Source organism: Shewanella sp. GXUN23E (assembly GCF_050865035.1).
Taxonomy (GTDB): Bacteria; Pseudomonadota; Gammaproteobacteria; order Enterobacterales; family Shewanellaceae; genus Shewanella.
Genome location: NZ_JBOZWP010000021.1, coordinates 1 through 57,671, shown reverse-complemented (window position 1 = coordinate 57,671; position 57,671 = coordinate 1). Strand labels below are relative to the sequence as shown.

The window sequence follows — 57,671 nt, the reverse complement described above, 5'->3', positions numbered from 1 at the left end:
CCGGCTGGTGGAGGTCGCGTCTGCAGACGACAGCCGTTTGCGCAGCGCCGTGCTGGATAACGATGGCAACTGGGTATACGCCATTTCTGATGCCACCGGTGAGCAGGAGATCTGGCGTTTTGCTGCCGATGGTCGCGTTGATGCCAGACAACTGACCAATGATGGCAACAGTTTGCGCATGAGCCTGCATCTGTCTCCCGATGGTCGTTATATCGCTCATGATGACTATCAGGGCAATGTCTGGCTGTTGGACCTGGAAAGTGGTCGCAACAAGGTGATTATCAAAGAGGGGGAAGGCCTTGGCCCCTACAGTGACATCGTCTGGGGGCCGGACAGCCGGGTACTTGCACTGACCAAATCCCAGTTGGGTGCGCAGCGTCCGCAGATAGTGCTGTATGGTGTGGACAGCGGTAAAAGCCAGTTTGTGACGTCCGATAAATACGAGTCCTATTCCCCGGCGTTCAGTCCCGATGGTAATTGGTTGTATTTCCTGTCCAACCGCCATTTCAAGGCGACGCCATCCTCACCCTGGGGAGACCGAAACATGGGACCGGTATTCGATCGCCGCAGCCAGGTGTATGCCGTGGCGCTGACTGACAATGCCACGTTCCCATTCCAGGCGATCACTGAGTTGACACCGGCTGTTGAGCTGAATGAGTCTGAGGATGACACAGTCAATATCGGTTGGCAGGGACTCAGTGAGCGTTTGTGGCAGGTGCCACTGGCGCCGGGTAATTACAGCTCGCTGTCGGTCACCGATGACAAGTTATATCTGTTGGATGAGCAGGATGACAAACGGACCCTCAAGGTGGTTGCTATTGAGCCGGGTAAAGCTCAGGCCAAGGTTTACGCCGAGGATATCGGCGCTTACCGTTTGTCGGCCGACGGCAGTAAATTGCTGCTTGGCAAGCAATCCAAACCATCCGAGTTGTTGATCCTGGATGCCGGGGACTCGCTGCCAGCTGATTTGACCAATGCCAGGGTCAATACTGCACAATGGCAGTTACTGGTGGAGCCTGAGCAGGAATTCCAGCAGATGTTTGAAGATGCCTGGCTGATGCACCGTGAGCAGTTTTTCGATAAGTCGATGCGGGGCGTTGATTGGCAAGTGCTCAGGCAAAAATATCAGCCACTGGTTGACCGGGTCACGGATCGCCATGAGCTGAATGATGTGTTTGCACAGATGATGGGAGAGCTTAATGCGTTGCACAGTCAGGTCAGGGGCGGTGATTTGCCTGTAGATCCCGAACTGCCCAAGGCTGCCAGCCTGGGGGCTCGCTTCCAGCAGACCGCTGACGGTGTGAAAATAAGCCAGATTTATCAATATGATGCTGAACTTCCCGGAGAAGCGGCGCCTTTGGCTCGTCCCGGCGTAGATGCCAAAGAGGGGGATGTGCTGCGGGCCATCAATGGTAAGCCGGTGCAAACCGTGGCGGATGTCAGCCAACTGCTGCGCAATCAGCGCAATGTTCAGGTGTTGTTGGAGCTGATCCGTAAAGGCAAGACCATTAAAACTGTGGTTGAGCCAGTCGATCCGGCCAAAGATAGTCAGTTGCGTTATCTTGACTGGGTGGCACAGAACCGGCAGAAAGTTGATAAGGCCAGTGACGGCCAGTTTGGTTATTTGCACCTGTACGCCATGGGCAGCAATGATATCGCCAGTTTCGCCCGTGAGTTTTACACCAATTATGATAAGGCCGGGCTCGTGGTGGATGTACGCCGTAATCGTGGTGGCAACATCGACAGTTGGGTGATTGAGAAGTTGCTGCGCCGCGCCTGGGCGTTTTGGGCGCCAACCCGCGGGACACCCAATACTAATATGCAGCAGGCATTCCGGGGACATTTGGTGGTGCTGACCGATCAGTTGACCTACTCAGACGGCGAAACCTTTTCTGCGGGGATCAAGGCGCTGCAGCTGGCACCTTTGGTAGGCAAACAAACGGCTGGAGCCGGTGTGTGGTTGTCTGGTCGTAATTCGTTGACTGACAAAGGGATGGCCCGTGTTGCTGAATATCCTCAATACGCAATGGATGGTCGTTGGGTACTGGAAGGCCGGGGAGTCAGCCCGGATATTGAGGTAGACAATCTGCCTTACGCCTCCTTTATGGGCAGCGATGCTCAGTTGGAGCGCGCCATTGCGGTACTCAAACAGGCGCAGTCCACGCAGCCTCTGCAGCCGCTGTCACCCAAACCAATTTCGGGGCCGATGGCGGACGATATCAGCCTCTGACCCAGGATAAAGACGTCAAAGACCAGCAAATACTTCCTAATGCCGTTCACGTTAAGTGAACGGCATTAGGCAATAGGGCCAGCTTTTGGTTTGTGTCGGTATGATACCAATTTCATTTAGTAGTTGATCTGTTTCAGCGGGAGTTCAATGCGCTTGAGACAAGGCGAGTCGGCGAAGTCATAATGATGCTATGTCAAGACGGCTCAACGCAGTATCAAGTGCATTGAAACCTGCACTGCGTGAGCGTGTCAGGCATCCTGCTTCTGTGTTGCATTGCTCTCAAAGGGAACCACCCTTAGTCAATCAATGCGCCTTGAATCGGCATCCCTGGCACGCTCTGAATTGATCAAACTATTAATGAAGTTGGTATTATCCCAAATCTGACTGAACTCCTGAACCTCGAGACTGTTTGCAGATGTGCCGGGGTTGATTAAGTGCAATCAATGAGAATACCGGTTTGTGGGAGTAAGTGGCGCCGTGGCAGTGCAGGCGCGGGAAAATAAAACGCCTGACAGAAGTATCAGGCGTTTATGAGGACTGAATATTTGTTTTGGTTTTGTACCTGTATCACAAAGTAACCAAAGGATTATTGAATTGCCGGGCCGAGGCCATAGGACCAGAGAATAACACTGGCGCCCATCAAGGCAACCAATAGCACCAAACCGCAGGTGACGACAGAGCTGGCGTAGATAAATCCCTTTTCTTCCGGGATACGCATCAGTATTGGAACGCCCGTGTACAGCAGGTATACCGAGTAGCTTAATCCCAGCAGACCAACCAGCATAATGAACCAAAGTTCCGGATAGAGCGCTGAAAATCCAACCATAAACAGCGGTGTTGCGGTATAAACTGCTAACTCCAGTGCCTGAGTATAGTTAGGTTCGGCATCGAAGGTTTTGGCCATCCAGTACACCAGATAAGCCAATCCAAACACACCGGCAATTAAACCAAAATACATGCCCACAGACATAAACAGGGCACTTTCCTGTGTCAGAAACAGCGGCTCTCCTGCGCCTGGGTTCCAGCCAATTTGGGTATTGGCAATGTACGCACAGATCGCAGGAATGAGTGAGATCAGTAAAATGTGGCTTAAACTGCTGCCGGTTTTTTCGTGATTGCGCTCAATTGCCTGCCATTCCTGTTTGGGGTGGGTGTATAACCCCATCAAGTGATTCAATATCATTATAATTATCCTCGTTTAGCTGAAACCAGGTGCTCGCCAAACATCAGACGAACTGATACTGCACCCCTTCATTTATTAACCAATTCTTAACTTCGGTCAAGTGGTTAACAAATGAGCAGATAACTTTGATGCGTATGAACGAACGGACTCGTCAACTTGTTTGCAAAAGCGGGCGATGGGACAATTAATCATCATCAGTATTGCCAGGAAATCCTTATGTATCAGTCGCTGTTGGCGCTGGTTATCGAGTTTTTGGGGTGTAAGACTCCACAGGCCTGGATCCAGGTGGCCTGTAAACAGGAAAACCTACCGTTGATTTTGATAGATCACTGCAACTGTGAGCTGAAAGCTGCCCAGACTGCGTTGTTTATGGTGCGAAAATACGGAGTGGATGACTGCAGTGGTGAACAGTTGCTGGCATGGGCGCGGCCCTATGAAGAGTTTGTCTATCACAATGACCGGGATATGCAGGCATTTCTGGCGAGGGATTTGTCCAAGGGCGAGCTCAAGGGGACTCTCCGGGTAAAGTCCGGGATCATTTGGGGAGATGACCTTATCAGTAAAATGCTGCGATTGGTCAAGGAGGAGTTTCATCACTTCGAGCAGGTGCTGGAGATTATGCAGGCGAGAGGGATTGTTTATCAGAATCTGCATGCCGGACGATATGCCAAGAGCATGATGCAGCATGTGCGGACCCATGAGCCTTTGACTCTGATTGATCGCCTGATTGTCGGCGCCTTCATTGAAGCCCGATCCTGTGAACGATTTGCGGCACTGGCTCCTCATATGGATCCGGAGCTTGAAAAGTTCTATGTGTCTTTGCTGCGCTCGGAAGCCCGGCATTATCAGGACTATCTGGCTCTTGCAAGACAGGTTGCGGGTGAATCAATTGATGAACGGGTGGCCTATTGGCGTGAACTGGAAGCCAGACTTATTTGTGACCCCGACCCTGAATTTCGCTTTCACAGCGGCGTGCCGGCTTAGTCGTGGCTTTTGACCTACTGGTTAAGTTCGTATCTCTAATGGTTGCGCAGGTTTGTTGCGCTGTTGCCCGAAGGTCCGTTGTACCTTGCTCCGTTACAGGCTGCTCTGTTAGGTGGTGCGGTTACCGTGGCGCACTGCTGCATCACTCAATTCAGCTGCCCGTTGGAAAAAGCATCAGGACCGTTCGGCCCTGATGATTCAATATCACAACGTCAGCGTGGTCAATTCACTGCCTTCTGGTGTAATGGTCAACACACTGCCCTGATGATACCAGTCGCCCACGACCATCCGGGTTTGCTTGCTATCCAGTTGATGAATGGCCGGTCTGTGAGTATGGCCGTGGATCATCTGCATCGCGCCTGATGTTCTCATCAAATCAGCAACTGCGGAAGATTCTACATCCATAATCTCGTCGCTTTTACTTTGATTGTCCCGCTTGCTTTTGCCGCGCAGGTCGGCGGCGATTTGCAGTCGCTTGCGTTTGGGCAGTTTGGAGTAAATCCAGCGAAACAGGGGGACAGAACGAAACCGGCGAAATCGCTGATAGGCCTCATCCAACGTGCACAGACTGTCACCATGTAACAGCACAGTTGGCTTGTTATAGAGTAAGGTCTTAAACACTTCAGGCAGCAATTGCATGCCTGCTTCTTTGGCAAACTGACGGCCCAGCATGAAATCCCGGTTTCCGTGAATGAAATACACAGGTAAGCGGCAGGAAACAGCTTTGATGTGCCGGGCGACCTCTTTGGCAAAAGGCTCGGCAATATCATCACCCACCCACACTTCAAACAGATCCCCTAGGATGTATAGGGCCTGAGTGTCATCCGGCAGCGTGTCGAGGAAGCGGCAAAATGCGTCGGTGATATCCGGGCGATCGGCACTTAAGTGCAGATCGCCGATAATAAGGGTGCGCATCCGGGAGGATTATTCCTCTACTGTCACGCTTTGGATGACCACATTGTCAACAGGCACATCCTGATGCATACCGTGGTTACGGGTATTAACGCCTTTGATGGCGTTAACCACATCCATACCTTCGACCACTTCACCAAATACGCAGTAACCCCAGCCCTGCATGGATTCGTTTTTGAAATCCAGGAAGGTGTTGTCGTTCACATTGATGAAGAACTGGCAGGTTGCTGAGTGTGGATCAGATGTGCGGGCCATGGCGATAGTGCCCGCTTTGTTGGACAGGCCGTTGTTGGCTTCATTTTTGACTGCGCCGCGGGTAGGCTTCTGCTGCATGTTTTCGTTAAAACCACCGCCCTGGATCATGAATCCATCGATAACACGGTGAAAAATAGTGCCATCAAAAAAGCCGTCTTTGGCGTACTGAATGAAGTTTTCTACAGTGGCAGGAGCCTTGTCTGCGAACATCTGCAGTTTGATGTCGCCGTGATTGGTGTGCAAAGTAATCATATTTCGATACTCAGTTGCTTCTGGAAGTTGGAGCGGATTCTAACTTATCGGTCTCAATGCGAAAAGAGCGTATGCGCACTGCTGCAATTGCAAAGATATCTGATGCAAGGGCGCTTGGCGCCATGGTAGACTGACGCCTCGTTTTATCCCAAGCAGAAATGGTTAAAGAGATACCCATGTTGAAGATTTACAACAGCATCAGTCGTCAGAAAGAGGAATTCAAACCAATACATCCGGGCAAAGTCGGCATGTATGTGTGTGGTGTGACGATTTACGACCTGTGTCATATTGGCCATGGCCGTACTTTTGTTTCTTTCGACATGATAGTGCGTTATCTCAGATACCTGGGTTATGACGTTAACTTCCAGCGCAATATCACTGATGTGGATGACAAAATCATCAAGCGCGCCAATGAAAATGGTGAAACCTGTGAAGCATTGACTGAGCGTCTGATCGGTGAAATGCATGCTGATTTTGATGCGCTGAATATGGTACGCCCGGATTTCGAGCCCCGCGCAACCCTGCACATTGCCGAGATCATCGAGATGGTTGAACTGCTGATCGCCCGAGGCCATGCCTATGTGGCGGACAACGGTGATGTGCTGTTCAGTGTGCCGTCTTTCCCCGCTTATGGCCGTTTGTCCGGTCAGGATTTGGATCAGTTGCAGGCCGGTGCCCGCGTTGAAGTCGATGAGCACAAACACAACCCGATGGATTTCGTGCTGTGGAAAATGTCCAAGCCGGGAGAGCCTACCTGGGAATCGCCATGGGGTCCCGGTCGTCCTGGCTGGCACATTGAATGCTCTGCCATGAACAGCAAGCATTTGGGCCTGCACTTTGATATTCATGGCGGTGGCTCTGATCTGCAGTTCCCGCACCATGAGAATGAGATTGCCCAGTCTTGCTGCGCCCATGACACGCCTTATGTGAATTACTGGATGCACACCGGCATGGTGATGGTAGACAAAGAAAAGATGTCCAAGTCTCTGGGCAACTTCTTTACCATCCGCGATGTATTGGCGCATTACGATGCCCAAACCGTGCGTTACTTCCTGCTGTCAGGTCACTATCGCAGCCAGCTGAACTATTCAGAAGACAATCTGAAACAGGCGCGTGCGTCACTGGAGCGTATGTATACCGCGCTCAAAGGTCTGGATTTGACGGTTGCAGCGGCTGGCGCTGAGCAATATGTGGCCCGTTTCAAAGAGGCCATGAATGATGATTTCAACACGCCGGAAGCCTACTCAGTACTGTTTGATATGGTACGTGAGATCAATCGCCTGAAAGGCGAGGATCTGACCGCAGCGTCGGCGCTGGGTGTGGCGATGAAGCAACTGGCCGATGTGCTGGGTATCATGAGTCTGGATGTGGAAACTTTCTTCAAAGGCGAGGGCAATGACGATGAAGTGGCTGAAATTGAAGCCCTGATCGTCGAGCGTAATCGTGCCCGGGCCGAAAAAGATTGGGCAGCAGCCGATGCGGCCCGTGATCGTCTGAATGCACTGAATGTGGTGCTTGAAGACGGCCCAGCAGGAACAACCTGGCGCAAGAAGTAAGCCGGTCTGCTATTGCGGACTTGAACATACAAACGCCGGTCATTGATAACAGTGACCGGCGTTTTTGTCTTTATATCAATCGCTTTTTAACGGCATGAAAAAGCCGGCAACTGCCGGCTATTTGCTCTTGGTACTAAATCTTACCTGTGGTCGTGAAAACGCTCGGCAGCGTACAGGGTATTTTCCAGCAGGCTGGCAATGGTCATAGGGCCCACACCACCGGGAACCGGGGTGATAAACGCAGCGCGCTCTGCGGCCTGCTCAAATTGCACATCGCCAACCAATTTGCCATTTTCCAGGCGATTGATACCCACATCAATCACCACTGCGCCGGGTTTAATCCAGTTGCCGGGAATAAAACCAGGCTTTCCTACGGCAACTACCAGCAGATCGGCGCCGCGCACTTTAGCTTCCAGATCTTTGGTGAAACGATGACAGACAGTGGTTGTGCAGCCAGCCAGCAATAACTCCAATGACATTGGGCGACCGACAATATTCGATGCGCCAACAATGACGGCGTCCATTCCGTAGGTGTCGATACCTACGGCGCGGATCAGCGTCATAATGCCCATTGGTGTGCAGGGGCGCAAAACCGGAATACGCTGGCAAAGACGGCCAACGTTGTAAGGATGAAAGCCATCCACATCTTTGTCCGGGGTAATGCGTTCGAGCACCTTGGCAGCATTAATATGCTCTGGCAGTGGCAGCTGAACCAGAATACCGTTAATGGTCTCATCTTGATTACACTCATCAATGAGTGTCAGCAATTCTTTTTCGCTGGTATCTGCAGGTAAGTCGTAGGATTTGGAGATAAAGCCGACTTCTTCACATGCCTTGCGCTTACTGCCAACATAAACCTGGGATGCGGGATCCTGTCCTACCAGAATTACCGCCAATCCCGGTGCACGCATACCGGCGGCTTTGCGATCGGCAACTTTGGTGGCGACCTGATTACGGATGGTTTGGGCAATGGCTTTGCCGTCAATTAACTTGGCTGTCATGGTGTTATCTGTCCTTAACTGCGGGCGCTGAATTGCGCGGTATTCTATCAGCGGGACCATGCAGTGTCATTGTCACAAGCCCTAAGCTGGTCGAAAGCTGTGTTTGCTAATATGGCAATTAGGCGGCTTTAGCCTGAAATTGCGCTGAGTTGCTGTATTTATCGGCATGTGATTCACCCGCCTAAAAAAAACATTGACGCCCGCGGAGCCTTGCAGATACTATGCGCTCCGTTCCAGAGAGACAGCCTGATTCAAGGCGCTCAACAGAATCATCGGTGATTAGCGCAGTCCGGTAGCGCATCTGCTTTGGGAGCAGAGGGTCAGAGGTTCGAATCCTCTATCACCGACCAGTTTTCAAAGGCAAAGCAAGCGCTTTGTCTGTCGGACAGGATACAGAAGCAATTCTGCCGGTCATGCGCCCGTAGCTCAGTTGGATAGAGCATCCGCCTTCTAAGCGGATGGTCGCAGGTTCGAATCCTGCCGGGCGTACCATATCAGTGGTGGCTATAGCTCAGTTGGTAGAGCCCTGGATTGTGATTCCAGTTGTCGTGGGTTCGAGTCCCATTAGCCACCCCACTTCTTTAAAAAAGAAATAAAAAAAGCGACCTTAGGTCGCTTTTTTTATGCCTTGCAAACGCCTATTGACACTCGACTCTGAAAAATTCGCTGGCTATAATGTCGCGTCTTGATGATTAATCAGTATGAGCGACAGGTGCCGGAACTGAGTTCCCATGGGCATTAGAGCGATAAATTTAGATCAAGAAACGAATACCTGAATAGCGGAATGATTCGGCTATTGCAAAGGACGTTAGACATATTTCGAGGTAAAACAATGCAAGTTTCTGTTGAAACAACTCAAGGCCTGGAGCGTCGCCTGACCATCTCTGTACCAGCTGAGCAAATTGAAAAGCTGGTTGCCGAAAACCTGAAACAAGAAGCCAAGCGTGCTCGTATGCCAGGTTTCCGTCCAGGCAAAGTGCCTGCCAGTGTTATCGCCAAGCGTTATGGCGCAGCTATCCGTCAGGACGTAACCGGTCAGGTTATGCAGCGCAACTTCATCGAAGCCATCATCGCTGAGAAGCTGAACCCAGCTGGTGCACCAACCTTTATCCCAGGTGAAACCAAAGATGACGCGTTTGAGTTCGTAGCGACTTTTGAAGTTTACCCAGAAGTTGAGCTGAAAGGCCTGGACGCTATCGAAGTTGAAAAGCCAGTTGCGACTGTAACTGACGCAGACGTAGACAGCATGATCGAGACCCTGCGCAAGCAGCACGCTCAGTACGATGCTGTTGAGCGCGAAGCGGCTGAAGGCGACAAAGTGAAGATCAACTTTGTTGGCTCGGTAGACGGTGAAGAGTTTGAAGGCGGCAAGGCTGAAGGCTTTGAACTGCAACTGGGTAGCGGCCGCATGATCCCAGGCTTTGAAGAAGGCATCAAGGGTCACAAAGCCGGTGAAGAATTCGATATCGACGTGACTTTCCCAGAAGAGTACCACGCTGAAAACCTGAAAGGTAAAGCCGCCAAGTTCGCCATTACTCTGACTGACGTACTGGGTGCTAACCTGCCAGAAGTGAACGATGAGTTTGCCAAGCAGTTCGGTATCGCTGAAGAAGGCGTTGAAGGCCTGAAAGCTGAAATCCGTAAGAACATGGAGCGTGAACTGGCTCAGGCTCTGAAAGCCAACATCAAAGAGCAGGTTATCGCTGGTCTGCTGGCTAACAATGATATCGATCTGCCAAAAGCACTGATCGATGGCGAAGTCAATGTACTGCGCCAGCAGGCAATGCAGCGTTTTGGTGGCCAGGCTGCCAACATGCCAGAACTGCCAGCTGAGCTGTTCGCCGAGCAGGCAGAGCGTCGCGTTAAAGTGGGTCTGCTGCTGGGTGAAGTGATCAAGTCAAACGAACTGAAAGCTGACGAAGCACGTGTAAACGCGCTGATCGAGTCTATGGCTTCCGCCTACGAAGATCCTTCTGAAGTTGTTGCTTACTACAACAGCAACCAGGAACTGATGCAAAACATGCGCAATGTAGCGCTGGAAGAGCAAGCTGTTGAAGCTCTGCTGGAATCTGCAAAAGTGACTGACAAAGAAGTTGCTTTTGAAGAATTTATGAACAAGGCTACCGGTCGCGCATAAGCGAAACTTGACTTGTTTGGCCTCAGGCCATTTATAATGGTTCGTATGGGTTTTTCTCATGCGAACCATTTTCGTTTTTAGGGAAGGAAGAATGCAAAAAGCGCCGGAATCAGTACTTAACGCACTTGTACCTATGGTTGTTGAACAAACTGCCAAGGGTGAGCGCTCCTATGATATCTATTCCCGTCTGCTCAAAGAGCGGGTGATATTTCTGGTTGGTCAGGTTGAAGAGCACATGGCCAATCTAATTGTGGCGCAGCTGCTGTTTTTGGAGTCAGAAAGTCCAGACAAGGATATCTATCTGTACATCAACTCGCCAGGCGGCAGTGTAACCGCAGGTATGGCGATTTATGACACCATGCAGTTTATCAAGCCGCATGTAAGTACAGTGTGTATTGGCCAGGCTGCCAGCATGGGCGCATTTTTGCTCGCTGGCGGAGAGAAGGGTAAACGTCATTGTTTGCCAAACTCGCGTGTGATGATCCATCAACCGTTGGGTGGATTCCAGGGGCAGGCATCGGATATTGCCATTCACGCTCAGGAAATCCTTGGCATTAAACAGAAACTCAACCAAATGCTGGCGGATCATACCGGTCAACCACTGGAAGTGATCGAGCGCGATACTGACCGTGATAATTTCATGAGTGCCCAGCAGGCAGTGGAATACGGTTTGGTTGATTCTGTTCTCACCAAGCGCAGCTGAATTTCGTTGTCGGTTGAGCTATGCTGATGACATAGAGATGACCGACACAGACTGGCAGTAAAGCAGGCTGCATAAGAGGTAGTAGAATGGGTGACAACAAAAGTAACGGCGATGGCGGAAAGCTGCTGTATTGCTCTTTTTGTGGCAAAAGCCAGCACGAAGTGCGTAAGCTGATCGCCGGGCCTTCTGTTTACGTTTGCGACGAGTGCGTTGAACTTTGCAACGACATTATTCGCGAAGAAATTAAAGAGATTTCGCCCAAGCGGGATCACGACAAGTTGCCAACGCCCCATGAGTTGCGTGCTCATCTTGACGATTACGTTATCGGTCAGGAGCAGGCGAAGAAGGTGTTGTCGGTAGCGGTGTATAACCACTACAAGCGCTTGAAAAACACATCGCCAAAAGACGGTGTGGAGCTTGGAAAAAGTAACATTCTGCTGATTGGTCCAACCGGCAGTGGTAAGACGCTGCTGGCAGAAACTCTGGCCAGAAGTTTGAATGTGCCTTTTACCATGGCGGATGCCACGACCCTGACCGAAGCCGGTTATGTGGGGGAAGATGTAGAGAATATCATCCAGAAGCTGCTGCAAAAATGCGACTATGATGTTGAAAAAGCGCAGCGCGGTATTGTCTACATTGACGAGATTGACAAGATCAGTCGTAAGTCAGACAACCCTTCAATCACCCGGGATGTTTCCGGTGAAGGTGTGCAGCAGGCGCTGCTTAAACTGATTGAAGGTACTATTGCTGCAGTACCTCCTCAGGGGGGGCGTAAGCATCCACAGCAGGAATTCTTGCAGGTTGATACCTCCAAGATCCTGTTTATCTGTGGCGGTGCATTTGCTGGCCTGGAAAAGGTGATCGAACAGCGCTGTGAGTCAAGCTCAGGCATCGGTTTCGGGGCTCAGGTGAAAGGTGAAAGTGACAAGAAGTCTGTCTCTGAAACCCTGCTGCAGGTAGAGCCTGCTGACCTGGTTAAGTACGGTCTTATTCCTGAGTTCATCGGTCGTCTGCCAGTGGTGGCAACGTTGCAGGAGCTGGATGAAGATGCACTGGTGCAAATTCTGTCCGAACCGAAAAACGCACTGACCAAACAGTATGGGGCGCTGCTGGATATGGAAGGGGTCGAGTTGGAGTTCCGTGACGACGCGCTCAAAGCCATCGCCCAGAAAGCTATGTCCCGCAAAACCGGTGCCCGTGGTCTGCGTTCAATCGTGGAAGGCATTCTGCTCGATACCATGTATGACCTGCCTTCTTCTGAAGGTGTGGCTAAAGTGGTGGTTGACGAATCTGTGGTTAAAGGCGAGTCCAGCCCACTGCTTATCTACGAAAACAATGAAAGCCAGGCTGCTGGTGAGCATTAATTAGTCTTTTGTAATCATTGTTTTAAAAAAGGAGCTCAGGTAGCTCCTTTTTTTCATTCTGGCATTGAAACACCGCAATTTGTCCCAATATACTCGTAATAACTTACTAAGTTGAGACGGAATCATACTATGACCTCAGAGCGTGATACGCATATAGAACTCCCCGTCCTGCCACTGCGCGACGTAGTGGTTTACCCACATATGGTTATTCCGTTATTTGTTGGAAGGGAAAAGTCCATTCGCTGCCTTGAGACCGCCATGGCTCAGGACAAGCAGATTATTCTGGTGGCCCAGCGTGATGCCGATTTGGATGAACCGGGCACTGAAGATATTTTCGATGTCGGTACAGTCGCCTCCATACTGCAGTTGCTGAAACTGCCTGATGGCACTGTCAAGGTGTTGGTAGAGGGTGGACGTCGTGCCCGTATCAAACGTTATGTCAAAGAAGATGACTTCTTTGTTGCCCAGGCTGAATTGCTGTCCTCCGAAGATATGGATGACAAAGAGGAAGAGGTTCTGGTTCGCAGCGCGATTGGTCAGTTTGAAGGTTATATCAAACTGAACAAGAAGATCCCTCCTGAAGTGCTGACGTCACTGAGTGGTATTGATGAAGCTGCACGACTGGCTGACACCATGGCAGCTCATATGCCGCTTAAGCTGGCTGACAAGCAGTCAGTATTGGAAATGGTGAATGTCGCCGAGCGCCTGGAATATCTGATGGCCATGATGGAAGCGGAAGTTGACCTATTACAGGTTGAAAAACGTATCCGCACCCGGGTCAAAAAGCAGATGGAAAAAAGCCAGCGCGAGTACTATCTGAATGAGCAAATGAAAGCGATTCAGAAAGAGCTTGGCGATCTTGATGAAGGTCATGATGAGTTCGAAGGCCTTGGCAAGAAAATCGAAGCGGCTGATATGCCTGCTGATGCCAAAGAGAAAGCCCTGGCCGAGCTGAACAAACTGAAAATGATGTCACCTATGTCAGCAGAAGCTACGGTAGTGCGCAGCTATGTTGACTGGATGACATCTGTTCCCTGGAAGAAGCGTTCAAAAATTAAGCGCGATCTAGCCAAGGCTCAGGAGACGCTGGATCTGGATCACTATGGTCTGGAAAAAGTCAAAGAGCGCATCCTGGAATATCTGGCGGTGCAAACCCGGGTCAAGCAACTTAAAGGCCCAATTTTGTGTCTGGTTGGCCCACCAGGTGTCGGTAAGACCTCGCTGGGGCAATCAATTGCCAAGGCGACGGGTCGTCAGTACGTGCGCGTGGCGCTGGGCGGCGTGCGTGATGAAGCGGAAATTCGTGGACATCGTCGCACATATATCGGCTCTATGCCGGGAAAAATCATCCAGAAGATGGCTAAGGTTGGCGTAAAGAATCCGCTGTTTCTGCTCGATGAAATCGACAAGATGAGCAGCGATATGCGTGGCGATCCAGCCTCAGCATTGCTTGAAGTGTTGGATCCTGAGCAGAACTCCACCTTCAACGATCACTATCTGGAAGTGGATTATGACCTGTCTGACGTGATGTTTGTGGCGACCTCCAACTCCATGGATATCCCAGGGCCACTTCTGGATCGTATGGAAGTGATCCGTCTGTCCGGTTATACCGAAGATGAGAAGCTGAACATCGCCAAGCAACATTTGCTGCCAAAACAGATTGAGCGAAACGGCCTTAAAGCCAGTGAGCTGAAGGTTGATGATGGTGCAATTCTGGGCATGATCCGCTATTACACCCGCGAAGCCGGCGTGCGTTCGCTGGAGCGTGAGCTGTCAAAGGTGTGTCGTAAAGTGGTGAAACAGATTCTGCTGGATAAATCCATCAAACAGGTGCATGTCACTCAGGAAAACCTGAAGTCTTTCCTCGGCGTACAGCGTTTTGATTTCGGTAAAGCCGAAAGCCGTAATCAGATTGGTCAGGTAACCGGTCTGGCCTGGACTCAGGTCGGCGGTGATTTGCTGACCATTGAGGCTACATCCGTGCCGGGTAAAGGTAAGCTGACCTACACAGGTTCGCTGGGGGATGTCATGCAGGAATCTATTCAGGCGGCGATGACAGTGGTTCGTGCACGTGCCGAGCAATTGGGTATCAACCCTGACTTCTATGAGAAGCGTGATATTCACGTACACGTGCCAGAAGGCGCTACGCCCAAAGATGGCCCATCAGCGGGTTGCGCCATGTGTACCGCACTGGTGTCGACACTGACCGGTAATCCGGTAAAAGCGGATGTCGCCATGACAGGTGAGATTACTCTGCGCGGCGAAGTGTTGCCCATTGGTGGCTTGAAAGAGAAGCTGCTGGCGGCGCACCGTGGCGGTATCAAACATGTGCTGATCCCTAAAGAAAATGAGCGTGATTTGGAAGAAATTCCGGAAAATGTTATCGCTGACCTGAAAATTCACCCGGTTAAATGGGTTGATGAAGTCCTGAAATTGGCGCTTGAACGACCGGTAGAGGGTTTTGAAGTGGTCAAAAACTTGGGATAACGCAAAAAATTGCCTTATCTCACTAAAAAAGTTAAAAAAAGGGCTTAACAAAGGGCAAAGCTGTGGTAGCCTAGATTCGTAGCGGGCCAGACCTCTCAAACCCTTGGGGGGACTGGCTTTGAGCGAATTACTAATTAATTCTTTATGGTTTTGGTACAGGGCTTGAACTTTATATTCAAGCTTGTTATAAAAGCCTCCGCAGACCGCTCTAGAGAAGGATTTGGTAGCGGCGCAAAATTACATTCAAGGGGATGACATGAACAAATCTGAACTAATCGAGAAAATCGCTACCGGTGCTGACATTTCCAAAGCTGCTGCTGGTCGTGCACTGGACTCTTTCATCGCTGCTGTGACCGAAGGTCTGAAAGACGGCGAGAAAATTTCTCTTGTTGGTTTTGGTACTTTTGAAGTTCGTCAGCGTGCAGAGCGCACTGGTCGCAATCCACAAACTGGTAAAGAAATCAAGATTGCAGCTGCTAACATTCCAGCATTCAAAGCTGGTAAAGCGCTGAAAGACGCCGTTAACTGATAACGGTTCAGCCCCCGAGGCTGTCGTATGATGAAGCACTGCACAGCAGTGCTTTTTACGAATTAAGGGGTGATGATTTTGATGAAGGTCATTACCCGGTATGAGTGCTTTAAACAAGACGCGAATACCCAAGCTTTTAAGGCGCTGTCACCCAAGTGAAGCGCCTTTTTGATTTTTTTTAATCGCAACGAGCGAGAAATCTGATGTTAGAGAAGATCCGCGAAGGTTCACAGGGTGTGATTGCGAAGAGCATCCTCATCCTGGTGATATTGTCTTTTGCATTTGCCGGTGTCAGCAGCTATCTGGGTTCATCCAGCGAAGTACCTGCTGCGACAGTTAACGGGCAGGTGATCAGCAACGCCGAACTTGAAAAGGCGTACCAGAATGAGCGGGCGCGCATGGAGCAGCAGTTGGGCGATATGTTCAGCGCCCTGGCCAGCGACCAGAACTATCTGGCTAATCTGAAGAAGTCAGTACTGGACAGATTGGTTGCCCAGGTATTGATTGAACAGGCCGCCAACGAGCTGGGACTGCGCGTATCAGACGAGCAGATCAAGCAGGCGATCGTGTCTGAGCCAGCCTTCCAGACTGACGGCCAGTTTGATAATAACCGTTATATCTCACTGCTTGCCCAATTGGGTTATCAGCCAGCTGCCTTCAGCGAAATGATGCGTCAGGACCTGACTTCCAATCAACTCGTTGCGACCTTGGTTGGCAGTGAATTTGTGCTGGCTGACGAAGCCAAACAATTGGCTGAGTTGCAGGGACAGACCCGCAATATCCAGTACAAGATTGTTGCCGCAGAGCCCTTCACCAAGGACATCAGCGTCACTGAAGCCCAGGCGAAAGCTTACTATGATGCCAATCAGGCTCAGTTTGTGAGCCCAGAGATGATCAGTCTGGATTATGTAGAGCTGAATGTGGCGGATCTGGCCAAGCACATCAAGGTGACCGATGCCGATGCTGAAACTTATTACAATGAGCACAAGTCAGCGTATCAGACGCCGGAAAAACGTCTGGCGGCCCATATTCTGATAAACACCGGTGATGATGCGGCGGATAAGGCAAAGGCTGAAGCACTGCATAAAGAGCTGGAAAATGGCGCTGATTTTGCCATGTTGGCCAAAGAAAACTCCAATGATCAGTTCAGCGCTGACAATGGCGGTCAACTCGATTGGTTCGAAAAAGGCGTAATGCAGCCAGAGTTTGATGAAGCGCTGTTTGCCATTACCGAGAAAGGTGGTATTTCGCCGGTTGTTAAGTCGGACTTTGGTTATCACATTATCAAGCTGGATGATATTGAACCCAGCCAGACTGCCGCATTTGCTGATGTAAAACAGCAGGTGATTGATCAGCTGAAGACTGACAAAGCCACGGATGAGTTTTATCAACTGGAGCAGACGCTCAGAGATATCAGTTACGAAGTTCCGGATACTTTGGCCGATGCTGCCAAAGAAGTTGGCGCTGAAGTGAAAACCACCGCTATGTTCCCTCGTAACAATCCGCCTGCGGCACTGTCCAATGCTGCAGTGGTTCAGGCCGCGTTCTCAGATCCTGTACTGCTGAACGGCGAAAACTCTGATGTGATTGAGCTTGCGCCAAATCATGCAATTGTGGTGCGGGTGAATAAGCATCAGAACGCTGGCGTGTTGCCTTTTGCTGATGTTAAAGCCGATATCGAAGCCCGTTTGGTGCAGGAGCAGGCCAATGAACTGGCCCGTAATGCCGCCCAGACTCTGATGAATCAGATCAAAGCCGGTGATGAGGTTGTTCTGGAGGCCCGTAATGACCTGGGTCGTTTCACCCAGGATCTGGATCCTGCTATCGTCAGCAAGGCCTTCCAGATGGCAACACCTGCTGATAAGCCTGTAGTGGACACTGTTGCGCTGGCTCAGGGATATGCCGTGGTCGTACTGGATAAAGTTAATGCAGCTCAAGGTGTTAATGACTCAGTGCTGGCGACCATCAAGCAGCGTCTGGGTTCTGAATATGCGAATGCCGACTATCTGGCATTGGTTGCAGATCTGAAATCCAAAGCCAGGATTGAATATCCTGTTCAGGAATCTCAGGTTATCACCGAGCAATAATCACAGGATTGACAATTGAGCTGTGTTAACTTCTTCAGCTCTACAAAAAACGCCGGCGATTTGCCGGCGTTTTGTTTTATCGGATTAAGCAAAAAACGCGGCCAATGCCGCGTTATTTATGCTCTAGGGAATAATTATTCCACACCAACCATAACACTGCTGGCTTTGATGATGGCACAGGCGCTGCCACCAACCTGCAGGCCCAGACGCTCGCAGGAGGCTTTGGTGACAACTGCGGTCAGCTCAACATTTGGGGCCAGTTCAATGGTCACTTCATTGTTCACAACACCTTCTTCGATGGCTTTGATAGTGCCTTTCAGGGTATTACGCGCGCTGATCTTCATATGTGCTCCTGCAAAAATAGAATGTTTATCTGGATGGCCGTCTGTGCATAGCGCAGAGGCGGGCAGATTCTTCCATAAAAAATGCCGCTGTAGTAGCGGCATTTTCTAAATAACTTAATTACTTAGAGTTGAATCACATCAAATTCAACATAGGGATCCACATCGGCATCATAATCAATGCCTGCGATACCAAAGCCAAACAGCTTAATAAACTCGTCTTTGTACTCGCGATAATCGGTCAGCTCTGCCAGATTTTCTGTCGTCACCTGAGGCCACAGATCACGGCAATGCTGCTGAATATCTTCGCGCAGTTCCCAGTCATCCAAACGCAGACGGTTTTCGCTGTCGGTCTGTGCAGCACTGCCGTCTGCTTTATACAGGCGCTGGCTGAACATGCGGTAGATCTGTTCCATACAGCCTTCATGCACACCTTGTTCGCGCATTTTTTTGAATACCATTGCAATGTACAAAGGCATTACAGGAATGGCTGAGCTGGCTTGAGTGACTACGCTCTTGAGCACTGCCACATTGGCACTGCCACCCTTGGCTGCGAGCTTGTCATTCAACTCATGAGCAGCGCGATCCAGATCCATTTTGGCTTTACCCAGTGCGCCGTGCCAGTAGATAGGCCAGGTGATTTCAGTACCGATATAGCTGTAAGCGACTGTTTTACAGCCGTCAGCCAGAACACCTGCGTCAGCCAGGGCATTGATCCACAACTCCCAATCCTGCCCACCCATCACAGTGACAGTATCGGCGATTTCCTGCTCTGTAGCGGGCTCTACAGTCGCTTCGATAATGGTGTCTTTGTTGGTGTCTACCGCCGTTGCTGTGTACGCTTCACCAATGGGCTTGAGTGATGAGCGGATCAGCTCACCAGTATCTGGCAGCTTACGCACCGGAGAGGCCAATGAGTAAACCACCATATCGATTTGGCCGAGATCGGCCTTAATCAATTCAATGACCTTATCTTTGGCTTCATGGCTGAAGGCATCACAGTTGATGCTCTTGGCGTACAGACCTTGTTCCTTGGCAAATTTGTCAAAGGCGGCAGAGTTATACCAGCCCGCAGTGCCTGGTTTGGTTTCTGTTCCCGGCTTTTCAAAAAACACGCCTATGGTCGCCGCATCACAGCCGAACGCGGCCGCTATACGTGATGACAGACCATAACCACTGGAAGAACCAACAACCAGCACGCGTTTGGGACCATTGGTGATTTTGCCCTGAGCCTTGGTGTAATTGATCTGTTCCAGCACATTGGCTTCACAGCCGGTTGGATGAGTTGTGGTGCAAATAAAACCACGAATTTTGGGTTTGATAATCATGTGATAGCTTCTTCCGTCAACATGGGCAATAGAATAATGAGTTCACACCGAAAATGGCACTGCTTTTTGGGAAAAAGCCGCTTGCCTGCAAGTGGTTGGAGCAGTTATACGCGGCGATGCTTACGCCGGACGACGGTTCAGAATAGCCTGTTGTTCAGCCAGTAAGCGTTTGGTGTACTCATGCTGGGGCTGTTCAAACAGGTCGGCTGTCCGGGCCTTTTCGACGATTTGTCCGTTGTGCAGTACGATAATTTTGTCGCTGATCTGACGGATGATACTGAGGTTGTGGGATACAAATATGTATGACAGACCAAGCTCCTTTTGCAACTTCAGCAGCAGATTGAGGATCTGCGAACGTACGCTGAAATCCAGAGCGGTCAGAGCCTCATCGGCAATGATGATCTTGGGGTTGAGCATCAGCGCCCGGGCCACGGCGACCCGTTGTTTTTGACCTTCAGAAATCATATGTGGATAGAAATCCGCATGTTCCGGCAGCAGGCCGACCTGTCTGAGTTTTTCAAACACCTTGCCCTGACGCTCCTGTTTGGACAGACGGGTGTTAAACCGCAGCGGTTCTTCGAGTAGTTCACCAATGGTCAGCCGGGGGTTGAGTGAGGTATTGGGGTCCTGAAATATCATACGGATAAGTTTGCATCTCTGTTTGATATCCCGCAGCTCAAGGTTTTCGCCTTCAAACAGAATGGAACCTTCCGATCTGGGTTCGGCGCCCACCAGAATTCGCGCCAGAGTGCTTTTGCCGGAGCCAGCTTCACCCACGACGGCCAGCGTCTCACCGCTCTGTAACTCAAATGAGATGTCACTGAGAGCCTGAGTGTACTGACGTCTGAACTTTCGATAGCCACTGAAGTATCGTTTGCTCAGGTTGTTGACCTTAAGAAGAGGTTTGGTCATGTCGACTCTCATCATACTGTATAGGGAAATGGCAGGCGCAATATCTGTCTTTTTCATGAATCAATATCGGCTGGGTAACGCATTGTTTGCGGGCAGACGGGCAGCGCGGCCCTAATCGGCAGCCAATCGGCAGATGTTGCAGTGCCGGTGCCGAGCCATGCAGGCTGGGCATAAAGGCCTTGTGGGGCATGGGGCTTGATTCATCCGGCAGGTATTCCAGCAAAATCCGGGTATAGGGATGCCGTGGACTGCTGATGAGTTCATCGGTAGCACCGGATTCCATTACCTGTCCGGAATAAAATACCGTCAGGCGGTCGCACCAGTGTGTCAGGGTTTCGATCTCGTGGCTGATCAACAAAATCGATACCCCATGGACCTGATTGAGTTTGGCCAACAGGCGGAAAATCTGTGCCTGAGTTGACAACTCCATTGAGGTTGTTGGCTCATCGGCGATCAGCAATCTGGGTTTGTTAGCCAGGGCGATGGCAATCATTATCTTCTGGCATTCGCCTTCAGACAGCTCCCAGGGATAGGCATCCATCAGGTCATCCGGGCTTTTGATACCCACTTTATGCAACCACTGCTGAGCGATTTGAGTGCGGTATTTTTTCTGTTGCCAGAACTTCAGCTCAGGATTTTTAGGCATAGCTTCAATAATCTGCGAACCAACGGTTCTGGCTGGGTCGAGACTGCCGGATGGATCCTGAAAAATCATCGCCATATCACTGCCCATCAGGGCTCGCCTAGCCTTGGCATCCAGCTCAAGCAAATTCTGGCCGTCCCACATCATACGATCGACCGTGATAGTCCAGTTGTGGCCCGGAATGCCCATAATCGCCCGTGCCAGCAGGCTACGACCCGAGCCGGACTCACCCAACAGGCCATGGACTTCGCCGGCATTGAGGGTCAGGCTGACTTTTTCCAGCGCTTTTACCCGCCCGTGGGGGGTATCCAGTTCAATGCTGAGATTACGTATGTCGAGTAGTGGCATATCAGTTTCTGATCGGCGTCAGTGCCGACCTCAATCCATCGCCGACCAGGTTAATGGCCAGCACAGTGAACAGAATCGCGATTCCGGGCAGCGTCACAAGCCAGGGAGCGGTTAACAGATTATCGACGCCCTGCGCGACCATGGCACCCCATTCCGGACTGGGTGCCTGCGCTCCCAGACCGAGAAAGCCCAGTGCGGCAATATCCAGAATGGCCGCAGAGATGGCCAGGGTGGTTTGAATAATCACGGTATCCCACACGTTGGGCATGATGACGTACCAGAAAATCTGCAGCGAATTGGCGCCATCAAGGCGGGCAGCCGTAACGTACTCTTTTTGCAGTTCTTCATGAATAGCCTGATGAATAGCGCGTACAAATTGTGGCGTCAGTGCCAGACCCACTGCCCAGAAAATATTCTCAAGTCCGGGACCTGTAACCGCCACGACCAGAATAGCCATCAGCAATGAAGGGATAGACAGCAGGGCATCCAGCAGGTGCGACAGTACGCTGGATTTAAGTCCGCGGGTCATGCCGGACAGTGCGCCAATAATGAACCCCAGCACCAGAGCGGTCATCACAATGAACAGCGCCATTCCAAAGGTTAACTGGGCACCGTACAGCAAACGGCTGAAGATATCCCGTCCCAAATCATCGGTACCCAAAAAATGCTCCACTGTGCCTGCCGGATCCCAGGATGGCGGCAATAGCATAGCTTTGGGGTCCTGCATTTCAGGCGAGTAGGGGGCAATAAGTGGGCCGAAAACGGCGATAATCAGTAGAAATACCACTGACCAGAATCCCACCAGTGCGAAAGGATTGGCGGAAAACGCCTGCCACAGCCGGCGGCTGGGGGAGGGAATATGGTCTTCCTGATAAATACTAATTTGTGGCATAGAGTTCTTTCCGACTCAATGGATTGGTCGCTGTATGCAGTACGTCAATCAGAATGCTCATAAAGATAATCAACAGGGCTACCACCATGATGCCACTCTGGATAACAGTGTAATCCCGCTGATAGATCCCCTGTACCAACCAGGCACCAATTCCTGGCCATGAGAAAATTACTTCCACAACAATAGCATAGCTGGTAAATGCTCCCAGCATCAGGCCCATGCTTTTAAGTACCGGGATCAAGGCGTTGGGCAGTGCATGGCGCAATACGATAAGCGAGGTACTCAGGCCACGAGCCTCCGCGGCTCTGACATAGGTCTGGTTCATGACATTGACCATGGCAGCGCGGGTAATCCTGACCACCACAGTAAACGGGAATACTGCCAGAGTCGTCGCCGGAAGGATGATATGCAGCAGCGCATCTTTAAATGCTGACAGGCTGTAGGGAGAGTCGGCAAGCAGGGTATCAATCAGCATAAAGCCGGTAACTTTGGGGATCTCGTAGAGCAAATTCAGTTGTCCGGAAATGGGCAACCATCCCAGTTTGACGCCAAACCACAGCGACAGCGACAGTCCCAGCCAAAACACCGGGATAGAGTACCCGGTCAGCGTCAGCGCCATAATAGCTTGCTGGGTGAGTTTATTTTTACTCAGCGCGGCCAGTACACCGATGGGGATCCCCAATATCAACGCCATCATTGATGTGAACAGCACCAGTTCAAGGGAGGCTGGCAGTACTTCGGCCAACTCCCCGGCAACACTTTGCTGGGAAGTCATGGAAATCCCCATGTTGCCGCCCAAGCGCTGCTGAAGGTAAGCGATATATTGACTGAAGCCCGAGTCATCCAGGGCAAAGTCACGGATAGTTTGTTGTTCCTGCCCGGCGCTAGGATGTTCAATACCTGTCAGGGCAACGCCCAGATCCACAGGAAACATGCGGGTGGCAAAAAATAACACCAGCATCAGTACCGCAGAGGTTGCCAGAAACAGATTGAGTCGTCGCAACAGATACTTGGCCATCAGTTGGTACTCTCCGGTACCTGAATTTTCACATCCGCAAAGGCGATACCACCAAAGGGAGAAATGGGCATCAATACCACATTGTCACGTTTCAGTGTTTGTCTGCGGGCGTGAGCCAGACTCACCAATGGCATTTGGCTTTGCATAAGTTGTTCTGCTTCCTGGTAAAGTGCTGCCCGCTCAAGTTTTGAGCCTGTTTGTCTGGCCTGATTGATAATGTTTTCGAACTCACTGTTGCACCAGCGGGAGCGGTTGGTGCCACTGTCGATGGAGCCGCAGCTCAGCAACGGGGTGAAAAAGTTATCCGGGTCGCTGTTGTCAGCGCTCCAGCCAATCAGTACGGTGTCGTAATCGGATTGATTGAGTTTCTGGGTAAAGATGCTCCAGCCATAGCTGACGATGTTCACCCTGACTCCAATATTGGCGAGATCAGACTGAATTAATTCTGCGGTTTTTAATGAGTTGGGATTGTAGGTTCGACCAACCGGCATGGCCCAGATGTCCAGTTCCAACTCTTTGATGCCGGCAGCCTGCAGCATTTGCTGCGCCAGTTTTGGGTTATAAACGTTGGCGCGCAGAGTGTCACTGTATGCCCAGGACGCCGGAGGCAGTATGCCATTGGCTTCAACGGCGGTGTCACGGTAAACCGCCCTCAAGATATTTTCCCGATCAATCGCCATGGCGAGCGCCTGGCGCACCAGCACATTGTCAAACGGCGGCTTTAACGTGTTGAAGGCCCAGAATGCCACATTCATACCGGGATCTGACTGCACACTCAGGGCATCGTGCAGCTCTGTGACCGCCAGTTCACCGGCCTTTGGCAGAGCAGATACACTGCAGTCACCGGTGATCAGCTTCACCAGGCGGTTACCACTTTTGGGTGTGATATCAAATACCAGCATTTCCAGCTGCGGGGTGGTTCCCCAATATTCCGGATGGCGGTGATAACGAATATGGTCGTTTTTCTGATACTCGGTCAGTTTAAAGGGGCCTGTGCCAATCGGATGCTGATCGATAAGTTCCGGACGACCGGCCTGCAGCAACTGTTCGGCATATTCAGCCGACAATATCACCGCAAAGGCACTGGACAGATTGGAGAGGAAGGAGGCGTCAGGTTGTCTGAGTTCAAACGCAACCTGGAATTCATTCACTTTGGTGATGCGGGTGACCTGGCGGGCAAAGCCTATGCTGTCGAAAAACGGATAGCCGTTCCTACCGATGCCATGAAATGGGTGGCTGCGGTCAATAATACGGTTAAAGCTGAACAACACATCGTTGGCATTAAAAGTCCGACTTGGGGTAAAGCGGTCTGAGCGATGAAACTGCACGTTCTGACGCAATGTGAAGTGATACACCAGACCATCATCGGAGATGTGCCAATTGGTCGCCAAGGCTGGCACTATAGCGCCTTTGTCGGCAGCATAATCGACCAGTCGACTGTAGATCTGATTGGAGGTCGCATCCAGAGTGGTGCCTGAGGTCGACAGCTGGGGATTGAATGTTTCAGGGTTCCCTTCTGAGCAGTAGACCAGCCCGGCCGGTACCTGCTCAGGGCTGCAACCTGTGGCCAGCATCGTCAGGCAAAGCACTGTGATGGCATGATGCCACCCTGGGATCGGCAGTCTCATTAATTCATTCAGTTTTTTAAGGATTTGAGTGGCCATTTTAGCAGCCTGACTTTAGCCGGAGCAATGCCAAGACCCGAACTGGTGACAACTTGTTTTGATTTTGTTGTTTACGGGTTGTGGCGGTGAGGGTTGAAGTGTGAATCAGGCGCCCGGGTGTTCGGCGCCTGTTGCTATTTTTGTCAGGCTTTTTCCAGCAGGTTGTACTTTTTCAGTATGCCTCTGAGTTGGTGGTAGCTCAGACCGAGCAGGTCGGCGGTTTTTTTCTGATTGAACTGGGCCGCCGCCAAAGCCTGGTTGAGCAGCTGGATCTCGGCGTCTTCACAGTGGGATTTGAAGTCGATAGGGAAGTTCACCACACATCCAACTGGCGTGGATGCGCCCGAGTCTGCCGGTTGCTCGCTGCAGGCAGATACCGGCTCAGTGATATCAGCGCTGCGCCTTTCACGGGTTTTGACACGCTGCTGTGGACGGTAGGGCGATTCGAACGGGTCAAGGATGATGTCAGCAATCGGCTCCTCGCTGGCACCATGTCGGTACACGGCCCGCTCGATGACGTTTTTGAGTTCACGGATATTGCCTGGCCAGTGGTAATCCAGCAGCAGTGCCTTGGCCTGTGGACCGAAGCCCGGAAAATATTCCAGCTGAAGCTGTCTTGTCATACCGATGGCAAAATACTGCGCCAACTCCATAATGTCCTCCCGGCGGCAGCGCAGCGGGGGCAGGGTTATCACATCAAACGCCAGTCGGTCGAGCAAATCTGCTCGAAATTCACCGGCTTCGGCCAATGACGGCAGATCTTCGTTGGCGGCGCAGATAAGCCGGACATCAGTGCGCAGTGTCTTGCTGCCCCCCACACGTTCGTATTCACCATACTCAATCACCCGCAACAGTTTTTCCTGCACCAGTCCAGAGGTGTTGGCCAACTCATCAAGAAACAGAGTGCCGCCATCAGCGCGTTCAAAGCGGCCTTCATGGCGACCCTTGGCACCGGTAAATGCACCGGTTTCATGACCAAACAGTTCACTTTCCAGCAGGCTTTCCGACAGTGATGAACAGTTGAGCTTGATGAATTGCTGATCCCAACGGCTGGATAGATAATGCAGCCGCTCGGCTATCAGTTCCTTGCCGGTTCCCCGCTCACCAATAATCAACACAGGTTTGGTCAGAGGTGCAATTTGTGATACATGTTCAAGCACTTCCAGCAAGGCGTTGGATTGGCCGATAAGATTGTCTTGTTTGAATTTAGTGGGCACGTTATTGGTGGTCTAAGACGCTAATTATTGGTGAAAATCATAATAGGGTGGGATAGCGTGAAAATAAAGCAATCTGTTGAATAAATGCTATTCCATTGAAAAGTAAGAAATATATTGTTTTGGCACGGTCTGTGTATATACCAGTTCGTGAGTAACAATTATTGAGGACAGGATTATGGGTATATTCTCTCGTTTTGCAGACATCATAAACTCCAACATCAGTGCGCTGCTGGATAAAGCGGAAGATCCGGAGAAAATGGTACGCCTGATCATTCAGGAAATGGAAGACACCCTGGTAGAAGTGCGTTCAACTTCCGCCAGAGTGTTGGCTGAAAAGAAAGATTTACTGCGCCGCATCGAACGGGTTGAGGCTCAGGTGCAGGATTGGCAGGACAAGGCTGAACTGGCACTGACCAAAGACCGTGAAGATCTGGCCAAAGCAGCTTTGGTTGAGAAACAAAATGCGGCCAGAACTGCCGACACCTTGAAGAAAGAGCTCGAGGTGGTGGATGAGCAGATCAATCGCCTGAAAGAAGAGGTGGTATTGCTGCAGGAAAAGCTGGCGGACGCCAAAGCCAGGCAGAAAACCATCATTATGCGCAAGCAGACTGCCACCTCACGCCTGGAAGTGAAAAAGCGTCTGGACTCCTCCAAAATCGATGATGCCATGCTGAAATTTGAGCAGTACGAGCGTCGTGTGGAAGGACTGGAAGCTCAGGTCGAATCTTATGAACTGGGGCAGAAAGGCGCCAAAGGTACGCTGGCGGATGAGTTTGCTGCGCTGGAAGCGGAAGATGCCGTCAGCGATGAGCTGGCCGCCCTCAAGGCAAAAGTCGACGCCAAGAAGAAAAAGTCTGCCAAGTAATCAATTGTTTTCAGAGGTGAGTTATGGATATGGATCTGCTGATAGCCCCGATTATTTTGTTCATCATATTCGTGGCACCTATCTGGTTGATTCTTCATTATCGCAGTAAGCGACAAGTGAGCCAGGGACTCACAGATGAAGAATTTGAGCAACTCAACCAACTGGTGCACCAGGCTGAGAAGATGAACCAGCGCATTGCCACTCTCGAGTCCATTCTGGACTCTGAGAGTCCCGAGTGGAGGAATCGTCATGACCATGCATGAAAAAAGAACCCTGTACCGTATCCCCAAGGCAGGTAAAGTTGCCGGTGTGTGCGCCGGGATTGCAGATTACTTTAATCTGGAAACCTGGCTGGTGCGGGTGGTGACAGCCTCTATTTTCTTGCTGGGTGGTCAGGGACCGATATTTATCCTCTATGTGGCGCTGTGGATGATCCTGGATATCAAACCCCAAAGTCCTCAATCAGGATCGGAATTTGCCGACATAGGGATTAAGAAAAAAATCTGGCAGGCCGGCGAGCCAGCAAAACAGGCACTGCATGATGTCAGTAGTCAGTTCAGTTCACTGGAGCAGAGATTGCGGCGTCTGGAACATCATGTGACCTCAGATCAATACGATCTGAAGCGTCAAATCAATAATCTTTAATCCTTCAAATGCGACAGGGCGGTATTCACCGCCCTGTTTTTTTCCTTTACCTTTAATATGTTTGTATTTACCGACAAGTAGTAGCCATGGGAACAATCAGCCACGCTTTCACCTCTTTGTCGCGTCACTCCCGTCACTGGATACAAAGGGGCGCCGACCGCCATTTACGCCTGGCCGTCACTGGACTGTCCGGTGCCGGTAAAACGGCGTTTATCACCGGGTTGGTACATCAGTTGACCTCTGATAAATGTGGACAGCAGTTGCCTTTGTGGCAGGTGTGTCGCAGTCAGCGATTGATTGGTGTCCGCCGGGAAATGCAACCGGATTTGGATATCGCCAGTTTTGATTATCAGGGCGCGCTGGCAAGCCTTAACCGTGAGCCGCCCGCCTGGCCAGCATCTACCCGTAATATCAGTGAGCTGCGACTGGCCATCAAATACCGTCCGGTGCAGGGATTGGTGGCGAAAGTGACGGAAAGCGCCACTTTGTATCTGGATATTATTGATTATCCCGGTGAATGGTTGCTGGATTTGCCCATGCTCAAGCTGGATTTCGGCCAGTGGTGCCGTCAGCAAAGCCTCAGAGCCGAAGTATTTGCCCACTCGCCGGCGTATGCGCCTTTTATTGATGCGCTCAAAGATGTGCCGTTGGAGCAGACTGCCGATGAGCTGCAGCTGCAACAGGTCGCCGCCCTGTATCAGACATTACTGACGGATTTGGTGCGTAATCAAGGATTTTATCTGGCGCAGCCCGGACGCATGCTGTTGCCGGGCGATTTGGATGGGACACCGCTGCTGACTTTTTTTCCGGTGCTGTCGATGGACATGAATACCTTTTCAAAGCTTGAACAGGCGCCACGGGACAGTGCCTATCAGGTACTCAAAACCCGCTATCAGGAGTACGTCAATAAAGTCGTCAAGCCTTTCTACCGTCATCACTTTGCCCATTTTGACCGGCAGATTGTGCTGGTGGATTGCCTGAGCGCACTTAACCGGGGGCGGCCGCAGTTTGACGATATGACCAGTGCCCTGAGCGAAGTGCTGGAGAGTTTCCAGTTTGGCAAATCGCCGCTGCTGCGAAGGTTGTTTGCCCCGCGGATCGACAAGTTGCTGATCGCCGCCAGTAAGGCTGATCATGTGACCCTGGATCAGCAGGGTAATCTGCTGCATCTGCTGGGGGATGTGCTCAAGCAAAGCCGTCATGCCGCCCATTTTGAAGGTTGTCAGGTAGAGACTATGGCGATCAGTGCCATCCGTGCCACCGACGCTGGCAGTGTGACCCATGAGGGGCAGGCAAAACAGGTCATTCAGGGATATGAACTGCAGAGTGATCAATTGCTGACCCTGTTTCCCGGAGACGTCCCCAGAACTCTGCCCAAAGCCGACTTCTGGCAGCAACAGGGATTTGATTTTACTGCCTTCAGACCCAAAGATTCCGCCGGTGATGGGTTGCAGCATTTGCGCCTGGATCACCTGCTGGAATTTATGCTGGGAGACAAGATGCGATGAGCGATAAGTTGTCCGAGCCACATGGCCAGTTACATAAAAAGCAGCTGTTCAGCGAGCCGCTGCAGATAGCAGCTAACGAACAGCAGGCTCCCGCCGGATCGCAGCGATTTGAGTCAGGAGAACTTGTATGCCTGTCGAGCGATGAACCGGATAACATTGATGCCGGCTTATCAAAGGTGCTGAGTCCCCAACGAACGGGTTCCCGGCTGACCCGGCTGATGCTGGTGCTGCTGTTGTCACTGCTTGGCGTGCAAACCGGACTGACCCTTTATGACGCCTGGACCAGCTCGCCCTGGCTGTTTGGTTTTTATGGCACGGTTGCCGGTGTCAGCTTGCTGTGGCTGGGCCGTGGCTTGTGGCGTGAGTACCGGCTGCTGGCGCGGTTAAAGCGCAGCCAGCAGGACAGAGCCGATGGCGAGCGGTTGCTCAAATCCATGCAGCAGGGCGAAGCGGCAGAATTTATTGAACAGGCCTGTCGTGATTTACCTGCGGATGCAAACACCGAGCGGTTTCTGGCTTCGCGCCGCGATGATCACAATGATGCTGAGCAGCTGTTGCTGTTTGATGATTTGGTGCTGCAGGGTGTGGACCAAAAAGCCAGAGCCATAGTCCGCCGCTATGCCGGTGAGTCGGCAATATTGCTCGCTGCAAGTCCGCTGGCGGTATTGGATATGGCGTTGATCCTGTGGCGCAATCAGAAAATGATCCGCGATGTGGCCGCCTGTTATGGCATCGAGCTGGGCTATTGGAGCCGGGTGAAACTGGTACGTGGGATTGTCACTAATATTCTGTATGCCGGTGCCACAGAAGTTGTCGTGGATTTGGGCAGTCAGATGTTGTCGATGGAATTAACCGGCAAATTGTCGGCCCGACTGGCGCAGGGGCTGGGGAGCGGCATGCTGACGGCCCGTTTGGGCTATCAGGCAATGGCCTTATGTCGGCCGCTGGCATTTCGTGCAGACAATCGTCCCAAACTGAGTCAGTTGCATCGTGAGCTGTTAACTGAACTCAAAACATTTTCGGCCAAAGTGATGGGGTCCGATAACGTGGCTGAAAAAGTTTCTCGTAACAAATGATTTACATTGTGTGGTTTTGATATTTAATTGTCCCTGTGTCGTCTCTGAATGAACCTGAGTATGGTTAGCGAAGGAGTGACTATTTCCGTTGTGTGCTCTGCCCAGGGTAAAAACGGTCAGCAGTAAGGCCTGAGTCGCGCAGGCAGACCGAGTACCGTTTGTACCTTCCTATAGACCCAGACAACCAAAGCAAAAAATGGGGAACAGCATGAAGGATTCAAGCAACTGGCAATTGCCAACCATAAGTATTCATGGCGGGCATGAGCGTGATGCCAGCGGAGCGTTGGTGACGCCTTTGCACCAGTCGGCAACCTTTGCCTTTGCCAGTGCTCAGCAGGGAGGCGCACGTTTTGCCGGTGATGAAGCCGGTTATATTTATACCCGTCTTGGCAATCCTACTGTCGCCGAGCTTGAGCGCCGAATGGCATTGCTCGAAGGTGCCGAGGCTGCAGCGGCTTCGGGGTCGGGTATGGGTGCCGTTGCCGCAGCGCTGCTGTCAAGGTTGGCCAAAGGCGATCACCTGGTGGCCTCCAATGCCGTTTACGGCTGCACCTTTTCGTTGATGACGGAAATGTTTACCCGCTTTGGTATCGAAGTCACCCTGGTGGATTTTGGCAATCTTGCGCAGGTGGAAGCCGCTATCACGCCACAAACCAAAGTGCTGTTTTGTGAAACGCCGGTTAATCCTCACCTTGCGGTATACGATCTTGCCCGGATTGCCGACATCGCCAAACAGCATCAGGTTTTCAGTATTGTTGATAATACCTTTATGACGCCGTTACTGCAGCGGCCGTTGGCTTTTGGTATTGATATGGTGGTGCACAGTGCCACCAAATACCTCAACGGTCATGGCGATGTGATCGCCGGTATTGTGTGTGGTCGCGCAGAGGATATTGACAAGGTCAAGTATGAGGTCATCAAAGATTTGGGAGCGGTGATGTCGCCCCATGATGCCTGGTTGATATTAAGGGGCCTGAAAACCCTTGATGTCAGAATGCAAAGGCATTGCGACAATGCTGAGAAAGTCGCGCGCATGCTGGCCAGTCATGACAAGGTCAAGCGCGTTTATTTTCCCGGGCTTAAGACTCATCCAGGACATGAGTTGGTCGGTCCGCAAATGCGGCGGGCCGGCGGCGTTATTGCCTTTGAACTGGCAATGGATTATGAGCAGACTATTGAGTTTGTCAACGCGCTGCAATTGTTCACTATTGCTGTCAGTCTCGGGGATGCAGAGTCTCTAATTCAACATCCCGCCTCCATGACCCATTCTCCTTATACCCCTCAGGCCAGAGAGGCAGCAGGGATTGGAGACAGTCTGCTGCGTATTTCTGTTGGCCTGGAGGCGGTGGAGGATTTGCTGGATGATCTCAATCAGGCGCTGGCATCCCTGAATTAAGCCTGACTCCGGCAAAAAGCCCCGCAATCGCGGGGCTTTTTTAATGCCGCCAAGGCAGCGACTTAAATGGTCTTAAATGCCCCAGAACAGGTGGGCAATGGCATACAGCACCAGCATGCTGAGAATATTGATCACCAGACCGGCACGCATCATTTGTGACTGCTTGATATAGCCTGAGCCATACACAATGGCATTGGGCGGAGTGGCGACCGGCAGCATAAAGGCGCAGGACGCGGCAATACCAATCAATACTGACAGCATGACGGGCGACAGCCCCAAGGCTTCTGCAATGGCGGCAAAAACCGGTACCAGCAGCGCTGCACTGGCGGTATTACTGGCAAATTCAGTCAGCATCACCACGAAGAAGATCACCACAAATACAAACAATGCCATATGGGTGTTGCCGAAAATGTCGGTGACCATGTGCGCCAGAAATACCGAGGTACCAGTAGCTTTCAGTACGGCGCTCAGGGTCAGACCACCACCGAACAGGATCAGTACGCCCCAGTCTGTGGTTTTTTCAATCTTCTTCCATTCAACCAGATTCAGACCTGCCAGCAGCACTACGGCGCTCAGGGCAACAATGGTATCAAACTGCGGAATACCGCCCAGCGCCTTGGAAATAGGCGCGGAGAAAATCCAGCTCAAGACGGTTGCAATGAAGATCAGCAGCGTCAGTTTGCCACTGGTTGAAAGGTGAGGATTCTCCTTGCTGACTTCGCAAATAACCGACAGATCAGGTTTGAAATAGAAATACAGGGCCGCAAGCATTGCCGGCAGCATAATGGCCACAGTCGTCAAACCAAATGACAGCCAGTCAGCGAATGTCAGGCCCGCCTGAGCTGCCGCAATTGCATTTGGAGGACTGCCTACCAAAGTACCGATACCACCGATATTGGCTGAGTATGCGATCCCCAACAGCATAAACAGATAGGTCTTGTTGTGGGTGTTGAAATCCAGCTGTCGCAGGATCCCCAGTGCCAGAGGCAACATCATGGCGGTGGTAGCCGTGTTGCTGATCCACATCGACAGACCTGCCGTCACCCCAAACAGCAAAATACAGGCTACCGACAGCTTACCCTTGGAAGCCAGCAGCACCTTTTGGGCGATCAGCTTATCAATGCCCTGAGCATTGAGCGCGGCAGCCAATACAAATCCACCAAAAAACAGGTAGATGATTGGGTTGGCAAAATTGCTCATGGCGGTTTTGGTTTCAAAAACGCCAAAAACAACGGCAAGAATAGGGATCAGGATAGCGGTGACGCTGATATGGATAGCTTCAGTCAGCCAAAGAATGGCCGCAAACACCAGTAACGATAGACCCACATTAACTTTTGGATCAAAGGGCAGCAGGTACTGAAGCGCAAACAGCAACAGGATATCCGCTGCCAGAATGAGCATGTTGCGTTTCTGCATTCCATTGCTCTGTGGAGGCTTTGGGGCGATATCCCCATTAGTAGGCATCGACATGTGACTTCCTTTGTAATTGTTATAAGGCCTGTAATGTAGGCCAATTCCCCAATGTCGAAAAGCCAGGAAGTGTGATCTGCGATTAACGAATTACTGACAGAATTGATGTGATAAATGTCTTGGTTTCCGTTAAAACGTTTGGTTGATCAATAGATGATGTTGATGAAATTACACCAAATTTTGGGAAGAGGGAGCTTGGCAGGAGAAAAATGCGGCGGCTGAAAATAAATTAGTGTTCAAAAACTGTGATCGCCATCCGGTTGTTGCGCATTTGCCTGTGATGCTGATCCTGATTTGGCGCATTTGGCAAAGCTGAACTAATGTTTTTGGGACACCTATCGCCGCGGAGTTTCGGCACTACTCACCAAGGAGGGATTATGAAATCCACATCAATGATCTGTTTGCTGGCCAGTTTGATAGCATTGCCATTAGCTGTGACAGCCAAAGACGTTAAAGAACCAAGCGAGCTTAAGCAGCAGGCAGTGGCTCAAGGATACGCGATGCGAATTCAGTTAAACACCGCATCGCTCACACAATTGCAAGCACTCAAGGGAATTGGCGAAGCCAAAGCCAGAGCTATCATCGAATACCGGGATAGTAATGGTGGCTTCAAGTCGGTTGATGAGCTCACTAAAGTGAAAGGCATTGGCCCCAAGGTGCTTGAAGACAACAAAGATCTTTTGAGTCTGTAAGCTTTAAAAGTACAAAAAGCCCACCTTGCGTGGGCTTTTTGTTTATCCTGTGTGCAGTCAGCACCTTCGAAGACGGGAAACGGGGATTTTTCCTTGATCACTCAATGCTGTTGGGTAATAATGCCGCCGTTGTCAGCGAGCTGGCAAATCGATGGTGCCCCAGGGTCCCTCCGCAATGATAACCTGTGAACTCGGCCAGGCCCGGAAGGGAGCAACCGCAGCAGGCGACTCGTGTGCCGGAGTGTGGCTCTGGGGCATCTCCATTTATGAGGTACGTCAAGTGCTTAGCATCAAAAATGCCTAAGGGGTCCACAAGGTGGTCCACTTTGAGTTCAACCCAAGCCTCCCAATCAAGTCCTTACCTCTTTAAATCACGTCATGGTGTTTGGTACGCCAGAGTAGTACCTGAAGACCAGTGATACACGCTAGGTCTGCGAGTTGCTGTTCAATCTGTCTGCGCATGCCAGGCCTGAGACTGTTATCAGGGCAGATACGTGGTTAATGCTCTGATACTCAGGTTAAGGCTTTACCTCTAAAATACTCCTCAACGTTTTCCCGGATGGTCCTACAAACCAAGGCCTGAAGCCGGATATCAGGAATATCGACCATATTGCGGCCTGTCAGTATGAGAACCCAGGACAACATCACCGTTAACCTGAGGGCTGCGCAGTCAATCGCCGGGCACTCAGGCATCCGTGCCAAACTTTGCTTCGGCCTGACTTTTCGATGCAGCAATATATGATATGCTATGATTTGCCGACTTTGCGTTAATGTCCCCGGCTGATGTGATGGTAAAACCGCATTTGCCCGCGAGTTTTTTAGTCGTGGTTGTCGCTGAGCTCTTGGGTTATTAAGAGTGCTTTGATTACCGGCTACAGCTTAATGTCAAAGGTTTCTGCGGGGCCTTTTGGGGCGGTTAAAGGTTTCCCTTAATGACAGACTCAGGGCGACCAGCAGTGCCGTCATGGTCATATTGCCAAACCATAACAGCAGTCCCAATCCGGGAGTATATTGCGAGAGACTGAGCCACAGCGCGCCGCCAAGCAGAGCGAATGCACTGATTTTTAAGCGGTTACCTGTGTATTTACCGGGCGCTTGCCCGGTGATGTCACGAAAGGTAGCAAAATTGCTCAGGGCAAACAGGGTGAAGGCCATGAGATCCAGGGCCGTCAATGGCATTAAAAAACCAATCATTTCATTGCCTCGCTGGCAGATATTGTCGATTGAGCCTTATGCATCGCGGGTTTGCACTGTCTGGCCGTCAGCAGCAGTGCTGTGCCAATTATCAGCGCAAGCAGATCAACCCAGGCAAGAAACCATTGTCCCTTGACGATGTTGCTCAGTAGATTTTCGCTTGAGGTCAGTGCATTGAGCAGTGGCAGACCTAACCAAATCCATGCCGCAGTAAACAGGGCCCGGCGCCAGTTTATCCAGCCCAATAACGCCAGTAACAGGGTGATACCCAGCCCGGCAAAGAACAGGTTGATTTCGGCGTCAAAACGGCCTGGGTAATCGACACTGATAACACGGTTGGCCCACAGATAGCTTGCTGCTGCTATTGGCAGACCGGCTATGACGCCGAGATTCAGACTTTCAGTCAGATACAGACCAAACGATCGCTTGTTGCCTTTATCCAGCTGTTTTTGTTGCTTTTGACGGAGTTTCTTACTCCACAGCAGCGCCCCTGAAGCCACCATGGCACAACCAAGCAGGCCGCTGATAAAGAATGCAAAGCGCAGTGCCGGCGTGGCGAATCTGGCTGCATGCAGACCTATCAGGGTGTCATGGGCCTGACCAACATCAGAAGGGAAGTCGCCGATCTGACCGATAAATTGTCCGGTTGTGCCTGCATAAACCAACTGGTATTCATGATCGGCAATCCGGCTGTCATTGCGCAAAACGACCAGTATGCGGCTATTGGCATCCTGCGGGTTTTGAATTCTGATATCCCGTATTGGTGTTCCAGAGGCTCTGGCCAGTACATCCGGCAGAATATGCTCAAGCGAAACAAGACTGGCTTTGTTACCGGTCGGTGTTGTACTCAGTTGTGGCGGCGCAAGTTGTTGCTCCAGGGCCCGGCGATTTCCCTGAAATCCGGTTTCCAGTGCTGAAGGCATGTAGATGAACATCAACGCAATCAGCCCGGTATAGGTAATCATCAAATGATAAGGCAACGCCAGCACGCTATTTAGCGTGTGACCATCAAGCCAGGAGCGGGAACCTTTGTTGAATCGCATGGCAAAGAAATCTTTGAATATACGTTTGTGGATGACAATCCCGGTAACAATGGCCAACAACATAAACATGGTGGCAAATCCCACCAGATAACGTGCCAGAGTGACAGGAAGGTAGTGCAGATCAAAATGCAAACGGTAGAAAAAGTGCCCGCCTTTGGTCGCCCTTATATCAGAGATGAGTTCGTCATCGTCAGTGAGATAATGCTCATGAAACTGCCCCCTGCGTTCTCCCTCTTTCGCAGCGTCCTGCCAGCCGAAACTGACAAACGGAAGCCGGTGAGTGGGGAGCCTCAGCGTCCACACCGGTGCGTCTGCGGCGGTGCTCTGCAAATAGGCTTGTCCTTGCCTGAGTACTGCCCCCTTATCAATATCCTCATAGTGGCGCAGCACCCCTGAATGCAACTCGGGCTTCATCCACAGATTGATTTCGTATCTGTAATAGCTCAGGGTGCCGGCGAAAAAAATCAACAGCAGCAACCAGGATACCAGCAGTCCCGTCCAGGTGTGCAGCCAGGTCATTGACCGAAAAAATGACTCCTTCACAATCCGACCTCCAACCCCAGCAGGCTGAAACTATACAACCCCATCATCAGGGCCCAGACGACCGTGAGCGATTTGATGCCAAAGGCGATGATAATCAGCCCACACAGTACGGCAAACGACAGCATGGTAGATAGAACGGTGGCATCAGCTGTCGGCAGAGGTAATGCCACGACCAGAAATGCGCTGAGGGCGGCGGTTGCGCAGTAGGCGCCCACGCTTGCTGCCAGCAGACGGGACGCGAACAGAAGAGATTGCCGGAAATTGAAATTTAACGTCGGGGTGGCCGAAGACATGCGGGTTGAGCTCCAGTCGTTCACAATAATTGGCGCCAGTTTAATAAAATTTAATTCAAATGATAACTATTATTATTCGCATGGTGTCAAGGTTTGTAATCTGGCTCACTATTTTGACTTCATCTTGTGGAGCTCATGGCAACTTTATAAAAAGTCTCGTAATTACCGGCGAATCATGACTGGGATCAAAGCTGATGATGAGTAAATCGACACAATGGTGCGAGTTGAAAACAAGCAGGACAGCCATTGATGAAGACAGACAGGGCGGTGACCCAGCAGCAAAAACAAGTCGCCGATGACGCGATTCTACTCTCGACGACAGATACTCAGGGCAATATTAAATACGCCAATGAGATTTTTTGCGCCTTGTCCGAATACCGGCAGGAAGAGTTACAGGGGCAGCCGCATAACCTGGTGCGCCACCCGGATATGCCCAAGGCCGCATTTAAAGCCATGTGGCAATCGATCAGTCACGGCAAACCCTGGATGGGCATCGTTAAAAATCGTGCCCGCAGCGGTGATCACTATTGGGTCAACGCTTATGTGGCACCCGTTTATGAAAATGGTCGGATCCATGAGTATCAGTCGGTTCGCCGCGCGGCAACTTCGTCGCAAATCAGCGCTGCTTCTGCCTTGTATGAGCAACTGCATGCCGGGAAAACACCCACATCAATAAAGCCGTTGCGGTTGTCACTGGCAGCAAGATTGATGCTGCTTTTCCTGCTGTTTGGCGGGTTGGCGCTGGTGCTGACTTCCTGGCATTGGGGCGCCGGTCTTGGCGCGTTATTGCTGGGGGCCGGGATGATATTTCAGCAACTGCAACCACTGGTAAAACTGGCGGACAAATCCCAGGCGCTGATTGATGATCCAGTCGCCAGGGCCATCTATACCGGCCGCCGTGATGAGGTCGGGCAGTTGGATTTGGCAATGCAGTTTCTGATTGCAGAAACCGGCGGTGTGGTTGGCCGGATGGCCGATTCAGCGGCCTCCATCCGTGAACAAAGTACCGATTTGAACGACATTACCGCGCAAACCTGTGAACGGGCGCTGGCGCAGACTGAGCATACAGCATCATCGGCAACGGCAATGGAAGAGATGCACTGCAGTTTCAATGAGGTATCGGCTAACATTCAGCATGCGGCAGGAGCCGTTGCCGAAAGTTTGGTGGCAGCCCAAACCGGTCATCAGAAACTGAATGAGCTGGTGAAGGCCATTGCCGGTGTCAGTGATCAGGTGAATGGTTTTTCTGAGGTGGTGGGCGATATTGAAAATGACAGCAGCGCCATTAATCAGGTGCTTGAAGTGATTCGCAGTATTGCAGAGCAGACTAACCTGTTGGCTCTCAATGCCGCGATTGAGGCGGCTCGCGCCGGAGAGTCCGGTCGGGGATTTGCTGTGGTGGCTGACGAGGTTCGTCAGTTGTCAGCCCGCACGGCAGAGTCTACCGGTCATATTGAAGAGATAGTTAAAAAGTTCAAAGCCAGTACTCAACGGGCAACCGGCACCATGCAGGCTGGACATCGAGAAGTAGAAAAAGTGGTTACCCTGGCCAGTGAGGCAGACAAGGCATTTCGTGAACTGCAACTGGCGATGGACAATCTGAACGCCCTGAGTGATGCCAATGCCAGTGCGGTGGCGCAACAGGCGACCGTGGCCGGAGAGATCAGTCAGGCGATTGTTAAGGTCAGTGAACTGGCGCGCGACAGTCATCAACAAACCTATGCTGCCAGCGAGCGGGGAGGTCAGATGTTGCGTCTGTCCGCCAAAACCCATGCACTGTCAGAGCAGTTCTGGCAACGCAGCGTGCTTGCCCGCGCCGAATAGAACATTGACCCGGCTGGTGGCGACGCTCTCCGGCCGGGCCTCATGGTCTTTTGCTTTTCCCTTTATTGTCAATCCCCTCCAACCTTCTGAACCGGTGAATTTATCCTATCCTTAATGAGGTGAGCTGTGTTTGTGCGCATCGACATCAGGGAAGCGGATCAGATTGAACTTGTTTAAAGCCAAACTTATAGCACTGTTGCTGGTTGCCATGTTGCCTACTGGATATTTGTATTTTCAATATGCAGAGCACAAGGACACCATTGAAGCACATCTGCTGGAAGAGCTTCAGGGGGAGGCCATGTTGCTGGCATCTGTGGTCAGCAATGTGGTGGTGGAGCGCTATGTCGACGTACAGAGTCTGGGGATTAACGTCAACGGTCAATCTTATACTAATCCGCTGCCTGCAGATGACGCGCAGGCATTGACTTACTACTTCAACACTCTCATTAACCTCTATCAGGACTATCACCGCATTCTGCTGCTGTCGCCGGATGGGCGTTTGCTGGTTGCCAATGATAAGGGACCCGACGGCTCGCCCATGGATGAGTTACGTGTTGATGCATTTCAGGTGTCGACATCACCCTGGTTTCTTGCCGCCAGAGATTTGTGGCAATACGGCAGTCAAACTCAGGTGGTGATAAGCGGCCCATCCATGAATCCGCTTGGATATGGACAGGAGCAGGTGGAACGGCATTTCGACATTCTGTTTGCGGTACCGATAATGGATGACCGGGGCAACCTGACCGCGGTACTGGTTAATCTGATGGATTTTAGGGTCGTTGAGCAGGCATTGCGTGGACTCCTGAGCAATATGGCTGCTCCGGGTTCCAGCGGAGACAACCTGCTGATATTAAGCAGTGAAGGGACAGTGCTGCTGGATACAGGCACAAAAGGGCGCGATACCCAGGTTGGCCGCAACTGGTTTGAAGAACCGGCACTGGCATCCTTGCTTCGGGACTCAACCGAAGGTGCCGCGCAGGTGCCATTACCCGGTGAACAGCAACCCAAAATGCTGGGGTTTGCGTCCACCGGCAAAAACAAACTCGGTCTGGGATGGATTCTGGTCACCATACGACCAGAATCGGCAGAATCCTTATTTGCCGTAACTTACTATCGCCAGGTGTTATTCAGTCTGCTTGCCGTTGTGCTCTTTATGCTGCTGGCGAATGTATTGATGGGGCGGCGCCTCGATTTGAGTGTCAGGCATTTGTCCTGCACTGCTAAATCACTGTCTGAACTTGATAATCTGCCTGAACAGCCGTTGCCGGTAGATGGCGCAGATGGGGCAATTCGGGATGGCATGGCTGCGCTGGAGAGTCTTAGGCAGCAACTTATTCAGCAGAATAAACTGGTTACGCAAAACTCCGAGCAGCGGTTTGAGCTGTTGCTTAAGGATGCAGCCATCGAAGCAGCCACGACCGGGATTGTAGTGGCGGATGCCCAGCAGGACGATATTCCGATCATCTACGCCAACAAGGCATTCTACCGGACAACCGGCTATAGCGAACAAGAAGTGCTGGGGCGTAACTGTCGCTTTCTGCAGGGAGATGATCGGGACCAGCCTGCCATCAAACGCTTGAAAGATGCGCTGACGAAAGGCGAGGGTGTTGATGTCATTCTGCGAAACTATCGTAAAAACGGCGAGATGTTCTGGAACCGACTGTACATTTCGCCGGTGCGCAATGAACAGGGTGTACTGACTCACTTTGTCGGGATTGAAACCGACGTTACCACGCTCAAGGCCTACGAGAAGAAAGTCCGGGAACTCAACCTTTATCTGGAAAAACGGGTGCAATCCCGCACGCTGGAATTACAGCAGGCGGAAAGCCAGCTCAGAGCAACGTTTGATACCATGACGGATGCGCTGGTGGTTGTGGATGCCAACGGCATCATTCAGCAGGCCAACCGTACCACCACGGCGATATTTGGGTACAAAACCGAGGAGCTTATCGGTCTGGATCTGGCCATTCTGCTGTCCAAAATCGACAACATAGGTCATGTCGAACAGTGGTTCAGCGGGCTATTGGTGGGGACGACCAAGAAAATGGGGGCGTTGGCTGAAACCTCCGGCATCAACAAAATGGGTAAGGTCTTTCCCATTGAGCTGTCGGTAACCGGTATGCGAATAGCCAACCAGCGGGAATATACCGTGGTGATGCGGGATATCAGCGAACGGAAAGCCAATGAGGTCCGGCTGAGAACAGCACGTGATGAAGCTGAACAGGCCAACCGTATCAAGTCTGAGTTTCTGGGGAATATGAGTCACGAGCTGCGAACCCCGATGAACGCGGTGATTGGCATGACGGACTTGGTGCTTGACTCTGAGCTGACCCGGGAACAACGACATCACCTGACCATAGTGTCCAAATCTGCTCACTCCCTGCTGTCATTACTCAATGAAATTCTTGATTTAACCAAACTGGAACGTGGCTCGATGGAAATTGAGCGACTGACCTTTGAATTGCGTCAGACAGTGCAATCGGCGATATCCATGGTTGAGTTGCAGGCCCGCAAAAAAGGCCTGGGAATGAGCATTGAAATGGCCTCTTCTGTGGCGAAACTGGTGGTGGGAGACTCAGCGAGGCTGCGCCAGGTGTTGATTAATCTGGTTGGGAATGCGGTGAAATTCACTGAGCAGGGCGAAGTGAAACTCAGTGTGATGAAGGCCGACGGGCGGGAAGACTATCTGCATTTTATTGTGGAAGACACTGGCATCGGCATTGAGGCTGAGCGGATAGAGCAGATTTTTAAACCCTTTGTTCAGTCTGATGGTTCCATTTCCCGTCGCTATGGTGGAACTGGTCTTGGGACGACGATTTCTCGCCAGCTGGTGGAAAAAATGGGCGGCGAAATCTGGGTTGAGAGTGAGCTGGGCAAAGGCTCAAAGTTCCACTTTACTCTCTGGTTACCTCAGGCCAGCGAGCAGGAGATGGTGGATTATCAGGCCCAGCGTCAGGTAGTTAATTATCAGGTGAAACGGCCTCTTAAAATTCTGTTGGCTGAGGATGTGGCGGTGAACGCTGAGTTGGTGCAAACCCGTCTTGGAAGGGAAGGCCACCAGATCACCTGGGCTGAAGACGGTGTACAGGCAGTGAAAGCCTATGAAAGTGAGCATGGGCAGTTTGATTTGGTGTTTATGGACATTCATATGCCAAATATGAATGGATTTCAGGCGGCCGATGCGATTCGCAATTACAATCAAATGAATGGTCTTGCCACGCCCATCATCGCGTTGACGGCCAGCGGCATGGGACAGGATATGGAAAAATGCCGTGAGGCCGGGATGGATGGCTTTGTCATCAAACCGGTTGATTTTACGTTACTGCGTGCCGAAATGGCCAGGGTATTGCCTGATGACTTTGAGCAGACCGATGGCCCGGCGCAAATTACCGAAATATCGGGTAACGACATTATTCCGGCCGATTTGTCACCGCTGGAGAATTTGCGTCAGTTTATTGATATCGAAAGCGCGTTGGACAACTGGGGAGATGAAGCGCTTTACACCAAGATGTTGCGTCAATTCCCATCTCAGTGGAACAGCTTTTGCCGTGATGTGGCTGAGCTGGTTCACAGGCGTCAGTGGGAACAGGCCCACGGCCTGGTGCACAAATTGCGGGGTGTATCCGGCGGGCTGGGCATGACTGCGGTATTTCAGGCGGCTCAGGATCTCGAATTAGCCATTAAAGAGCAGGAGCAGGAGGCCAAGATACTCGGTTTAAACAGTGAGCTGGATGATCATCTCAGCAGCTTGTTGCAGGCCATTGATGCCATGCCGATTGGAAATGCCAGACAGATGGCAAAAGAAATAGCCGCCCGGACCTTCACGCTTGATGAGTTGATGGAAAAAATGCTGGCGCTGCGGGAGATGTTGGAGCGGGGTATGCCGGATGATGAGCAACTTGAGCTGGTTCTCAAAGCATTGAAGGGGCAAGCCGCTGACAGTGACATTACAGTATTGGCCGAGTCTGTAGATGACTTTGATTTTGAGGGGGCAATCGGAATTATCGATCGCATTGCTGGGGAACTGAGTGGAATTGCGGACGAAAAGCATGGATAAGAAAGCGCGCATACTCGCTGTAGATGATGAACTGGCTAACCTTAAGTTGCTCAAAAGTATTTTGAGCACCAGCGAATATGATGTGGCCTTTGCTGTGAATGGCAAAGATGCGGTCAAGCGTCTGGAAACAGAAGTCTATGACGTGGTACTGCTGGATATCATGATGCCCGATATGGACGGATACCGGGTGCTCGACAGACTGCGCAAGTGGGACAGGATATGGCGTACCCGGGTTATCGTGCTGTCAGCACTGGATGATGTGGAGGATAAGCTCAGAGCATTTGATTTGGGGGCTGTGGACTATGTCACCAAGCCGTTCAACAAAAATGAGCTGTTGTCGCGCATTGAAGCCAGACTGTCGCAACCAACCATGCTGGAAACCGTGGGCGTGTCGATAAAGATGCTGACGATTGAACTCAATCATATTAAAGAAGCGACCCAAAGCCTCACTAAAGCACCGCAGGACACGGCAAAATTACTGAGCGCGGCAGAAAGGCGGATCAGTCAGTTGTTGTTGTACTACCATTTGAAGAAAATTGATTTACGGCTGAATGCGGTAATGCTTAAACGGTATTTTGATGCGCTGTGTCAGGAAGTTCACCCAACTTATAAAGTTGATGTGCATTTCAACGCCAAACCGGATCTCAGTATTGCCGGAGATACCAATTTGCTGGAGAAAATGTTCAGAGCCGTGTTTGCTTTTAATGCGCAGCGACGGGAGAGCAACGAGCTGGTCGTGGAAGTATTTGCGCAGGCCGATATCGTGCTGATGACACTGACAGACATGGGGGAACAGATCGCAACCAACCAACTTGCTGCGCTGTTTGACCCTACCGCAATGGATGAGAGCGGTGATTTTGCTCATAACCTGGCGCTGGCAAACGCGGCAGTGATTGCCGACAAGCATGGTGGCAGCATCAGCTGTGTATCCAAAGCGCTGGAAACTACTGTGACCATCAAACTTCCCAGACGGCACGGAGGCTAGCCATGCCGGGTTTAATTCTAGTGGTGGACGATGTCGCCACCAACCTGACGCTGTGCAAAAAAATACTGACTCAGGCCGGTTATAAAACCTGCTTTGCACAGTCCGGAGCTGAAGCGCTGGAGCGTGCCAAAGCGGAGCAGCCTCAGCTTATATTGCTGGATATCATGATGCCGGGGATGGATGGATATCAGGTATGCCGGTTGCTGAAAAATGACCGAAAAACCCGTGACATTCCGGTAATATTTTTAACTGCCCGTGAAGATGAAACCGACGAAACCCAGGGGTTTGCGGCCGGAGCCGTCGACTATATTCTCAAGCCTGTTTCCGCTGCGAGGTTGCTGGCCAGGGTGCGGAATCAGCTGAATCTGGTGCGGCTTGATCAGTTGGAAAAAACTCAGCGGCTGATTGTTGAAAAGCTCGGACGGGCTGCGGAATACAAGGATAACGAAACCGGTTTCCACGTGATCCGCATGAGTCATTATTGCCGTATTCTGGCGTTGGCTGCGGGATTACCTGTGTGTCAGGCTGATCTGCTGTATCACGCTGCGCCCATGCACGATGTCGGGAAAATTGGCACGCCGGATTATATTCTGCTGAAACAGGATAAACTCACGGCGGACGAGTGGGAGGTGATGAAACAGCATCCGGTTATTGGCGCTGACATTATCGGCGATCACGATATCCCACTGCTGCAGGCGGCGAGGGAGATCGCGCTGACTCATCATGAGCGCTGGGATGGCAGTGGTTATCCGCTGGGGATCAAAGGCAAGGATATTCCACTGTTTGGCCGTATAGTGGCAATTGCCGATGTATTTGATGCGCTGGCCAGCCGCCGTCCCTACAAGCCGGGTTGGTCATTGAAAGATACCTGTGAGCGTATTCGACGCGATGCGGGCAGCCATTTTGATCCGGAGCTGGTAGATATTTTCCTGCAACCTGACACCTTCAGGAAGATTGAAGCCATATACACTCAATGGCCTGAAGAATAAGTGGGTGAATGCCGCTTCGGGTTTGTCGTTACTCACTCATTCCACAATCACTATTCGCTCTTCAGTCATCAGTTCCCCAAACAGCTAAAAATGGCCAGGAGGTCATTGAGGCGGCGGTAATTGCTATGGGCTCACGAGGAATTGCACGTTTAATTTTATTACCACCTGCCTTGTCTCAAGCGCATTGGACTCCCGCTGAAACAGATCAACTATTAAATGAAATTGGTATTATGTCGATTGAAAGCCTGGATGGTGCTGAAGGTGTGGGAATACTCAGATCCTGCCCGGCTGGGCTACAAAGGGGGGCTTGTATTTTGCAACATGTTGGCTGGAACTTTGATGATTGGCGATGGGTATTGACGCCTGCTGGAGGTTCTTCGCGTCCACTGAGTCACGGTTGTCGGGAGTTTTACCTATCCATAGATATGATTGGCTGCGATAAACAATTGGCTGTGTCTGTCTGTTAACGCGTCAGGATTTTTGCTGTAACCACCTCCTATCACTGCCGCAACGGGGATTTGCGCATCGCGGGCAAGGCTCAGAATCAGTGCATCACGTTGATATATACCGGCGGTGGTGATGGACAGATAGCCCAAATCATCATCCTGATGAATATCAACACCTGCATCGTACAGAATAAGATCTGGCTGATGCAGACGGATAAGATAGCGGGCGACATCCCTCAGTGTGGCCAGATATTCACTGTCGCTGCAGCCATCCTGAAATTCAATATCATAATCAGAGCGTTGTTTTCTTGCCGGAAAGTTACGCGCGGCATGGAACGAACAGGTCACTATATCATCGAAGGTGGCCCCCAGCGCTGCTGTGCCATCGCCCTGATGGACATCACAGTCCAGGATAAGTACCCGCTCCACTTGTCCAGAATCGATTGCTGCGCGGGCGGCAATAATCAGATCGTTGAAAATGCAAAAACCGCTGCCAAAAGTCTGATGTGCATGGTGATAACCGCCGCTTAAATGAAGACTGACACCATGTTGCAGGGCCAACTGTACCGTGAGTCGGGTTCCTGCAACGGCATGAAGAGTTCGCACACAGAGTTGTTCGCTCCATGGAAATCCGATGCGGCGCATCATGGCAGGGGACAGCTGGTTACACAGAAAACCTTCGACATAGTCGCTGCTATGGCTAGTGAGCAGATCGGATTTATCGATGGGCGTTGGGTTGAAGAACTGCGCAGGCTGCGCAATCCCGCTGGATAGCAGATGATCACGCAGGTGCTGGTATTTGGATACCGGAAATCTGTGATTGGGCGGTAACGCCAGCTGGGAATAGCTGGCGTGATAGACCAGAGGGATCATCAGAGTTGCTTGATGGCCCAGCTCATAAATTGTTTGCGGGTTTCCTGATCAGCCTGCAGCCACCAGTATTGCAGCATCTGCTCAGCATGCGCTGCACTGTCAGTGGCATTTGCCTGAGTGTTGGCTGGTGCGGTGCTATTGGTCTGGCTGTAGGTGCCCTGTACCGGTTGTGATGCTGCAGCTACTGCGACCTCGGATGTTGCGGCGACGGCGGCATGGTTCAGATTGACACCGGTATTGTCACCCAGTAGACGGGAGAAGAAGGTGCTCTCTTCCAGATTGGTGTATTCCACGCTGTAAGCTACTTTTCCACCGTTGTCGGCAATGATTTCAACCTGAGGCGCTTTGGCAAACTTCTGTGGATGTTTAACTTCTTTGGCTCCGGCAGGCCTGAGGCGGTATTCGCCATCTTCTGTGGCCACCAGCGTGACAATAAAGGGAGCGGATTTTACAAAACTCTGACTGTCAGTGAAGTCATCCTCGACCATTTCGTTATAGCGGATGGCGATTTTGTGCTCTCCGGGGGCCAGAGCAAGGTCCGCTTTGTGATTGAAAACACTGGACTCAATGGTTTGTCCATCCATGGCCAGATATTCAAAGCTCATTGGGATGGTCAGGTTGCCGGCCATGGCAGAGGCCGGGCCAAAGAGTGCCAGCATTGCGGTCACAGGCAGTAACGATTTCATTCTTGCTCCTTTAGCGGTTGTAATCTCGGAAAGGCCGTTCCAGCAACTGGATGCGATCTTCGATATAACTGATGGCCTGGCGACATTTTCCCAGGCGGCGATGCATCGCCAGTATTTCCTGTTGATGCTTGATTTTGTCAGCATTGGCACAATTATCAAGCCCTGCATTGAGTTCCTCGATTTTTTGCTCGATTCGTTTGGCCCAGTTCAAATGTTTGTTCAATTCTTCATAGAGTTGGTGACTATTTTGCATCACACTGGCGGCGATCCAGTCAAATCCGGAGGATTGATGCCTGCCAGTCTGTTTTCGCGCGTAATTGGCTCTTTTGCTGTCCCGGGTCTGACGCATGTCTTTCAGGTTCAATGAGGTTGTACCCAGAGCCCGTTTAAGGGCGACAAACTTGTCCTGAATCCGCTCGCAGGTCAGATTAATCATCTCGGCACTCAGATTGAGTTTCAGTTGGCGCTCGAGATTGTCTATATGTTTGGCTATCTGACCTATGCAGGGTTGAAGGCGGCCACCGGTTTGGCTGAACAGTTCATGGTTGAAGCGTTCAACATTCTGCAGCAACTTGCTGTCCTGCGGTGGCAGACTCTGGTCGTGGCGCAATACTTCCTGCTCCAGGCTGCGCAGTTGGGCGCGTAAGCGACGGATCAATTCATCCTGTTTCAAAGCCAGGCTCTCCAGGCAAGATTGGCGGCTATTGTTATCACTATGATGATAAACAGCGGCCGAATAAATGGCAGACCAAATCGGATGGCAACACGGGCGCCGATAAAGGCGCCCAGCATCATGCAGCCCCCCAGAGCAAGTCCCAGTGGTATATCGACCAACCCCAGGGTGAAAAATATCGTCAGAGAGGTAACGTTACTGATAAAGGTCATGGCCCGTGCCAGCCCAATGCTGTGCAACACCGGTAACTGATAAAGCCGCGATGCGGTGACTGTCCAGAATGCACCAATGCCGGGGCCAGCAAACCCATCATAACAGCCCAGGGGCAGGCCATGCAGCCATTGTGTCAGACGGCGGGGTGGTCTGGCTGGGGGCTGGCGTTTATCGCATCCCATGGCTTTGGGATTGAGTGCGGTGTAGATGGCAATAATAATGATGATAAGCGGCAGCACTTTTTCCAGTATCCGGTTATCGACAACTGAAACAGTGACAGTGCCGATTATGGCACCAAGCATGCAGGCGATGCCTGCATGCAGCCAGAATGATGGAGTAATAAATTGTTTTCGGTAGTAGGTCCAGGCCGACATGCAGGAGCTGAAACTGGATGCCAGCTTATTGGTACCAAGTGTCAGATGAGGGGGCAGTCCCAGCGTCAGCAGGGCGGGGATCGACAGCAGTCCTCCCCCTCCGACAACCGCATCGATAAACCCGGCAATAAAACCAACCGCGGCCAGTATGGCGAGGCTGGAAGGGTCACTTAACAGTTCCAAATCAGTCCCTGTATATCCTGCAGATTACTCAATTACCCGGCGGTATGGCGGCAGCGCATCCATCAATGAGGCACCATATCTTTTGCTGACAAGACGCCGGTCAAGGATCGTGATGCGACCATAATCCTGTTCTTTACGCAGCAATCTACCACAGCTTTGTACCAGCTTTCGTGACGCATCCGGGATAGTCAGTTGCAGAAACGGATTGCCACCTTTGAGCTTGATGTACTCGGCGTGGGCCTGCTCGACCGGCGAGGTTGGCACCGCAAACGGCAACTTGGTGACAATCAGATTGGTCAGGTAGTCGCCGGGCAGGTCAAGACCTTCGGAAAAACTGCCGGTGCCGAACAGAATGGAGCTTTCTCCTGCGTCGCATCTTTGCCTGTGTTTTTCAAGCAACTGCTGTCTTGGCGCCGAGCCCTGAACCAGCAATAGCTGCTTCAGTTTACCTTCCAGTAACTCAACGACCTTTTCCATCTGCCAGTAAGAAGCGAACAGCACCAGTGTGGCGGTTTCATCCTCGACCAGCTTAAGAATATGTTCGGCGAGCTCAGCGGTATACTGATCATCGGTAGGCTCAGTGCGCATTCGGGGCAAATACAGCGTTGCATTGTTTTCAAAATCAAAGGGCGACTGCAGCGCCAGATATCGGCTGCCATCATTCAGCGATAAACCCACCTGATGGGCGAAATGTTCAAACCGATTGAGGGCTCTTAAGGTTGCGCTGCAAAGTACCACTCCGGCGGCCTTTTCCCACAGCATCGACTCCAGCATAAAGCCGACTTCAATGGGGGAGGCACACCAAAGATAATCGACCTGTTTGCCCCCGGTAAGTTGCTCGACCCAGCGCGCCAGTGGCGCGCCTTTGCTGTTATCTTCTCTGGCGACCATTTTCCACAGCTTGGCCAGATTCTCCAGCCGTTGCAGCATAAAGCCACATTCTGTCATCAAAGTATCAGCCTGATGTTTGGGCAGCTCGCCATCCTTAATGGCTTCCGTCAGTACCGATTGCATCTTGTTGAATTGTTTGAGTGCTAGGTTGGAGCTGGTGGCCAGATTCTCCGTCAGCGGTTTGATGACGTCAGGCAATTTTCCATGCTCAAATCGCAGCCTGCCTTCACTGTTGGCAAACTGACTGGCCTGAGTGTCGCAGTAATTTGCCATTTGATTGAGCAAGGTGGTGAGATCGGCTGCATAGTCCTGCAGCATTTGTACCGGTGAGATGATGTGGGTGGTCTTGAGCTGATTTTGCAGTTTTGCACTCAGCTTGATCATCTTTTCCAGCCAGTCAGTGGCTCCCCGCAGGGTTGCCTGGGCACTGGAAAAATCCCGGGCAACGATGGGCAGGTGGTGCGCTTCGTCGATCACATAATACATATCCTCTGGGTCAGGCAGAATGATCCCGCCCCCCAGTTCAAGATCGGCGAACAGCAAACTGTGGTTGGCAATCAACACATCCCAGGAGTCCACATCTTCTCTGGCCTTATGAAATGGGCAGTTTCTGTGACTGGCATTCTGGCGATGGCAGCTGTGTTTGTCACAGGCGATCTGTTGCCACAGGTGATCCGGAATGGGAGTCTTGAGTGTATCGAGCTCACCGTTCCAGCGCCCTTCGTGATAATCCTTGAGCAACGTCTGCAGCATATCTACCTGGCTTTGATCCGGCTTGGTTTGCCACATGGCCATTTGCATGCCGTTGTCACCGCCGATCAACATTTCCAGTTTCGCCAGGCACACGTAACGCTGGCGTCCCTTTACCAGTCCAAATTTAAAATCAAGACCAGAATGCTGCAGGAAAAACGGCAGATCTTTGTGCAGCAACTGCTCCTGCAACGCTACTGTGGCAGTCGCGATACACACCTTTTTTTTGCTGGCCAGTGCCAGAGGAATGGTACCCAGAATATAAGACAGTGACTTACCGATACCGGTACCGGCTTCCACTACTATGATGCGTCTGTGTTTGTCATATTCCCCGGCCAGAGTTTTGGAAATTTCGGCCACCATATAGTTCTGCTCCCGTCTGGAACGGAAGTTAGGCAGCGCCGAAGCAATGGCTTTGTAGATGGTTCGGATTTGGGTTTTGACGTTGTCAGACAGCATGCGGGCAATTGGTGGTGGAAAGTGCTGTATAGAATAACAGTAAACTTCGTTGGCGGGAATGACAGAAGTCGCTGGCTGTTACTCAGGCCAACAGCTGACAATGGCGCCTCAGCGGAAACGCCACGGGGATTGTTTATCGGATGCATGGCGGCCGGACAGACTCAGACGCTATTTCCCTGATTTGGCTGAGCGACTGCTGCTTGAGCTGAAACCATCAGGTAAATTGGATTCATTGGATTACGGGATATTTTATAGCGCACTACTTCGGCAAAAGAGTACCTGTCTACGCTATCCGCGCAATCGAGTTTCGCCGCTCCATCCGTTTCATCCGTATGTGGCGGGAGCCATGATAGACTCAGTTCAAATATCCGCGTCAGAGTCCCGATGAAACCTGATTCTTCACAAATGCAAATATTGACCGCCAGAGTACTCACCCGTCACCGGGTCCAGCGAGTTGATGCCTGGTGTTTACAGTATATGGTGCAAACGCCTGATGGTCCGGCGGTATTGGAAGTGCCGCAAGCCGATTATGTGGCCTTTTGCCATCAATCTGATGTTGGTCGGCTGCAGGCATTGGGGGCTCGCATTAACCAAATCAGGAACCTGAATTTACAGAGTTTTGCCTTGCAGCCCGTGGCCGCCCTTTATTGCAGTGAACATCGGGCAATGGCTGAGTTGGCAAGAATGGCGACTGATGCCGGTATTGCATTGTTCGAAGCGGATACTCGTCCGCAAACCCGGTATTTGACCGAGCGATTCATCAACCTTGATTTACAGGCTCAGGTATTGCGTTTGGCAGATATAGGCCGTTTACCCTGTTATCAGCTGCTGCGGGCGAAAGCTGCCTCGCTTCAAATGGAACACTCTGCCGTTTCATTTGATCTTGAGTGCAGTCCCTCAGGAGAGTTGTACTCGGCGGGTTTTTATTCCGACGCTCACGCCGCCGTGCTGATGGTGGGTGAGGGAGCGACCACTCACTCAGTGAGCAGTCAGTCCGGAGAATCCATTCGCTGTGACGTCAGTTGGTTCGCCGATGAGTACGCACTGCTGAAGGGGATTGAGCGATGGTTTATTGACCATGATCCCGATTTTATTATCGGTTGGGCCGTGGTGACCTTCGACCTGGCGTTGCTGTATCGCAGGGCAAAACTGTACGGGATGTCCTTGCAGCTGGGGCGTGGTCAAACGTTATTGGGCTGGAAAATTGCAGACACCTTCCGACCTGAAACTCTGGATCTCCCCGGGCGGGTGGTGTTGGATGGCATCGACTGGCTCAAAGCGGCGTTTTACCGGTTTGACAGCTACTCGCTGGAGAATGTGTCAAGAGAACTGCTTGGAGAAGGGAAAGCCATTGATAAGGTTGATGATCGGGGAGGTGAAATTGAACGCATGTTCGTTCACAACAAGTCAGCACTTGCTTACTACAATCTCACCGATTGTCGTCTGGTGTGGGAGATCTTCAAAAAAACACAGTTAGTTGAATTTGTACTGGCGCGCTCACGAATGACCGGGCTGGAGCTGGGGCGGGTTGGGGCGTCGGTGGCTGCCTTTAATCATCTGTACCTGCCTCATCTGCACCGTGCAGGCTATGTTGCACCGCATATGTCCCCTTTTGACGGGCTGGAGAGTCCAGGGGGATATGTCATGGACTCACTGCCCGGTTTATACCGGGATGTGCTGGTACTGGATTTCAAAAGTTTGTATCCCTCCATTATCCGGACCTTTCTGATTGACCCCAAGGGACTGATAGAAGGACTGCAGCTGAATGAGCTTGATACGGTTGCCGGTTTTCTCGGTGCGCGTTTCAGTCGAAAATCACCCATTCTGCCAGCGCTTATTGCCAATCTGGCAGCAATGCGTGAGCAAGCCAAATCGGCTGGTAATGGCCCTTTATCCCAGGCGATAAAAATCATCATGAATTCGCTATATGGGGTGTTGGGCTCAAGAGGTTGTGTTTTTCATGACGCCAGGTTGGCCAGTTCGATTACCATGCGTGGCCATGAAATAATGAAACAGACCAAAGCCTGGATTGAGGAGGCGGGTTTTACGGTTATCTATGGTGACACGGATTCAACATTTGTATGGGTAAAGGATTCCAGGCTGCCGATGGCGCAGGTGGGGCGCCAGCTGGTTGACAACATCAATCAGCAATGGCGTAAAAGGTTGCAACATGAATTTCAATTGGAGAGTTGGTTGGAGCTGGAGTTTGAGTGTCATTACCGTCAGTTTTTTATGCCGACGCTTAAGGGCTCTGAACTTGGCAGCAAAAAGCGCTATGTGGGTCTGAAGCAGGAGCTTGGCGAGGATACGCTGATATTTAAGGGGATGGAGCAGGTTCGCAGTGACTGGACACCCTTGGCCAAAACTGTGCAGCTGGAGTTGTACCGGCGATTGTTTGCCGGTGAGTCACCTGATGCCTATCTACGGGATATTGCGACACAGCTCTACTCAGGCAAGCTGGATGAACAGCTTATTTTTACCAAGCGATTGAAACGAAACGCAGCTGATTATACTGCCAGGGCGGCTCCCCATGTTAAAGCGGCGGAGTTGTTGGCGTTACGTTCAGGAAATGCAGCATATGCACGGCGTGGTGCAAAAATACGTTATGTGATAACAGTTCAGGGGGCCGAACCTATCGAATATCTTAGCGCTGCCATTGATTATAACTATTATCTGCAACGTCAATTGAAATCTGTTGCAGAACCGGTACTGCAAGTTTTGGAGTTAAATTACGACAAAGTTGTCTCATCTCAGCTCGTGTTAATTTAGTGATTAAATATATAGCTCGTGTTTTAACCGTGTTTTGCAAAAGTTAAAAACGCTATTTCTTAATGTTTTTTCATTATAAAAGTGATACATGGCGCAAGTTTTTGCTAAATCCAACTTGGGTGCTGTCAAAGTGTCTTGCTAATCTGCTGCACGTCTAGGATAGAAAAATAACAACGGAGTGTAATACGCAGATTGAATACTAATAGGTTAGGCACAGATGAACAAAACACTCATCGCAACTGCACTTGCAGCACTTACCGCAGCGCCAGCTGTTTCCGCTGTTGAACTCTACAAAGACGCCAACAATGATGTGACCCTGGGTGGTTACGCCGGTGTTCGTATCCTGAACACTCAAGGCGAAACTGAACTGGTGAACGGCAGCTCACGTATTAATTTTAACTTCAAGCACAAGCTGAGCAATGGCTGGAATGCATACAGCACCCTGGAATGGGGTGTTAACCCATTCGGTGATACCACTCTGGTATACAACAACGACAGCCAGTTCGACGCTCACAGCAGCGATTTCCTGAGCAACCGTCTGGCATTCATCGGCCTGAGCCATGACAAGTACGGCAGCATCTCTTTTGGTAAGCAGTGGAGCGCGTACTACGACACCGTAGTGGGTACTGACAACGGCCTGGTATGGGGCGGCAGTGCTTCTGGTGTTTACACCTATGAAGGCAACGGCGCAATCAACGGCGTAGGTATGGCTGATAAAGCAGTTCAATACCGTAACAGCTTTGGCGATTTCAGCTTTGCTCTGCAGGCTCAGCTGCAACAGAACCAGATTGACGCAGTAGACGGCGGAAATGGTGTTAACCCATTCCCACCTAAGACTTACGCTGCAGGCACCGCAGCTGCCAAGACTGGTCTGGCATCTCTGGAATACAATAACACCTATGGTGCATCTGCCACTTATACCCTGATGGATAAGCTGGCTCTGTCTATCGGTGGTAACACCGGTAAATTTGAAGCAACCCGTGTAGGTGGCAGCAAGTTTACTGAAACTGATTACATCTATGCAGTTAGCGCAACATGGGGCAGCCTGGGTGAAGAAGGCCTGTTCGCATCTGCTAACTACAACAAAAACCAGTGGCATCAGACTGACAAGAACGGCTATCTGATCCCATCTGCTTATGGTGTTGAAGCATTCGTTTCTTACAATCTGGGTAATGGTTTCCGTCCATACGCAATGTATAACCGTCTGGAAGCTGATGGCACTTATAACACTGGTGCTGACGCAGTAACCAAGAACATCATGCAGTACGCTGCAGCCGGTGTTGAGTTCAAGTGGGACAGCAGCATCATGATGTACGTTGAAGGCAAGTATGACTTCAGCGACTATGTTCAGGGTGGCGTTAAATCAGAAGGCGACAACGCTCTGGCTGTAGGTATCCGTTACACTTTCTAAGGTGTAAGCAGATTATCTGCCAAGTGAATTAGCATACTAAGCCCGACTTAATGAGTCGGGTTTTTTTATCTTCAAATTTAGTCCGAAATAAATTATTCCCTCTCACGGCATCGATAGCGCGGAATACTGGTGCAAGTAATCTGTACCCAATTCTTTACATGGGCAAGGTATCTAAAAGCCCATTCCCCATTGCATTTACTGCTTTTTTTCAAACCTAACCTCAACGAATTAACTTGATATTTTTCGAAGTAAATTTGTACTACAGAAATGATACTAATGTTGCGAAATTGTTCCTTATGTGATTTTATCGTTGTCACGAGTCAGGGCTTGCGATGGGTCTTGGCTTGAGTAATACAATAAATCGTCGTCCAGGGAGATAGACACAATGTTGAAGAGCAAAATTTTGGCTAATGCAGTGCGTGTAGCGCTGATTAGTGGTGCCGCAACGGCAGTATTCACCGTACCAGCTGTATCAGCAGCTGAAGGTGGTGAGAAAATAGAACGAATTGAGGTGACAGGTTCATCGATTAAGCGTACCGACATTGAAGGTGCCCTGCCGGTGACAGTGATCAGTAAGGAAGATATTGTTCGCTCCGGCGCTGTTGATACGGCAGAATTGATTCAGCAACTGCCCTCTATGCAAGGCTTTACCGTTTCTGCAGACTCAGTAGGTGGTGGTGGTGGTGGTTATCAAACAGCCTCAATCCATGACTTGGGGGCTTCATATACTCTGGTTTTGATTAATGGTCGACGTTTGGCGCCGTCCACTTCAGGCTCAACTATTGATTTGAATAGTATTCCTTTAGCAGCCATTGAGCGTGTCGAAGTGTTGACAGATGGAGCCTCTGCACTCTATGGCTCTGATGCTATTGCTGGGGTGGTAAACTTCATTCTTAAAGAAAACTACCAAGGGGTTCAGCTCCAAGGACGTTATGATAAACCACAGGAAAGTGGTGGCGAAAGCTGGAATGGCAGTATAACTGCGGGTCTGGGTGATTTTGAAACCGATGGTTATAACATCATGATTGCCTATACCCATGACGATCAAAGTCAATTGGCGTCGAAGGATCGCGATTTTGCCAAAACGGGTATGATTCCATTTAATGTCAATGGACAGGACTATTTCTTCTTTAACGGCTCAGGTAATGCGATTCCGGGCAACGCACGGACACGTGATAATACACTCGCCTATCGTGATGCAAAGGGAAATATTGTTAGCGGCCCTTTATATCCAGACCATAAGATGACCAAGGGTAACTGGAGTTCCTTTAACCCATACCTGGCTGCCAACGGTCAGTGTGCCGAGAGTAACTCTCCTATTGGTAAAGAATGTTTCTTTGATTACACCAGCACCATTGAAATCCTTCCTGAAAATAGCAGAGATAGTGTTTTTGTTAACGCTGATATTGCGTTGACTGATGATATTTCCGTGTTTGCCGAGGGGATTTATGCCAAACACAAAATGACAACCCGCATAGCTCCTTATCCAACGGGTTTTTTCCCTATTCCAGTTGACTCTGCTTTGACTGATAAGTATGTGGTGCCATACCTGAGTCCGGAGCAAAAAGCGTTTTATGATGCTGGTACTTTGGATGTTAATGCCCGCTGGCGTGCTCTGCCTGCAGGAAATCGAACAACTGAGTTTGATACTACTGCGATTCACTTTGTTGCCGGAGTTGACGGTGTTGTAGGCAACATGGACTTTGAAGCAGCGGTAACCTATTCATCCAATGATCAGGATCAAAATTATCCAACCGGATGGCTGCTGTCAGATCCATTCCTGGATGCTGTAAGTAGCGGTGCTATCGATGTATTTGTGCCTGCGGATCAGCTTGATGATGCGAGTAAAGCGGCATTAGCGAAAACTGTTTACTCCGGGAATTGGAGTGGCAATAAAATTGATACCTGGGGATTGGATTTCAAAGGGTCTTTGCCTGTATTTGAAATGCCTGCCGGTGACGCATATTTAGGTTTTGGTGGTGATTACCGCAAAACCAGCTTTAAGCAGACAATTTCTGACGCAAACAAAAATGAGGAGATTTTGTTCCTGAGCACTGATGATGCTTATGATTTGGAACGAGATACCTACGGTGTTTTCGCGGAATTTGTATTGCCAGTGATAGACAATATGGATATCACCGCATCTCTGCGTTATGACTCTATTGGTGGCGTTGATGACAAAAAAGCGGGGGGTAAAGTTAACGGTAGTGAAAGCGACCTTACATACAAGCTGAGTGCCCGTTATCAGGTTACTGACAGTTTGCTGTTGCGTGCATCTTATGGTACCGGTTTCAAAGCGCCATCCATGCTGGAAATCGCCCGCCCCAGAGCTGAGTTTGGTGTGACTGGTGACAATTATGAATGTCCTTTCCCAGGCTCGGATCCACTGGCTCAGTACTGTTTGCCTGGTCGTTCTCAGTATTCAGTGTTTGTTCAGGGATATCCTGAGTTAAAACCTGAAAAATCTACTCAGTATTCCGGTGGTTTTGTATTCGCTCCAACTCAAGACTTCAGTGTGACTCTTGATTATTGGAATGTTGAAATGAAGGACCAGGTCACATCGTTGACTGAAGCCCAGATTTTCGCTCAGGCAGATACATATCGTGACCTGTTCACCACAAAGAGAAATCTTGCAACTGGTGAAGACGAACTGGCCATTATTCAGGCGTCAGTTAACGTAGGTAAGAGTAAAAACAGCGGTATTGATTGGAACATGACGTTAAACAACGATTTTGGTTGGGGTGAGTTGTCCTCCTATTTCGTTGGTACATACATGATCCAGAGCGAGTACACCAAGCCAGGTACTAACGAGTACATTTCCAGCATGGGAAGATTTGGCGATAACAACTCAGTGACGTTCCGCGTTATATCCCACGTTGGAACAACTCTGACCGTTGGTGACTCACAGACCAGCCTGATCGCAAAATATCGTTCCGGTTACCAGGATCAATTCCAGTCAGCTGATCTGTGTTCAGTAACCTTTGATGATGCATTGGGCGATTGTGCCGATATTCAGTTGCATGTACCGTCATATACGACTGTGGATTTCCAGACTCGTTATTTCTTTACCGACAACTTCAACGCAACGTTTGGTATAGCAAATATGTTTAACCGTGAGCCTTCGCTGTCTCTGCGAGGCGGTGGTTCAGGTCACCAGGTTGGATATGATCCACGTTATACCGACTCTTTGGGACGTACTTTCTATCTGCAGGCAGATTATAAGTTCTAACCTAAAGGTATGATGGAAAAAAGCGCTGAACAGATGTTCAGCGCTTTTTTAATTCATAAATTTCGGTAAACCAGTTTATACCAACTTCATT

44 protein-coding genes, 3 tRNA genes and 1 other RNA gene (1 of these 48 running past the window's edge) are annotated in these 57,671 nt (G+C 50.9%); 27 read left to right on the top strand and 21 right to left on the bottom strand.

Features of this window, described 5'->3' with window-relative positions; all coding sequences use genetic code 11:
• A protein-coding gene (locus ACRRUX_RS16360) for a S41 family peptidase (protein WP_432532302.1) crosses the window boundary here: on the top strand, window positions 1-2,230 show its 3' portion. It extends 1,019 nt beyond the left edge of the window; 2,230 of the gene's 3,249 nt are visible here — the last part of the coding sequence; its start codon lies beyond the left edge, outside the window; it ends in the stop codon at window positions 2,228-2,230.
• A gap of 586 nt (window positions 2,231-2,816) precedes the next feature.
• Here ACRRUX_RS16360 and ACRRUX_RS16355 read toward each other — a convergent pair.
• Window positions 2,817-3,413: a Yip1 family protein gene (locus ACRRUX_RS16355; protein WP_432532256.1), complete on the bottom strand. Its 597-nt coding sequence runs from the start codon at window positions 3,411-3,413 to the stop codon at window positions 2,817-2,819.
• A 216-nt stretch (window positions 3,414-3,629) separates the two neighbouring features.
• Between ACRRUX_RS16355 and miaE the strand changes: the two genes are divergently transcribed.
• A complete protein-coding gene (gene miaE / locus ACRRUX_RS16350; RefSeq protein WP_432532254.1) occupies window positions 3,630-4,397 on the top strand; it encodes a tRNA isopentenyl-2-thiomethyl-A-37 hydroxylase MiaE in 768 nt (255 codons plus the stop codon).
• 204 nt (window positions 4,398-4,601) lie between these two features.
• Here the strand turns inward: miaE and ACRRUX_RS16345 are convergent, their stop codons facing one another.
• A complete protein-coding gene (locus tag ACRRUX_RS16345; protein WP_432532252.1) occupies window positions 4,602-5,312 on the bottom strand; it encodes a UDP-2,3-diacylglucosamine diphosphatase in 711 nt (236 codons plus the stop codon).
• 9 nt (window positions 5,313-5,321) lie between these two features.
• Window positions 5,322-5,816 carry a peptidylprolyl isomerase gene (locus ACRRUX_RS16340; protein WP_432532250.1) on the bottom strand — a complete coding sequence of 165 codons (495 nt, stop codon included), beginning with the start codon at window positions 5,814-5,816 and terminating at the stop codon, window positions 5,322-5,324.
• A 176-nt stretch (window positions 5,817-5,992) separates the two neighbouring features.
• Between ACRRUX_RS16340 and cysS the strand changes: the two genes are divergently transcribed.
• Window positions 5,993-7,372, top strand: a complete 1,380-nt coding sequence (gene cysS / locus ACRRUX_RS16335) for a cysteine--tRNA ligase (RefSeq protein ID WP_432532248.1) — start codon at window positions 5,993-5,995, stop codon at window positions 7,370-7,372.
• A 140-nt stretch (window positions 7,373-7,512) separates the two neighbouring features.
• Here the strand turns inward: cysS and folD are convergent, their stop codons facing one another.
• A complete protein-coding gene (gene folD, locus ACRRUX_RS16330) occupies window positions 7,513-8,373 on the bottom strand; it encodes a bifunctional methylenetetrahydrofolate dehydrogenase/methenyltetrahydrofolate cyclohydrolase FolD (protein WP_432532246.1) in 861 nt (286 codons plus the stop codon).
• 273 nt (window positions 8,374-8,646) lie between these two features.
• On the opposite strand from folD, the gene ACRRUX_RS16325 reads away from it, so the two are divergent.
• From ACRRUX_RS16325 to ACRRUX_RS16285, 9 genes are all read left to right on the top strand, one after another.
• Window positions 8,647-8,723 (top strand) — tRNA-Pro (locus ACRRUX_RS16325).
• Between the two features lie 65 nt (window positions 8,724-8,788).
• A tRNA-Arg gene (locus tag ACRRUX_RS16320) sits at window positions 8,789-8,865 on the top strand.
• Between the two features lie 8 nt (window positions 8,866-8,873).
• A tRNA-His gene (locus tag ACRRUX_RS16315) sits at window positions 8,874-8,949 on the top strand.
• Window positions 8,950-9,205: 256 nt separating this feature from the next.
• Complete coding sequence (tig, locus tag ACRRUX_RS16310) at window positions 9,206-10,510, top strand: trigger factor (RefSeq protein WP_432532244.1); 1,305 nt, start codon at window positions 9,206-9,208, stop codon at window positions 10,508-10,510.
• A 91-nt stretch (window positions 10,511-10,601) separates the two neighbouring features.
• Window positions 10,602-11,213 (top strand): ATP-dependent Clp endopeptidase proteolytic subunit ClpP, encoded by a 612-nt coding sequence (clpP, locus tag ACRRUX_RS16305; protein ID WP_432532242.1) that lies wholly within the window; start codon window positions 10,602-10,604, stop codon window positions 11,211-11,213.
• An 86-nt stretch (window positions 11,214-11,299) separates the two neighbouring features.
• Window positions 11,300-12,577: an ATP-dependent protease ATP-binding subunit ClpX gene (clpX, locus tag ACRRUX_RS16300; RefSeq protein ID WP_432532240.1), complete on the top strand. Its 1,278-nt coding sequence runs from the start codon at window positions 11,300-11,302 to the stop codon at window positions 12,575-12,577.
• A 129-nt stretch (window positions 12,578-12,706) separates the two neighbouring features.
• The gene (gene lon / locus ACRRUX_RS16295; protein ID WP_432532238.1) at window positions 12,707-15,064 is read left to right on the top strand and encodes an endopeptidase La; all 2,358 of its coding nucleotides are present in this window, start codon (window positions 12,707-12,709) and stop codon (window positions 15,062-15,064) included.
• A 241-nt stretch (window positions 15,065-15,305) separates the two neighbouring features.
• Window positions 15,306-15,593, top strand: a complete 288-nt coding sequence (locus ACRRUX_RS16290) for an HU family DNA-binding protein (RefSeq protein ID WP_346347855.1) — start codon at window positions 15,306-15,308, stop codon at window positions 15,591-15,593.
• 203 nt (window positions 15,594-15,796) lie between these two features.
• Window positions 15,797-17,680, top strand: a complete 1,884-nt coding sequence (locus ACRRUX_RS16285; protein ID WP_432532236.1) for a SurA N-terminal domain-containing protein — start codon at window positions 15,797-15,799, stop codon at window positions 17,678-17,680.
• Between the two features lie 134 nt (window positions 17,681-17,814).
• Here ACRRUX_RS16285 and ACRRUX_RS16280 read toward each other — a convergent pair whose 3' ends face one another.
• The 8 genes from ACRRUX_RS16280 to pspF all read right to left on the bottom strand — a co-directional run bounded on the left by ACRRUX_RS16280 (window position 17,815) and on the right by pspF (window position 26,043).
• Window positions 17,815-18,024 (bottom strand): TOBE domain-containing protein, encoded by a 210-nt coding sequence (locus ACRRUX_RS16280; RefSeq protein WP_432532234.1) that lies wholly within the window; start codon window positions 18,022-18,024, stop codon window positions 17,815-17,817.
• A 122-nt stretch (window positions 18,025-18,146) separates the two neighbouring features.
• Window positions 18,147-19,349, bottom strand: coding sequence for an enoyl-ACP reductase FabV (gene fabV / locus ACRRUX_RS16275; RefSeq protein ID WP_432532232.1), 1,203 nt, complete (start codon window positions 19,347-19,349; stop codon window positions 18,147-18,149).
• 120 nt (window positions 19,350-19,469) lie between these two features.
• Window positions 19,470-20,261, bottom strand: coding sequence for a peptide ABC transporter ATP-binding protein (locus tag ACRRUX_RS16270; RefSeq protein ID WP_432532230.1), 792 nt, complete (start codon window positions 20,259-20,261; stop codon window positions 19,470-19,472).
• The gene (locus ACRRUX_RS16265) at window positions 20,242-21,252 is read right to left on the bottom strand and encodes an oligopeptide/dipeptide ABC transporter ATP-binding protein (RefSeq protein WP_432532228.1); all 1,011 of its coding nucleotides are present in this window, start codon (window positions 21,250-21,252) and stop codon (window positions 20,242-20,244) included. Before ACRRUX_RS16265 ends, ACRRUX_RS16270 begins: the two co-directional genes overlap by 20 nt.
• Before the next feature lies 1 nt (window position 21,253).
• Complete coding sequence (locus ACRRUX_RS16260) at window positions 21,254-22,144, bottom strand: ABC transporter permease subunit (RefSeq protein ID WP_432532226.1); 891 nt, start codon at window positions 22,142-22,144, stop codon at window positions 21,254-21,256.
• Window positions 22,131-23,162, bottom strand: coding sequence for an ABC transporter permease (locus ACRRUX_RS16255; RefSeq protein ID WP_432532224.1), 1,032 nt, complete (start codon window positions 23,160-23,162; stop codon window positions 22,131-22,133). Before ACRRUX_RS16255 ends, ACRRUX_RS16260 begins: the two co-directional genes overlap by 14 nt.
• Window positions 23,162-24,790 (bottom strand): ABC transporter substrate-binding protein, encoded by a 1,629-nt coding sequence (locus ACRRUX_RS16250; RefSeq protein ID WP_432532222.1) that lies wholly within the window; start codon window positions 24,788-24,790, stop codon window positions 23,162-23,164. The genes ACRRUX_RS16255 and ACRRUX_RS16250 overlap by 1 nt, the downstream gene beginning before the upstream one ends.
• A 179-nt stretch (window positions 24,791-24,969) precedes the next feature.
• Window positions 24,970-26,043 carry a phage shock protein operon transcriptional activator gene (gene pspF / locus ACRRUX_RS16245; protein WP_432532220.1) on the bottom strand — a complete coding sequence of 358 codons (1,074 nt, stop codon included), beginning with the start codon at window positions 26,041-26,043 and terminating at the stop codon, window positions 24,970-24,972.
• Between the two features lie 175 nt (window positions 26,044-26,218).
• On the opposite strand from pspF, the gene pspA reads away from it, so the two are divergent.
• The 6 genes from pspA (at window position 26,219) to ACRRUX_RS16215 (ending at window position 31,533) form a co-directional block, all read left to right on the top strand.
• Entirely contained in the window at window positions 26,219-26,908 is a 690-nt protein-coding gene (gene pspA / locus ACRRUX_RS16240; protein WP_432532218.1) for a phage shock protein PspA, read from the top strand.
• A 23-nt stretch (window positions 26,909-26,931) separates the two neighbouring features.
• Window positions 26,932-27,171, top strand: coding sequence for an envelope stress response membrane protein PspB (gene pspB, locus ACRRUX_RS16235; RefSeq protein WP_432532216.1), 240 nt, complete (start codon window positions 26,932-26,934; stop codon window positions 27,169-27,171).
• Window positions 27,158-27,553, top strand: a complete 396-nt coding sequence (pspC, locus tag ACRRUX_RS16230) for an envelope stress response membrane protein PspC (protein WP_432532214.1) — start codon at window positions 27,158-27,160, stop codon at window positions 27,551-27,553. Before pspB ends, pspC begins: the two co-directional genes overlap by 14 nt.
• A gap of 86 nt (window positions 27,554-27,639) precedes the next feature.
• A complete protein-coding gene (locus ACRRUX_RS16225) occupies window positions 27,640-29,061 on the top strand; it encodes a YcjX family protein (RefSeq protein WP_432532212.1) in 1,422 nt (473 codons plus the stop codon).
• Complete coding sequence (locus ACRRUX_RS16220; protein ID WP_432532210.1) at window positions 29,058-30,137, top strand: YcjF family protein; 1,080 nt, start codon at window positions 29,058-29,060, stop codon at window positions 30,135-30,137. The genes ACRRUX_RS16225 and ACRRUX_RS16220 overlap by 4 nt, the downstream gene beginning before the upstream one ends.
• Window positions 30,138-30,345: 208 nt before the next feature.
• Window positions 30,346-31,533 (top strand): trans-sulfuration enzyme family protein, encoded by a 1,188-nt coding sequence (locus ACRRUX_RS16215; protein ID WP_432532208.1) that lies wholly within the window; start codon window positions 30,346-30,348, stop codon window positions 31,531-31,533.
• A 72-nt stretch (window positions 31,534-31,605) separates the two neighbouring features.
• Here ACRRUX_RS16215 and ACRRUX_RS16210 read toward each other — a convergent pair whose 3' ends face one another.
• A complete protein-coding gene (locus ACRRUX_RS16210; protein WP_432532299.1) occupies window positions 31,606-32,997 on the bottom strand; it encodes an SLC13 family permease in 1,392 nt (463 codons plus the stop codon).
• A gap of 383 nt (window positions 32,998-33,380) precedes the next feature.
• Here ACRRUX_RS16210 and ACRRUX_RS16205 point away from each other — a divergent pair, with 383 nt between their 5' ends.
• Window positions 33,381-33,695, top strand: a complete 315-nt coding sequence (locus tag ACRRUX_RS16205) for a helix-hairpin-helix domain-containing protein (RefSeq protein WP_432532206.1) — start codon at window positions 33,381-33,383, stop codon at window positions 33,693-33,695.
• A 159-nt stretch (window positions 33,696-33,854) separates the two neighbouring features.
• Window positions 33,855-33,951: signal recognition particle sRNA small type (ffs, locus tag ACRRUX_RS16200), an RNA gene on the top strand.
• A 629-nt stretch (window positions 33,952-34,580) separates the two neighbouring features.
• On the opposite strand, the gene ACRRUX_RS16195 is transcribed toward ffs, so the two are convergent.
• The 3 genes from ACRRUX_RS16195 to ACRRUX_RS16185 are packed head-to-tail and all read right to left on the bottom strand — an operon-like array spanning window position 34,581 to window position 36,768.
• Window positions 34,581-34,889: a DUF3325 domain-containing protein gene (locus ACRRUX_RS16195; protein WP_432532204.1), complete on the bottom strand. Its 309-nt coding sequence runs from the start codon at window positions 34,887-34,889 to the stop codon at window positions 34,581-34,583.
• The gene (locus tag ACRRUX_RS16190) at window positions 34,886-36,475 is read right to left on the bottom strand and encodes a PepSY-associated TM helix domain-containing protein (RefSeq protein ID WP_432532202.1); all 1,590 of its coding nucleotides are present in this window, start codon (window positions 36,473-36,475) and stop codon (window positions 34,886-34,888) included. Before ACRRUX_RS16190 ends, ACRRUX_RS16195 begins: the two co-directional genes overlap by 4 nt.
• On the bottom strand, window positions 36,472-36,768 hold the full coding sequence (locus ACRRUX_RS16185; RefSeq protein ID WP_432532201.1) for a hypothetical protein: 297 nt from the start codon (window positions 36,766-36,768) through the stop codon (window positions 36,472-36,474). The genes ACRRUX_RS16190 and ACRRUX_RS16185 overlap by 4 nt, the downstream gene beginning before the upstream one ends.
• A 249-nt stretch (window positions 36,769-37,017) precedes the next feature.
• Between ACRRUX_RS16185 and ACRRUX_RS16180 the strand changes: the two genes are divergently transcribed.
• The 4 genes from ACRRUX_RS16180 to ACRRUX_RS16165 all read left to right on the top strand — a co-directional run bounded on the left by ACRRUX_RS16180 (window position 37,018) and on the right by ACRRUX_RS16165 (window position 44,623).
• Entirely contained in the window at window positions 37,018-38,592 is a 1,575-nt protein-coding gene (locus ACRRUX_RS16180; RefSeq protein ID WP_432532200.1) for a methyl-accepting chemotaxis protein, read from the top strand.
• Between the two features lie 163 nt (window positions 38,593-38,755).
• A complete protein-coding gene (locus ACRRUX_RS16175) occupies window positions 38,756-42,649 on the top strand; it encodes a PAS domain S-box protein (RefSeq protein ID WP_432532198.1) in 3,894 nt (1,297 codons plus the stop codon).
• Window positions 42,642-43,634, top strand: a complete 993-nt coding sequence (locus tag ACRRUX_RS16170) for a response regulator (protein WP_432532196.1) — start codon at window positions 42,642-42,644, stop codon at window positions 43,632-43,634. Before ACRRUX_RS16175 ends, ACRRUX_RS16170 begins: the two co-directional genes overlap by 8 nt.
• Window positions 43,635-43,636: 2 nt before the next feature.
• Window positions 43,637-44,623, top strand: a complete 987-nt coding sequence (locus ACRRUX_RS16165; protein WP_432532194.1) for a response regulator — start codon at window positions 43,637-43,639, stop codon at window positions 44,621-44,623.
• A gap of 413 nt (window positions 44,624-45,036) precedes the next feature.
• Here ACRRUX_RS16165 and ACRRUX_RS16160 read toward each other — a convergent pair whose 3' ends face one another.
• From ACRRUX_RS16160 to dinG, 5 genes are read right to left on the bottom strand one after another with little or no spacing between them, the layout of a single operon-like run.
• Entirely contained in the window at window positions 45,037-45,942 is a 906-nt protein-coding gene (locus tag ACRRUX_RS16160; protein ID WP_432532192.1) for a histone deacetylase family protein, read from the bottom strand.
• Window positions 45,942-46,628 (bottom strand): DUF2057 domain-containing protein, encoded by a 687-nt coding sequence (locus ACRRUX_RS16155; protein ID WP_432532190.1) that lies wholly within the window; start codon window positions 46,626-46,628, stop codon window positions 45,942-45,944. The genes ACRRUX_RS16160 and ACRRUX_RS16155 overlap by 1 nt, the downstream gene beginning before the upstream one ends.
• Window positions 46,629-46,638: 10 nt before the next feature.
• On the bottom strand, window positions 46,639-47,301 hold the full coding sequence (locus tag ACRRUX_RS16150) for a primosomal replication protein (protein WP_432532188.1): 663 nt from the start codon (window positions 47,299-47,301) through the stop codon (window positions 46,639-46,641).
• A complete protein-coding gene (locus ACRRUX_RS16145; RefSeq protein WP_432532186.1) occupies window positions 47,298-48,071 on the bottom strand; it encodes a sulfite exporter TauE/SafE family protein in 774 nt (257 codons plus the stop codon). The genes ACRRUX_RS16150 and ACRRUX_RS16145 overlap by 4 nt, the downstream gene beginning before the upstream one ends.
• A 24-nt stretch (window positions 48,072-48,095) precedes the next feature.
• Entirely contained in the window at window positions 48,096-50,171 is a 2,076-nt protein-coding gene (dinG, locus tag ACRRUX_RS16140) for an ATP-dependent DNA helicase DinG (RefSeq protein ID WP_432532184.1), read from the bottom strand.
• A gap of 384 nt (window positions 50,172-50,555) precedes the next feature.
• Here dinG and ACRRUX_RS16135 point away from each other — a divergent pair, with 384 nt between their 5' ends.
• The 3 genes from ACRRUX_RS16135 to ACRRUX_RS16125 all read left to right on the top strand — a co-directional run bounded on the left by ACRRUX_RS16135 (window position 50,556) and on the right by ACRRUX_RS16125 (window position 57,580).
• The gene (locus tag ACRRUX_RS16135) at window positions 50,556-52,940 is read left to right on the top strand and encodes a DNA polymerase II (protein ID WP_432532182.1); all 2,385 of its coding nucleotides are present in this window, start codon (window positions 50,556-50,558) and stop codon (window positions 52,938-52,940) included.
• Window positions 52,941-53,157: 217 nt separating this feature from the next.
• Window positions 53,158-54,351: a porin gene (locus ACRRUX_RS16130; RefSeq protein ID WP_432532180.1), complete on the top strand. Its 1,194-nt coding sequence runs from the start codon at window positions 53,158-53,160 to the stop codon at window positions 54,349-54,351.
• A 385-nt stretch (window positions 54,352-54,736) separates the two neighbouring features.
• On the top strand, window positions 54,737-57,580 hold the full coding sequence (locus tag ACRRUX_RS16125; RefSeq protein ID WP_432532178.1) for a TonB-dependent receptor: 2,844 nt from the start codon (window positions 54,737-54,739) through the stop codon (window positions 57,578-57,580).
• The last annotated feature ends 91 nt before the right edge of the window (window positions 57,581-57,671 follow it).

What these genes read in the sequence shown, in the direction of transcription:
- ACRRUX_RS16355 (WP_432532256.1), bottom strand. Translation starts at nt 3,413, where the DNA reads ATGATATTGAATCACTTGATGGGGTTATACACCCACCCCAAACAGGAA.
- miaE (WP_432532254.1), top strand. Translation starts at nt 3,630, where the DNA reads ATGTATCAGTCGCTGTTGGCGCTGGTTATCGAGTTTTTGGGGTGTAAG.
- ACRRUX_RS16345 (WP_432532252.1), bottom strand. Translation starts at nt 5,312, where the DNA reads ATGCGCACCCTTATTATCGGCGATCTGCACTTAAGTGCCGATCGCCCG.
- ACRRUX_RS16340 (WP_432532250.1), bottom strand. Translation starts at nt 5,816, where the DNA reads ATGATTACTTTGCACACCAATCACGGCGACATCAAACTGCAGATGTTC.
- cysS (WP_432532248.1), top strand. Translation starts at nt 5,993, where the DNA reads ATGTTGAAGATTTACAACAGCATCAGTCGTCAGAAAGAGGAATTCAAA.
- folD (WP_432532246.1), bottom strand. Translation starts at nt 8,373, where the DNA reads ATGACAGCCAAGTTAATTGACGGCAAAGCCATTGCCCAAACCATCCGT.
- tig (WP_432532244.1), top strand. Translation starts at nt 9,206, where the DNA reads ATGCAAGTTTCTGTTGAAACAACTCAAGGCCTGGAGCGTCGCCTGACC.
- clpP (WP_432532242.1), top strand. Translation starts at nt 10,602, where the DNA reads ATGCAAAAAGCGCCGGAATCAGTACTTAACGCACTTGTACCTATGGTT.
- clpX (WP_432532240.1), top strand. Translation starts at nt 11,300, where the DNA reads ATGGGTGACAACAAAAGTAACGGCGATGGCGGAAAGCTGCTGTATTGC.
- lon (WP_432532238.1), top strand. Translation starts at nt 12,707, where the DNA reads ATGACCTCAGAGCGTGATACGCATATAGAACTCCCCGTCCTGCCACTG.
- ACRRUX_RS16285 (WP_432532236.1), top strand. Translation starts at nt 15,797, where the DNA reads ATGTTAGAGAAGATCCGCGAAGGTTCACAGGGTGTGATTGCGAAGAGC.
- ACRRUX_RS16280 (WP_432532234.1), bottom strand. Translation starts at nt 18,024, where the DNA reads ATGAAGATCAGCGCGCGTAATACCCTGAAAGGCACTATCAAAGCCATC.
- fabV (WP_432532232.1), bottom strand. Translation starts at nt 19,349, where the DNA reads ATGATTATCAAACCCAAAATTCGTGGTTTTATTTGCACCACAACTCAT.
- ACRRUX_RS16270 (WP_432532230.1), bottom strand. Translation starts at nt 20,261, where the DNA reads ATGACCAAACCTCTTCTTAAGGTCAACAACCTGAGCAAACGATACTTC.
- ACRRUX_RS16265 (WP_432532228.1), bottom strand. Translation starts at nt 21,252, where the DNA reads ATGCCACTACTCGACATACGTAATCTCAGCATTGAACTGGATACCCCC.
- ACRRUX_RS16260 (WP_432532226.1), bottom strand. Translation starts at nt 22,144, where the DNA reads ATGCCACAAATTAGTATTTATCAGGAAGACCATATTCCCTCCCCCAGC.
- ACRRUX_RS16255 (WP_432532224.1), bottom strand. Translation starts at nt 23,162, where the DNA reads ATGGCCAAGTATCTGTTGCGACGACTCAATCTGTTTCTGGCAACCTCT.
- ACRRUX_RS16250 (WP_432532222.1), bottom strand. Translation starts at nt 24,790, where the DNA reads ATGAGACTGCCGATCCCAGGGTGGCATCATGCCATCACAGTGCTTTGC.
- pspA (WP_432532218.1), top strand. Translation starts at nt 26,219, where the DNA reads ATGGGTATATTCTCTCGTTTTGCAGACATCATAAACTCCAACATCAGT.
- pspB (WP_432532216.1), top strand. Translation starts at nt 26,932, where the DNA reads ATGGATATGGATCTGCTGATAGCCCCGATTATTTTGTTCATCATATTC.
- pspC (WP_432532214.1), top strand. Translation starts at nt 27,158, where the DNA reads ATGACCATGCATGAAAAAAGAACCCTGTACCGTATCCCCAAGGCAGGT.
- ACRRUX_RS16225 (WP_432532212.1), top strand. Translation starts at nt 27,640, where the DNA reads ATGGGAACAATCAGCCACGCTTTCACCTCTTTGTCGCGTCACTCCCGT.
- ACRRUX_RS16220 (WP_432532210.1), top strand. Translation starts at nt 29,058, where the DNA reads ATGAGCGATAAGTTGTCCGAGCCACATGGCCAGTTACATAAAAAGCAG.
- ACRRUX_RS16215 (WP_432532208.1), top strand. Translation starts at nt 30,346, where the DNA reads ATGAAGGATTCAAGCAACTGGCAATTGCCAACCATAAGTATTCATGGC.
- ACRRUX_RS16210 (WP_432532299.1), bottom strand. Translation starts at nt 32,997, where the DNA reads ATGCCTACTAATGGGGATATCGCCCCAAAGCCTCCACAGAGCAATGGA.
- ACRRUX_RS16205 (WP_432532206.1), top strand. Translation starts at nt 33,381, where the DNA reads ATGAAATCCACATCAATGATCTGTTTGCTGGCCAGTTTGATAGCATTG.
- ACRRUX_RS16195 (WP_432532204.1), bottom strand. Translation starts at nt 34,889, where the DNA reads ATGATTGGTTTTTTAATGCCATTGACGGCCCTGGATCTCATGGCCTTC.
- ACRRUX_RS16185 (WP_432532201.1), bottom strand. Translation starts at nt 36,768, where the DNA reads ATGTCTTCGGCCACCCCGACGTTAAATTTCAATTTCCGGCAATCTCTT.
- ACRRUX_RS16180 (WP_432532200.1), top strand. Translation starts at nt 37,018, where the DNA reads ATGAAGACAGACAGGGCGGTGACCCAGCAGCAAAAACAAGTCGCCGAT.
- ACRRUX_RS16170 (WP_432532196.1), top strand. Translation starts at nt 42,642, where the DNA reads ATGGATAAGAAAGCGCGCATACTCGCTGTAGATGATGAACTGGCTAAC.
- ACRRUX_RS16165 (WP_432532194.1), top strand. Translation starts at nt 43,637, where the DNA reads ATGCCGGGTTTAATTCTAGTGGTGGACGATGTCGCCACCAACCTGACG.
- ACRRUX_RS16160 (WP_432532192.1), bottom strand. Translation starts at nt 45,942, where the DNA reads ATGATCCCTCTGGTCTATCACGCCAGCTATTCCCAGCTGGCGTTACCG.
- ACRRUX_RS16155 (WP_432532190.1), bottom strand. Translation starts at nt 46,628, where the DNA reads ATGAAATCGTTACTGCCTGTGACCGCAATGCTGGCACTCTTTGGCCCG.
- dinG (WP_432532184.1), bottom strand. Translation starts at nt 50,171, where the DNA reads ATGCTGTCTGACAACGTCAAAACCCAAATCCGAACCATCTACAAAGCC.
- ACRRUX_RS16135 (WP_432532182.1), top strand. Translation starts at nt 50,556, where the DNA reads ATGAAACCTGATTCTTCACAAATGCAAATATTGACCGCCAGAGTACTC.
- ACRRUX_RS16130 (WP_432532180.1), top strand. Translation starts at nt 53,158, where the DNA reads ATGAACAAAACACTCATCGCAACTGCACTTGCAGCACTTACCGCAGCG.
- ACRRUX_RS16125 (WP_432532178.1), top strand. Translation starts at nt 54,737, where the DNA reads ATGTTGAAGAGCAAAATTTTGGCTAATGCAGTGCGTGTAGCGCTGATT.